At 49.7% G+C, this 57,671-nt stretch carries 53 protein-coding genes and 1 tRNA gene (2 of these 54 running past the window's edge); 40 read left to right on the plus strand and 14 right to left on the minus strand.

What is annotated here, in order from left to right:
- From nqrF to Q8O77_RS09300, 6 genes are all read left to right on the plus strand, one after another.
- Nucleotides 1-361, plus strand: partial view of an NADH:ubiquinone reductase (Na(+)-transporting) subunit F gene (nqrF, locus tag Q8O77_RS09275; protein WP_305552577.1) — the 3' end only. Its footprint begins 872 nt before the window's first position; only the last 361 of its 1,233 coding nucleotides appear in the window; its start codon lies off the left edge, out of view; it ends in the stop codon at nt 359-361.
- A 62-nt stretch (nt 362-423) separates the two neighbouring features.
- Nucleotides 424-1,449 carry an FAD:protein FMN transferase gene (locus Q8O77_RS09280; RefSeq protein ID WP_305552578.1) on the plus strand — a complete coding sequence of 342 codons (1,026 nt, stop codon included), beginning with the start codon at nt 424-426 and terminating at the stop codon, nt 1,447-1,449.
- Nucleotides 1,450-1,459: 10 nt separating this feature from the next.
- Nucleotides 1,460-1,672: a (Na+)-NQR maturation NqrM gene (gene nqrM / locus Q8O77_RS09285; protein ID WP_305552579.1), complete on the plus strand. Its 213-nt coding sequence runs from the start codon at nt 1,460-1,462 to the stop codon at nt 1,670-1,672.
- A 192-nt stretch (nt 1,673-1,864) separates the two neighbouring features.
- Nucleotides 1,865-2,722 carry an MBL fold metallo-hydrolase gene (locus tag Q8O77_RS09290; RefSeq protein WP_305552580.1) on the plus strand — a complete coding sequence of 286 codons (858 nt, stop codon included), beginning with the start codon at nt 1,865-1,867 and terminating at the stop codon, nt 2,720-2,722.
- 88 nt (nt 2,723-2,810) lie between these two features.
- Nucleotides 2,811-5,471 (plus strand): ATP-binding protein, encoded by a 2,661-nt coding sequence (locus Q8O77_RS09295; RefSeq protein ID WP_305552581.1) that lies wholly within the window; start codon nt 2,811-2,813, stop codon nt 5,469-5,471.
- A gap of 24 nt (nt 5,472-5,495) precedes the next feature.
- Nucleotides 5,496-6,338 (plus strand): HDOD domain-containing protein, encoded by an 843-nt coding sequence (locus tag Q8O77_RS09300; protein WP_305552582.1) that lies wholly within the window; start codon nt 5,496-5,498, stop codon nt 6,336-6,338.
- 3 nt (nt 6,339-6,341) lie between these two features.
- Here Q8O77_RS09300 and Q8O77_RS09305 read toward each other — a convergent pair whose 3' ends face one another.
- The gene (locus Q8O77_RS09305; RefSeq protein WP_305552583.1) at nt 6,342-7,241 is read right to left on the minus strand and encodes a recombination-associated protein RdgC; all 900 of its coding nucleotides are present in this window, start codon (nt 7,239-7,241) and stop codon (nt 6,342-6,344) included.
- A gap of 44 nt (nt 7,242-7,285) precedes the next feature.
- Nucleotides 7,286-9,034 carry an ATP-binding protein gene (locus Q8O77_RS09310; RefSeq protein ID WP_305552584.1) on the minus strand — a complete coding sequence of 583 codons (1,749 nt, stop codon included), beginning with the start codon at nt 9,032-9,034 and terminating at the stop codon, nt 7,286-7,288.
- A 188-nt stretch (nt 9,035-9,222) separates the two neighbouring features.
- Here Q8O77_RS09310 and Q8O77_RS09315 point away from each other — a divergent pair, with 188 nt between their 5' ends.
- The 7 genes from Q8O77_RS09315 to ung all read left to right on the plus strand — a co-directional run bounded on the left by Q8O77_RS09315 (nt 9,223) and on the right by ung (nt 16,805).
- A complete protein-coding gene (locus Q8O77_RS09315) occupies nt 9,223-9,588 on the plus strand; it encodes a response regulator (protein ID WP_305552585.1) in 366 nt (121 codons plus the stop codon).
- Nucleotides 9,585-10,199, plus strand: a complete 615-nt coding sequence (locus tag Q8O77_RS09320) for a chemotaxis protein (protein ID WP_305552587.1) — start codon at nt 9,585-9,587, stop codon at nt 10,197-10,199. The genes Q8O77_RS09315 and Q8O77_RS09320 overlap by 4 nt, the downstream gene beginning before the upstream one ends.
- Complete coding sequence (locus Q8O77_RS09325; RefSeq protein WP_305552588.1) at nt 10,199-11,155, plus strand: GGDEF domain-containing protein; 957 nt, start codon at nt 10,199-10,201, stop codon at nt 11,153-11,155. Before Q8O77_RS09320 ends, Q8O77_RS09325 begins: the two co-directional genes overlap by 1 nt.
- Before the next feature lie 267 nt (nt 11,156-11,422).
- Nucleotides 11,423-13,882: a bifunctional aspartate kinase/homoserine dehydrogenase I gene (thrA, locus tag Q8O77_RS09330; RefSeq protein ID WP_305552589.1), complete on the plus strand. Its 2,460-nt coding sequence runs from the start codon at nt 11,423-11,425 to the stop codon at nt 13,880-13,882.
- A 5-nt stretch (nt 13,883-13,887) separates the two neighbouring features.
- Entirely contained in the window at nt 13,888-14,856 is a 969-nt protein-coding gene (thrB, locus tag Q8O77_RS09335) for a homoserine kinase (protein WP_305552590.1), read from the plus strand.
- A 9-nt stretch (nt 14,857-14,865) separates the two neighbouring features.
- Nucleotides 14,866-16,149 (plus strand): threonine synthase, encoded by a 1,284-nt coding sequence (thrC, locus tag Q8O77_RS09340; protein ID WP_305552591.1) that lies wholly within the window; start codon nt 14,866-14,868, stop codon nt 16,147-16,149.
- Entirely contained in the window at nt 16,149-16,805 is a 657-nt protein-coding gene (gene ung, locus Q8O77_RS09345) for a uracil-DNA glycosylase (protein WP_305552592.1), read from the plus strand. The genes thrC and ung overlap by 1 nt, the downstream gene beginning before the upstream one ends.
- Nucleotides 16,806-16,852: 47 nt before the next feature.
- Here the strand turns inward: ung and Q8O77_RS09350 are convergent, their stop codons facing one another.
- The 3 genes from Q8O77_RS09350 to tal all read right to left on the minus strand — a co-directional run bounded on the left by Q8O77_RS09350 (nt 16,853) and on the right by tal (nt 19,747).
- A complete protein-coding gene (locus tag Q8O77_RS09350; RefSeq protein ID WP_134051760.1) occupies nt 16,853-17,026 on the minus strand; it encodes a DUF3545 family protein in 174 nt (57 codons plus the stop codon).
- 119 nt (nt 17,027-17,145) lie between these two features.
- Complete coding sequence (pgi, locus tag Q8O77_RS09355; protein WP_305552594.1) at nt 17,146-18,771, minus strand: glucose-6-phosphate isomerase; 1,626 nt, start codon at nt 18,769-18,771, stop codon at nt 17,146-17,148.
- 25 nt (nt 18,772-18,796) lie between these two features.
- Nucleotides 18,797-19,747 carry a transaldolase gene (gene tal, locus Q8O77_RS09360; RefSeq protein WP_305552595.1) on the minus strand — a complete coding sequence of 317 codons (951 nt, stop codon included), beginning with the start codon at nt 19,745-19,747 and terminating at the stop codon, nt 18,797-18,799.
- A 208-nt stretch (nt 19,748-19,955) separates the two neighbouring features.
- On the opposite strand from tal, the gene Q8O77_RS09365 reads away from it, so the two are divergent.
- From Q8O77_RS09365 to Q8O77_RS09375, 3 genes are all read left to right on the plus strand, one after another.
- Entirely contained in the window at nt 19,956-21,578 is a 1,623-nt protein-coding gene (locus Q8O77_RS09365) for a tetratricopeptide repeat protein (RefSeq protein WP_305552596.1), read from the plus strand.
- Between the two features lie 61 nt (nt 21,579-21,639).
- Nucleotides 21,640-22,416: a peroxide stress protein YaaA gene (yaaA, locus tag Q8O77_RS09370; RefSeq protein ID WP_305552597.1), complete on the plus strand. Its 777-nt coding sequence runs from the start codon at nt 21,640-21,642 to the stop codon at nt 22,414-22,416.
- A gap of 111 nt (nt 22,417-22,527) precedes the next feature.
- Nucleotides 22,528-23,826, plus strand: coding sequence for an inosine/guanosine kinase (locus tag Q8O77_RS09375; protein ID WP_305552598.1), 1,299 nt, complete (start codon nt 22,528-22,530; stop codon nt 23,824-23,826).
- Between the two features lie 32 nt (nt 23,827-23,858).
- Here Q8O77_RS09375 and Q8O77_RS09380 read toward each other — a convergent pair whose 3' ends face one another.
- Together Q8O77_RS09380 and srmB are read right to left on the minus strand one after the other, a co-directional pair.
- Nucleotides 23,859-24,908: an LD-carboxypeptidase gene (locus tag Q8O77_RS09380; protein ID WP_305552599.1), complete on the minus strand. Its 1,050-nt coding sequence runs from the start codon at nt 24,906-24,908 to the stop codon at nt 23,859-23,861.
- A gap of 130 nt (nt 24,909-25,038) precedes the next feature.
- Nucleotides 25,039-26,262: an ATP-dependent RNA helicase SrmB gene (srmB, locus tag Q8O77_RS09385; protein WP_305552600.1), complete on the minus strand. Its 1,224-nt coding sequence runs from the start codon at nt 26,260-26,262 to the stop codon at nt 25,039-25,041.
- A 73-nt stretch (nt 26,263-26,335) separates the two neighbouring features.
- On the opposite strand from srmB, the gene Q8O77_RS09390 reads away from it, so the two are divergent.
- On the plus strand, nt 26,336-27,046 hold the full coding sequence (locus Q8O77_RS09390) for a tRNA1(Val) (adenine(37)-N6)-methyltransferase (RefSeq protein ID WP_305552602.1): 711 nt from the start codon (nt 26,336-26,338) through the stop codon (nt 27,044-27,046).
- A 10-nt stretch (nt 27,047-27,056) separates the two neighbouring features.
- Here the strand turns inward: Q8O77_RS09390 and fldB are convergent, their stop codons facing one another.
- Nucleotides 27,057-27,575: a flavodoxin FldB gene (gene fldB / locus Q8O77_RS09395; protein ID WP_305552603.1), complete on the minus strand. Its 519-nt coding sequence runs from the start codon at nt 27,573-27,575 to the stop codon at nt 27,057-27,059.
- Between the two features lie 129 nt (nt 27,576-27,704).
- Here fldB and xerD point away from each other — a divergent pair, with 129 nt between their 5' ends.
- The 4 genes from xerD to Q8O77_RS09415 all read left to right on the plus strand — a co-directional run bounded on the left by xerD (nt 27,705) and on the right by Q8O77_RS09415 (nt 33,193).
- Complete coding sequence (gene xerD, locus Q8O77_RS09400; RefSeq protein ID WP_305552604.1) at nt 27,705-28,622, plus strand: site-specific tyrosine recombinase XerD; 918 nt, start codon at nt 27,705-27,707, stop codon at nt 28,620-28,622.
- A gap of 20 nt (nt 28,623-28,642) precedes the next feature.
- A complete protein-coding gene (dsbC, locus tag Q8O77_RS09405; RefSeq protein WP_305552605.1) occupies nt 28,643-29,359 on the plus strand; it encodes a bifunctional protein-disulfide isomerase/oxidoreductase DsbC in 717 nt (238 codons plus the stop codon).
- Nucleotides 29,360-29,365: 6 nt separating this feature from the next.
- The gene (gene recJ, locus Q8O77_RS09410) at nt 29,366-31,102 is read left to right on the plus strand and encodes a single-stranded-DNA-specific exonuclease RecJ (protein ID WP_305552606.1); all 1,737 of its coding nucleotides are present in this window, start codon (nt 29,366-29,368) and stop codon (nt 31,100-31,102) included.
- A gap of 84 nt (nt 31,103-31,186) precedes the next feature.
- Nucleotides 31,187-33,193, plus strand: a complete 2,007-nt coding sequence (locus Q8O77_RS09415; protein ID WP_305552607.1) for an ATP-binding protein — start codon at nt 31,187-31,189, stop codon at nt 33,191-33,193.
- Here Q8O77_RS09415 and Q8O77_RS09420 read toward each other — a convergent pair.
- A complete protein-coding gene (locus Q8O77_RS09420) occupies nt 33,145-34,677 on the minus strand; it encodes an ATP-binding protein (RefSeq protein WP_305552608.1) in 1,533 nt (510 codons plus the stop codon). The two genes, Q8O77_RS09415 and Q8O77_RS09420, sit on opposite strands and share 49 nt — an antisense overlap.
- Nucleotides 34,677-35,582 (minus strand): ABC transporter substrate-binding protein, encoded by a 906-nt coding sequence (locus Q8O77_RS09425; RefSeq protein ID WP_305552609.1) that lies wholly within the window; start codon nt 35,580-35,582, stop codon nt 34,677-34,679. The genes Q8O77_RS09420 and Q8O77_RS09425 overlap by 1 nt, the downstream gene beginning before the upstream one ends.
- Nucleotides 35,583-35,739: 157 nt before the next feature.
- Here Q8O77_RS09425 and prfB point away from each other — a divergent pair.
- The 4 genes from prfB to Q8O77_RS09445 all read left to right on the plus strand — a co-directional run bounded on the left by prfB (nt 35,740) and on the right by Q8O77_RS09445 (nt 39,855).
- Nucleotides 35,740-36,838 (plus strand): peptide chain release factor 2 gene (gene prfB / locus Q8O77_RS09430; protein ID WP_143039948.1). Its coding sequence is split into 2 segments (ribosomal slippage): nt 35,740-35,814 and nt 35,816-36,838, totalling 1,098 coding nucleotides; the frame shifts between segments, so codons are not numbered across the junction.
- Between the two features lie 39 nt (nt 36,839-36,877).
- Nucleotides 36,878-38,398: a lysine--tRNA ligase gene (lysS, locus tag Q8O77_RS09435; RefSeq protein WP_305552611.1), complete on the plus strand. Its 1,521-nt coding sequence runs from the start codon at nt 36,878-36,880 to the stop codon at nt 38,396-38,398.
- Between the two features lie 267 nt (nt 38,399-38,665).
- A complete protein-coding gene (locus Q8O77_RS09440; protein ID WP_305552612.1) occupies nt 38,666-39,250 on the plus strand; it encodes a hypothetical protein in 585 nt (194 codons plus the stop codon).
- Between the two features lie 119 nt (nt 39,251-39,369).
- Nucleotides 39,370-39,855 (plus strand): hypothetical protein, encoded by a 486-nt coding sequence (locus Q8O77_RS09445; protein ID WP_305552613.1) that lies wholly within the window; start codon nt 39,370-39,372, stop codon nt 39,853-39,855.
- Between the two features lie 103 nt (nt 39,856-39,958).
- Here Q8O77_RS09445 and Q8O77_RS09450 read toward each other — a convergent pair whose 3' ends face one another.
- The 3 genes from Q8O77_RS09450 to Q8O77_RS09460 are packed head-to-tail and all read right to left on the minus strand — an operon-like array spanning nt 39,959 to nt 43,079.
- Nucleotides 39,959-41,113: a serine hydrolase gene (locus tag Q8O77_RS09450; RefSeq protein WP_305552614.1), complete on the minus strand. Its 1,155-nt coding sequence runs from the start codon at nt 41,111-41,113 to the stop codon at nt 39,959-39,961.
- Between the two features lie 47 nt (nt 41,114-41,160).
- On the minus strand, nt 41,161-42,297 hold the full coding sequence (locus tag Q8O77_RS09455; protein ID WP_305552615.1) for an MbnH family di-heme enzyme: 1,137 nt from the start codon (nt 42,295-42,297) through the stop codon (nt 41,161-41,163).
- Complete coding sequence (locus Q8O77_RS09460; protein ID WP_305552616.1) at nt 42,294-43,079, minus strand: MbnP family copper-binding protein; 786 nt, start codon at nt 43,077-43,079, stop codon at nt 42,294-42,296. The genes Q8O77_RS09455 and Q8O77_RS09460 overlap by 4 nt, the downstream gene beginning before the upstream one ends.
- Nucleotides 43,080-43,160: 81 nt before the next feature.
- Here Q8O77_RS09460 and Q8O77_RS09465 point away from each other — a divergent pair, with 81 nt between their 5' ends.
- The 6 genes from Q8O77_RS09465 to Q8O77_RS09490 all read left to right on the plus strand — a co-directional run bounded on the left by Q8O77_RS09465 (nt 43,161) and on the right by Q8O77_RS09490 (nt 48,702).
- The gene (locus tag Q8O77_RS09465) at nt 43,161-45,902 is read left to right on the plus strand and encodes a choice-of-anchor B family protein (protein WP_305552617.1); all 2,742 of its coding nucleotides are present in this window, start codon (nt 43,161-43,163) and stop codon (nt 45,900-45,902) included.
- Nucleotides 45,903-46,086: 184 nt separating this feature from the next.
- Nucleotides 46,087-46,410 (plus strand): DUF883 domain-containing protein, encoded by a 324-nt coding sequence (locus Q8O77_RS09470; protein WP_305552618.1) that lies wholly within the window; start codon nt 46,087-46,089, stop codon nt 46,408-46,410.
- A gap of 9 nt (nt 46,411-46,419) precedes the next feature.
- The gene (locus Q8O77_RS09475) at nt 46,420-46,923 is read left to right on the plus strand and encodes a hypothetical protein (protein ID WP_305552619.1); all 504 of its coding nucleotides are present in this window, start codon (nt 46,420-46,422) and stop codon (nt 46,921-46,923) included.
- Entirely contained in the window at nt 46,910-47,161 is a 252-nt protein-coding gene (locus tag Q8O77_RS09480; protein ID WP_305552620.1) for a hypothetical protein, read from the plus strand. Before Q8O77_RS09475 ends, Q8O77_RS09480 begins: the two co-directional genes overlap by 14 nt.
- A 249-nt stretch (nt 47,162-47,410) precedes the next feature.
- Nucleotides 47,411-47,758, plus strand: a complete 348-nt coding sequence (locus Q8O77_RS09485; protein ID WP_305552621.1) for a PadR family transcriptional regulator — start codon at nt 47,411-47,413, stop codon at nt 47,756-47,758.
- Nucleotides 47,758-48,702, plus strand: coding sequence for a hypothetical protein (locus Q8O77_RS09490; protein WP_305552622.1), 945 nt, complete (start codon nt 47,758-47,760; stop codon nt 48,700-48,702). The genes Q8O77_RS09485 and Q8O77_RS09490 overlap by 1 nt, the downstream gene beginning before the upstream one ends.
- A 32-nt stretch (nt 48,703-48,734) precedes the next feature.
- Here Q8O77_RS09490 and Q8O77_RS09495 read toward each other — a convergent pair.
- Nucleotides 48,735-48,808: transfer RNA gene (locus Q8O77_RS09495), tRNA-Gly, on the minus strand.
- Nucleotides 48,809-50,174: 1,366 nt separating this feature from the next.
- On the opposite strand from Q8O77_RS09495, the gene Q8O77_RS09500 reads away from it, so the two are divergent.
- The 9 genes from Q8O77_RS09500 to Q8O77_RS09540 form a co-directional block, all read left to right on the plus strand.
- Nucleotides 50,175-51,143 (plus strand): HEAT repeat domain-containing protein, encoded by a 969-nt coding sequence (locus Q8O77_RS09500; RefSeq protein WP_305552623.1) that lies wholly within the window; start codon nt 50,175-50,177, stop codon nt 51,141-51,143.
- Nucleotides 51,133-52,053, plus strand: coding sequence for a hypothetical protein (locus Q8O77_RS09505; RefSeq protein WP_305552625.1), 921 nt, complete (start codon nt 51,133-51,135; stop codon nt 52,051-52,053). Before Q8O77_RS09500 ends, Q8O77_RS09505 begins: the two co-directional genes overlap by 11 nt.
- Before the next feature lie 10 nt (nt 52,054-52,063).
- Complete coding sequence (locus Q8O77_RS09510) at nt 52,064-52,279, plus strand: superinfection immunity protein (protein ID WP_305552627.1); 216 nt, start codon at nt 52,064-52,066, stop codon at nt 52,277-52,279.
- A 184-nt stretch (nt 52,280-52,463) separates the two neighbouring features.
- Nucleotides 52,464-53,174, plus strand: a complete 711-nt coding sequence (locus tag Q8O77_RS09515) for a YIP1 family protein (RefSeq protein ID WP_305552629.1) — start codon at nt 52,464-52,466, stop codon at nt 53,172-53,174.
- Between the two features lie 25 nt (nt 53,175-53,199).
- Nucleotides 53,200-54,342, plus strand: coding sequence for an efflux RND transporter periplasmic adaptor subunit (locus Q8O77_RS09520; protein ID WP_305552630.1), 1,143 nt, complete (start codon nt 53,200-53,202; stop codon nt 54,340-54,342).
- A 4-nt stretch (nt 54,343-54,346) separates the two neighbouring features.
- Nucleotides 54,347-55,072: an ABC transporter ATP-binding protein gene (locus tag Q8O77_RS09525; protein WP_305552632.1), complete on the plus strand. Its 726-nt coding sequence runs from the start codon at nt 54,347-54,349 to the stop codon at nt 55,070-55,072.
- Nucleotides 55,069-56,307 carry an ABC transporter permease gene (locus Q8O77_RS09530; protein ID WP_305552634.1) on the plus strand — a complete coding sequence of 413 codons (1,239 nt, stop codon included), beginning with the start codon at nt 55,069-55,071 and terminating at the stop codon, nt 56,305-56,307. The genes Q8O77_RS09525 and Q8O77_RS09530 overlap by 4 nt, the downstream gene beginning before the upstream one ends.
- Entirely contained in the window at nt 56,300-57,439 is a 1,140-nt protein-coding gene (locus Q8O77_RS09535; protein WP_305552635.1) for a sensor histidine kinase, read from the plus strand. The genes Q8O77_RS09530 and Q8O77_RS09535 overlap by 8 nt, the downstream gene beginning before the upstream one ends.
- Nucleotides 57,417-57,671: the start of a LytTR family DNA-binding domain-containing protein gene (locus Q8O77_RS09540; RefSeq protein WP_305552636.1), read on the plus strand. The gene runs 486 nt beyond the window's last position; only the first 255 of its 741 coding nucleotides appear in the window; the start codon lies at nt 57,417-57,419; its stop codon lies beyond the right edge, outside the window. Before Q8O77_RS09535 ends, Q8O77_RS09540 begins: the two co-directional genes overlap by 23 nt.

The raw sequence follows: 57,671 nt of genomic DNA on the forward strand, positions 1-57,671 counted from the left end.
GTCACACATTTTTGACCAGCTGCGCCGGTTAAAATCGAAGCGTAAAATTACCTTCTGGTATGGCGCCCGCTCTAAGCGCGAAATGTTCTATGTTGAAGATTTCGACATGCTGGCAGCAGAAAACGACAACTTTGAGTGGCATGTTGCGTTGTCTGATCCGCAACCGGAAGATAACTGGACGGGCTACACTGGTTTTATTCATAACGTAATTTATGAAAACTACCTGAAAAACCACAAAGCACCTGAAGACTGTGAGTTTTACATGTGCGGTCCGCCAATGATGAACAAAGCGGTTATCAATATGCTCAAAGACCTGGGCGTAGAAGATGACAACATTCTGTTAGACGACTTCGGCGGCTAACAGTTAAAGTAAACCGGCAGGGGCACCGTAACAGGTTGCCCCTTCTGCTATCAGGAACTCTTATGTCTGGTGTTTCTTTGCTGAAAAACTGGCTGGCTCTTATCGGGCTGGCCATTTTAGTTTCTTGCAGCCCTGCCAAACCGGTAACTGAACAATATCAGTTAAACGGCAATACCATGGGCACTTACTATGTGGTTAAGTTTTACAGCGACACAGAGGTAGACAGTGCGCAGTTACAGCAACAAATTGATGCTGAGCTGGAACTGGTTAATGACTTAATGTCGACCTACCGGCCACAGTCGGAGCTGATGCGCTTTAACCGTCACACGGATGGCAGTGCCTTCCCGCTGTCAAGCCAAACGCGCACTGTGGTAGCCGAAGCGCTGCGTATTGCGCAGCAGACGCAAGGCGTGCTGGATGTTACCGTAGGGCCACTGGTTGAGCTGTGGGGCTTTGGAGCCCGTGGCCGTATAGAGCATGTACCGGAAGATGCGATAATAGCGCAAACCCGCGCCGTGGTAGGCTATAACAAGCTGACCCTGAATACAGCAGGTTTAAGCAAAGCGGAGCCGGCGTTGGCGGTAGATTTATCACCAATTGCCAAAGGTTTTGGCGTCGACCAGGTTGCGGCCTTGCTGGAGCAAAACGGTATCGATAATTATCTGGTTGAGATAGGCGGTGAAATGCGGTTGAAGGGCACTAAACCTGAACAACAGCCGTGGAAAATTGCGATTGAAAAACCGGTAACCACCGAACGTGCCGTGCAGCGTATTCTGGTGCCGGGTAATATGGGTGTTGCTACCTCGGGTGACTACCGCAACTATTTTGAAGAAGACGGTGTACGCTACTCGCATTTACTTGATCCGCGCACGGGTAAGCCGATCAATAACCGTACGGTATCGGTAACAGTGTTGCACCCGTCGTGCATGACAGCAGATGGCTATGCTACCGCATTGAACGTTATGAACGAGAAGGAAGCGCTGGCATTTGCTGAGCAACATGCTATTGCTGTATTGCTGGTGGTGAAAACAGATGACGGCTTTACTGAGCTGACATCGTCTGCTTTTAAGCCTTACTTAACCGAATAACGGAGCTTATATGACGATTTTCTTGTTCACCTTCGGTTTGTTTTTACTGGTTGTCGTTGCTATGGCTATCGGCTACCTGGTGCAGCGTAAAACGATTGCCGGCAGCTGCGGTGGCTTAGGCGAAATTGGTATCGAAAAAGCCTGTGATTGCGATAAACCCTGTGAAAAACGGCAAAAACGGCTGGATAAAGAGAAGTTCTGGCAGCAGAATAAAATTATCTGACCGTTATACCTTAAGCATAATAATTAAAGCCGGCCTGATGCCGGCTTTTCTACTTTATCAGACGGTATTGGAATGGGGTTTATCAGCTACGCTGTGTTATGTTTGCTAACATGTAAGCTGCAACATACTACCGTCGGCGTCTGGATATTGGCGCTGGTATTTCTGGCCAAATTTATCTGGGGATAACACTCAATGAAACTTAGCTTAACCACTATGCTGGCGTTGCTGCTGGCAGCTGCGCCGTTACAGGCAGACCGCTTTAAAGATGTGCAGGTAGAGGAAACTAAACTGGCAGACAACCTGTATATGCTGTCTGGTGCCGGAGGCAATATGGCCGGCCTGATGGCTGGCGATAAGGTGCTGTTGGTTGATGCACAGTATGCTGAAATGGCAGACAAAATAAAAGCAAAGCTCAAGCAGTTAAGCAACAATACGGCGTTAACTACGCTGGTAAATACGCATTTACACGGCGATCACGTTGGCGGCAACAGCGCACTGGCAGCAGATATCGATATTATTGCCCACAACAAGGTGCTCAGCCGTTTATCGCAAGATGCAAAATTTCCGCGTAATGGCTTACCCAAAACCACTTTCAGTGAGCAACTTAGCTTACATTTGAACGGCCAAACCGTAAGGTTGGACTATATGCCGCCAAGCCATACCGATGGTGATATTGTGGTCTGGTTTGAGCAGGCCAATGCAGTGCATTTCGGCGACTTACTGTTTGAGGGTCGTTTCCCGTTTATTGATGTCAGTAATGGTGGCTCGGTGAAAGGCTATATCGATAACACCCGGACCTTGATTGGTATGTTGAACGCTCAGACTAAAGTGATCCCTGGCCATGGCCAACTGACGGACAAAGCCGGTGTGCAGCGCTCACTAGATATGATGGAAGCAACCCTGGCCATAGTGCAGGGTTATAAAGCCGCCGGCATGACGGAGCTGCAGGCTGTAGAGCAAGGCCTGGGCGAGCAATGGCAGAGTTGGCACTGGAATTTTATCACTGAAGAGCGCTGGATTAAGACGCTGTATCATGCGGATATAAACTAGTTCTTGTCGCCCGTCCGGATGCTGGTTATGCTGTAGTGATGATAAATATGCAGAGCCGGCAAGGCTTTACTCCGGAGTCAGGGCAAGGATGAGGTTACGCGAAACTCTGGTGGCCTATATGTTGCCATTGCTGGTGCTACCGGTAATGGCATTCGGCTATCTGGCCTACGAATTCAGCAAACAACATTTGCAGAAGAAAGCCTATTATGAGGTGGAGCAAGCCTTATATCAGCAACAATTACAGTTAACGACATTTTTGCAGCAGCAACAAACCCGGCTGGCGATGCTGGCCCAAAGCCCCTTGCTCCAACAACATATTCAACAGTCGCAACCGGACGTGCTTAGCGCACTGGAGCAGCAATTTAGCCGCTTTATGCAGGCAGACAGCAGCATCCGCAGCTTAAAGTTGCTTACCCTGAACGGCGATTATGAAACACAACTGCCGCCGGTTGCCGATTATTCCGGCGTGCCTAACCGCTTTCGCAATGAATATTTTTCCTCGTTACAGGCTCAGGTGGATGAAGCGGGCTATTTCCTCGCTGAAGACACCGTCAGCAGCACCTTACAGCTGTTTTTTGCACATAAGCTGTACTCCAGCTCCGTCACCGAGTCACGCCGGCTATGGGGTTACCTGGTGGTTATGGTAAACCCGGATTTGTTTGCTCAGGTAGTCAGTTACCGTCATACACCCAACAGTGTCACTTTACTGATCAGCAAGGCGGCCACGGTTACCTACGCCGATAATATGGCCTTGATTGGCAGTGCTTTTGCGCCGACTAATTTTCGTGCCATTCAGCAAAGTATCGATGCCGACCGCTTCTCAACAGAATTGTTATTAGGGCAAAGCCGCTTATTGCTGGGAAAAAGCTTACCCGGTGCCTATCAGTTACTTTATGGTATTGATAAAGCGGAATTATTACGTCAGCAACGGCTGCTGTCTCTGGTATTGGTATTGCTAACGTTATTGGTGTGCCTGATCTTACCCCTGCTGGTGTATTGGTTGTTGATCCGCAATGTCTTTGAGCCGATTAAACAGCTTACTGCGGCTAAAACGGCAGTAGGGCGGGGCGATTTGTCTACTCTGCTGGAAGTGAAAAAGCAGGATGAACTGGGCGATATGTTTGCTGCTTTTAATGTCATGGTGCGACAACTGCGGGTGTATCGCGAACGGGAACGGGCTTATAAGCAGCAATTGGAAGACAAGGTGCTACGCCGTACTCAGGATTTGGCCAGGGCCAATGACGATTTAGCTGCAGCAAACCAGGAGTTGATCCTGGCGCGGGAAGCGGCAGAGCAGGCAAACCGCTTAAAAAGCGTGTTTCTGGCCAATATGAGCCATGAGATCCGCACGCCGTTAACAGCGATCATCGGCTTTTCCGAGCAGGCACAAAGCGAGCATGATAATGAAAAACTGCAAAACTACTTACAGCGGGTGTTAAAAAGCGGTGATCATCTACTGGGTTTAATCAATGACATTCTCGACCTGTCTAAAATAGAAGCCGAAAAGCTGGAGCTTAATTACGAAGCCTTTAACTGTCTGGCGTTAATTGACGATGTATTCCAATTAACCCGTAGCCAGGCTGAAGCCAAAGGCCTGCAATGTACCTTAGAGCTGCAATTTCCGCTGCCGCTGCAACTATACAATGACGCTTTGCGTTTTCGTCAGGTACTGCTGAACCTAACCAGCAACTCGGTCAAGTTTACTAAGAAAGGCAAGATAGTGATCAGCGTAGTCTACGATGTGCTGCGTCAGCAATTAACCATCAAAGTGAAAGACAGTGGTATAGGCATGACAGCGGAAGAGCTCAGCCGGATTTTTCAACCTTTTGTGCAGGCGGACGCCACTGTCACCCGGCATTTTGGCGGCACCGGGCTGGGGCTCTGTATATCAAAGAAATTGATGCAACAGATGGACGGCGATATCCAGGTAGAAAGTGTAAAGGGCATCGGCAGTTGTTTTGAGCTGCATTTTAACTGTGCTGCGCAGCAACCTGAATTGGTTGACAGCTTTAGTAAAGAGCCTGGCCCGGCCTGTACCGATGAAGCCGAAACCCCGGCGCAGCAATTACATATTTTGGTGGCTGAGGATAACCCGGATAATCAACTGCTGCTGAAATTGATGCTGGCAAAAGCCAACGCGACCTGTGTATTGGTTGATAACGGCCATAAAGCGGTTGAACGCGCCCTGGCAGAAGACTTCGACTTGATTTTTATGGATATGCAAATGCCGCTGATGGGCGGAGAAGAGGCCACGCGTTTAATTCGCCACGCCGGTATCGAGACGCCGGTTATCGCGGTTACCGCTAATGTGATGACGGAAGACCTGGAGCGTTATAAAAGCGCCGGCTGCCAAAGTTTGCTGCCAAAACCGGTAATGCAGAGCGATTTACTTAATATCTTAAGCAAATATGGCGCTAAGACATCTTTAACGGCTGTGGAATTATTAGAACAGCAGTTAGCACAAGATCCGCAAATGCAGGCACTGAAGCAGCAGTTTACTGCCCAGTTGCCGGCCTTGTGCAGTGAGTTGCAAGGTTATTATGATGCCACGCAATGGCGCGAGCTGGCATTTGCCGCGCACAGTTTAAAAGGTAGTGCCGGCAGTATGGGCTATCCTGAACTGACCACGCTGGCCGGTGAACTGGAGCGTTGTGCTAACAATGAACAAAGCCTGGTCTGTGCTGAGTTGTTGTTAAAAATACAGACTATAGTGCAGCACAGTGTTGACGCCTCAGCGCGCGTTAAATAATTAACAGCATCGGGAAGGAGATTTATGTCTGCACAACAGCAGTTAATTCAAATTTTGGAGCAGAAAATACAGCAAGATAAGCTGCTGTTACCAACCTTACCTGACGTAGCGTTAAAAGTACGGCAACGCTCGGCAGAAGCCGATATCAGCTTGCTGGATATGGCAGATGTGATAGCACAAGACCCGGCGTTGGCCGCCAGGATGATCAAGGTAGCAAACAGTGCCTTTATGGGCCGCTCTATTAAAGTGAATACATTGAATCAGGCAGTTACCCGTATAGGCCTGAGCCAAATTCGTAATATTGCCATTGCCATGGCGTTGGAGCAGGTGTTTGTCTCCAAACATAAGCAGGTGCAACAACAGTTAGATGCTTTGTGGCAAAGCAGTGTGCAGGTAGCAAGTGTAGCTGCATCGTGTTTGGCGTATTACAACAGCCGCGAGGCGCGCAGTGGCCTGAACAAAGACGTTATGACCCTGGTTGCCCTGGTGCATAATATCGGTGCCTTGCCGGTTATTGCCGAGGCAGAGCGGGAACAGGCCCTGTTAGGTGACCCGCGCTTTTTATACCAATTGGCAACCAAGCTGTCGACAGAAGTCAGCATGCGGATTTTGTATGCGTGGGGCTTTGCCGACGAATTTTATCAGGCAGCACTGCAATGGAAAAAGCTGCAACCGGATAAACCGGGGCCGGGTTATACCGATTTTATCCGTCTGGCGGTAATTGCCAGAGATGGCTATGCCGATAAAGAACTGCAACAACGGCTGCTGCAGTATTATGTGGCGATGAAAATGGTGCCGCAGGACGATTTTATGCAGCATCCTGAAATACAAACGGTATATCAGGATGTGCGGACTATCTTCAGCTAAAAATTACTCAGCTTCAGTTAGTTGCTGACTGATGCTGAGTAACGCCAGATTGAGTGCGGATGCCATCAGCAGTAAATCAGCGTCGAGCCTGGCGGTTAAATCTTCCCAACCCAGCTCGTCGTTTTGCCCGGTCAGCAGATCATGAAATTTCAGCCGCTTAAGAGCGCCGTCATCAGTGATTTGCAGTGACAGACCTTCGGCTTGTTCCAGGCCAATACTGGTAACCAGTTTATCCTGCAGGTGGCTTTGCACTTCATCGGCCGTAAGCAGGTGATTGCTGAATTTCACTTTAGCGCCTTCTTCATCCGGCGCTTTGAGCTCAGCATCACTACCTTGTACAAAACCTTGCGGCAGCGCTTTGTTTTGCAGCCATAGCTGCAAATTGGCATTCAGCTTATGGTTGTCCAGCCAGGGTAAGGCCGGTAACGAACCTAACGCTTTGCGCAGCAGGGCCAGCACATCTTCCGCTTTACCGGCACTGCCGCTGTTAATCACTAACCACTGGTTTTCCGGGTCATAGTAGCCCTGAGTTAATGAGGAACGGCTGAAGGCTCTGGGCAAAAGGCTCAGTTGCAGCTCTTCTTTCAGGCTTTGTTTTTCTTTGCGGCTTAACGGCCGGCCTTTTTCCAGCTCCATCGCTTCTACTTTGGGCTGCATTTCTTCGTTGATCACTGCAGCCGGCAGAATTTTTTCCTGGCGTTTAACGGCAAAAAACTGCAAATGCCCACAGGCATGGCAATACTGCTTAATACTGGGGTGTAGCGGAAAGCTGAAGCCGGTTTTTACCGCTTCCTGGGCGCTTAACGGGGTAAACTTGAATTCAGCCAGGGCTTGTTCCCAAGCCGCAACATCGGTGCTCAGGGGGGCGCTGAGCTTATAAACGCGAACATTTTTAAACCACATAATTCACTCAAATCGAAAAAAACCGACCGGCAGTATAGCGTGGATCAGGCCGGAATTTTCAGATTTTTTGGAAAGCAAATATGATAATGCAGGCCCTTGCCCGGCTCGCTGCTGACGGTAATACTACCGCCCAGCGTCTGGCGCACCAGATTATAGGTAATATGCGTACCCAAACCGCTGCCGCCTTGATCGCGCTTAGTGGTAAAAAACGGATGGAACAGTTTTTCTAATTGCTCCGGAGTCAGCCCTTTACCATTGTCACTGTATTTGATGTCAACATTGTCATCTTCATCTAATACAGTAATCCGGATCTGACCCTCCTCAATATCTTCAAAGGCGTGAATTAACGAGTTCATCAGTAGGTTAGTGAAGATTTGTGATATCGCCCCGGCCGGACAGTTCAGCATAATGTTATCCGGGCAATTTACTTCAATTTGATGGCGGGTTTTCTTGAAATTGGGCTGTAGTGAGCGGATCACTTCGTGCAGGTAGTCTGCCAGGTTAATAGTGCGAACCGCTTCGCTGGTTTGGTCAACCGCAATTTGTTTAAAGCTGGCAATAAGCTCAGATGCGCGAATTAAATTGGACTGTAACAGCTCGGCGCCCTGGGTCGCCTCTTCAATAAAATGCTCCAGATTTTTTGGCGACAAGGTTTTATCTTTATAGGCTTGCGCCAGGGTGTTTATTTTCTCAGCAAGGAAGCTGGTGGCGGTAACACCAATACCTACCGGGGTATTTACTTCATGCGTAATGCCGGCGACCAGACCGCCAAGAGCGGCCATTTTCTCTGACTGTACCAGCCGGTCTTGTGCTTGTTTTAGATCATCAACAATTTTTTCCAGCTCGGTTTGTTTACTGCGCAGTGCATCTTCAGTGTGACGGCGGCGCTCTATTTCTTCACGCAAGCTTTGCTGTTTTACTTCTAACTCTTGCTTTTGTTGTTGTAAGTCCATCATGGCCTGGCTTAAACCGGACGTTTTACGCGCCACTTCCTGCTCCAGCATCAGGTTTTGCTGGTCCAGTTTTTCATTCGACAACATCAGCTGCTTTTGCGTGGTTTCCAACTGAGTTTTATAATCCTGCACCCGGCTGATCAAGCGGTTAAAGGCATCCGCCATTACACTGAGCTCTGAGGTGTCGTCATGCTGAATTTCTACTTTGGCGCCGTCGAGTTGATCCAGCTCCAGGTCTTCAATTTGCTGGGTTAGTTCTGTCAGCGGCAGGGTAAGTTGTTTACGAAAGGCCAATAAAAACAGAATGATCAGAAAGGTGGTTTTTAGCATGGCATTACCGACCAGGAAGTAAATGCCCACTTTTATCCGGTCTATTACCACGGCGCGGCTGGAAAACAGCGTGACATCACCGACCTGGGTGGCGCGGCCGGAAAACTCAAAAATCAGCGGAAAGGTGTAACCGAAAATGCCGGACTGCTGTTCTGTCAGGCGTACGCCTTCGCGCACCAGTTGGGTACTGAAACGTTCCTGAATATTAAGGTAACGGCCCAGCTGGGTAATAACAGCGCCGCTGTCGTCACGCACGATAATACCCTCGATGGCCGGGATCGCCAGCAAACCATCGGCAATAATCAGCGCTTGCTGGGTATTTAATTCCCAAATGGCACGTGTCAGGCTGCCGGAAAAGGTTTGCTGCAGCGTTTCCAGCTCGCCATTAATATGGTTTTTGGTATTAAAGTATTCCGCAACAATTTGTCCCAACGTTACCACGAAGGTCAGAATAAAATACACTGACAAAACTTTGGTTAACAGCTTACGGGATAAGCTTTTGTGCTGCATGAAGTAACCTTGTGTGACGAGATGATTTTTGCTTATCACACTACCATAACCAATAACCGGCAGTTTGCAAATAGCCTGAGCGGATCTGAGCTATTTATAGCGCAGATATTGCTTTATAGTGGCACTCTGTATATATTTTTTAACCAGTTTTTGCCGATAAATCACAACAATAATATAGGCTGCTGTAAATGGCGTTAACCGTTCTAATTTGCGACGACTCTATGCTGGCGCGTAATCAGTTAAAAAAATCCCTTCCGGTTGATTTTGATGCCGACATTGTAACCGCCGGTAATGGGTTGGAAGCGTTGGCTATTTTGCGTACGCAGGATATAGGTCTGGTGTTTCTGGACTTAACCATGCCTGAGCTTGATGGCGTTGGCGTGCTTGAGGCTGTTAAAGCAGAAGCCATGGACTGTTTGGTTATTGTGGTATCAGCCGATATTCAGCCGGAAATGCAAAAAAGAGTAATGGAGCTCGGTGCGCTGGCATTTGTCCGTAAGCCCGCCAGCGCAGAAAAACTGGCTGAAGTAATGCACAAGTATGGGCTTATATGACGCCGCTGCAATTCACGGAAGAACAACGCGATTGCTTGCAAGAACTGGTCAACGTCGCGATGGGGCTTGCCAGCGACAAGCTTGCCCGTTATTTAGATACATTGGTACATTTGCAGGTACCTGCTATTGAACTGGTAGACACCCTTCAGCTGCCGCAACACGTAAATCAACGTTATGGTGAGCAAAGCACAACCTTGGTCAGCTTAGGTTTTTTTGGCGATCAGGGGCTGCGTGGGGAAGCTATTATGCTTTATCAACTGGAAAATGTCGGTGTGATTGCCCAATTACTTGGTTACAGCGACGATGACAGTTCAGAAGCTGAAATGCTGACCGATATCAGTTCTGTACTAACTACGACTTCTCTCAACGGTTTGGCCGAGCAACTGGAAAACAGTTTTTCGTACGCTGCACCACGGATTTTATCAAGCCGGGATCAACATTTCAGCCGCAAGCTGACCGAAACGGCAAGTCAATGGCAATTGGCATTGATGGTTGATATCCGCTATCAACTAACAGACTACAGTTTTAACTGCGATATGATGATGCTGATCCCCGGTGAGGCTGTGCTTCGCCTCAGGCAGATGTTAGATAAAATACTGGCCGGATTCTGATGCAGCTGAGCGGTGTATTTGAGCCCTTGCTGGCGCAGTTAAATAGTGGCGTTGTTGTTCTGGATAGCCAGTATAGGGTGGTGTTTTTCAATCAGTTTATTGCCAGGCGCGCCAACGTAATATTGACGGCAGTACAGGGGCAATCTTTGTTTGATGTATTTGACGATTTACCCAAAGCCTGGTTGCAACGAAAGCTGGACAGCGTGCGGGAATTACAAGTACCGTCATTCAGTAACTGGGAACAACGCCAGTATATTTTTAAGTTACCGCATTTACGCCCGCTAAGCACCGGCAGTGATTATATGGCGCAAAATTGCAGCATTATGCCGCTGACTGCGCCAGGTGGTAATGCCAGCTATCTGTGTATTTTAATTGAAGATGCCACAGATGCATTTTTTTACCAGCAACAGTTACAAAGCAGTATGTTGCAGTTAGAGCTTGCCAACCGTACTGATGGTTTGACCGGCATCTATAATCGTCGTTATTGGCAACAGCAGTTGCAGCAGGAGCTATTACGGGCGACCCGCTACCAACATCCGCTGTCTTTATTGTTGTTTGACCTGGACAAGTTTAAACAACTCAATGATACCTACGGCCATCAGGGCGGGGACGCCGTTCTGACTGCAGTGGCACAGTCTATCAGTGCCTTATTGCGTGACACTGATATATTTGGTCGCTATGGCGGTGAGGAGTTCGGTGTAATATTGCCTGAAACAACGCTCAGTGGAGCTTTGATGGTAGCAAACCGCATTTGTTCGACGATCGCAGAAAAAACGATAAATTATAATCAGCAAGACATCGCATTAACACTCAGTATCGGTGTATCAAGCTTTGAGCAGCAAAGCGCAGATGAAATGATCCAACAAGCTGATATCGCCCTATACAATGCAAAGCGACAGGGGCGCAATTGTGTGCGGACTTATGTCGCGGAAGGTTATCTGCAAAAGGTAAAATGATGCTGCGGCACACTTTGTCGTTGACAGACGTCTGAAAGTCTGTGCATAGTGAATGCGATGAAAATAAAAACGACTGTACTCACCACCATTATTATTACCACCAACCCTTCGGGGTAGGAGGTCGGCGGTGTGTTGTCTTAAAAAAGACCCGTGACCTCAAATGTCACGGGTCTTTTTTTTGGCTCTGTTATTTCAGAGCCACTAAAAAACCAACAAAGAGTCGCGATAACTGACCACTACAGTAATTAATGCGCAAGGAGTTTTAACATGAGGGTGCTCAAATTTGGCGGTTCGTCGCTGGCGTCAGTTGACCGTTTTGCCGGGGTTGCACAAATAGTGCAACAACTGACTACCACTGACCGTATCTGTCTGGTGTTGTCGGCGCCGCAGGGGGTGACCAACACCCTGGTTGAGCTGACCGATTTAGCTTATCTGGGATCCGATTTCAGTGCGCTGCTTAAGCAACTGGCTGACCGCTATCAGGCGCTGGCATCTGAAGCAGCGCAGTTGTTTCCCTCAGCAGAGCTGGCTGGTTTGCAGCGGGTAGCACAGGCGCAGCTGACACAGTTACAGGCACAACTTACCGGTATTCAGCTGTTGCGGCATTGTCCGGACCATATAAAAGCGCAGATCCTGGGCCTGGGTGAGCAATTCAGTGTGGCGCTGATGACGGCGCTGCTAAATGCCAAACAGTTACAGACCGTGGCGCTGGACGCCATCAGCCTGGTAAAAAGCAGTGGCGACTATTTAAATGCCAGCGCCGATATTGCCGCCTCAGAGCAGACCTTACAACAGGCTATTGCCGGCCAGAGCGCTCAGGTATATGTGATTGCCGGTTTTGTTTCCAGCAATGCTCAGGGCGAAACCTGCTTGCTCGGCCGTAATGGCTCTGATTATTCCGGCGCTATTGTCGCCGCCAGTATCCGTGCTGCGGCCTGCGAGATTTGGACCGATGTCGATGGCGTATACAGCGCTGATCCGCGCCAGGTCAAAAACGCCAAACTGATTGATAAACTGTCGTATGACGAGGCCATGGAGTTGTCATATTTTGGCGCCAAGGTACTGCACCCGAAAACTATAGGCCCGCTGGCACGTTACAATATTCCCTGTTATATCAAAAACACGCTTAACCCGGCGGCGCCAGGCACCTGTATTGATAACAACGGTGAGGGCGATGCGCTGGTAAAAGGGATTTCCAGTCTCGAGCATCTGGCGCTGATCACGGTATCCGGCCCGGGCTTAAAAGGCGTAGTGGGGATGGCCAGTCGCGTATTTGCTTCTATGGCAAGGGCACAGATTTCGGTCAGTTTAATTACCCAGTCATCGTCTGAATTCAGCATCAGCTTCTGTGTACCACAGTTGCATTTAGCAGCAGCAAAAAAAGCGCTGCAGCAGGAGTTTGAACTGGAGCTGCAAACCGGCTTATTGCGCGAGCTGAGCATTTTATCTGACATGGCAATCGTCAGCCTGGTGGGTGATGGTATGCGACAGCACCGTGGTGTAGCCGCCAAGTTTTTTGCCTCCTTAGCCCAGGCGCGGGTCAATGTGGTGGCCATCGCTCAGGATAGCAGCGAGCGCTCTATTTCTGCGGTTATCGAGCAGGCCGCCTGTAAAAATGCGGTGAAGGTATGTCATGAAAATTTCTTCAGCCATATCCCCAGCATTGATGTGTTTTTGGTTGGCTGCGGTGTAGTGGGCAGTGAACTGCTGGCACAAATTCAGCGCCAACAGGCTTTTTTACACAGCCGCCAGGTGAAGCTGAATGTCTACGGTATTGCCAACAGCTCGGCGACCTTATTACAGAACGACGGCATCGACTTAGCAAACTGGCAGTCACAACTGGCACAGGCAAAAGCGCCGTTTTCCGTGGAGTTGCTCAGCCAATTTGCGCAGCAACAGCACCTGACTAACCCGGTACTGGTTGACTGCACCAGCTCAGAGCAGGTAGCTGCGCAGTATGCTGATTTTCTCGCGGCCGGCTTCCATGTTGTGACGCCGAACAAAAAAGCCAACACAGCTTCCTTTGCCTATTACCAGCAATTGCGGCAACTGGCACAGCAAAACCGGCGGCGTTTTCTGTATGAGACTACCGTGGGTGCCGGTTTACCGGTGATTGATACCTTGCAGGGCTTGCTCAATGCCGGTGACGAGCTGCTGGCCTTTGAAGGTATTTTATCCGGCTCTTTATCTTATATGTTTGGCGAGTTGGAGCAGGGTGTCGCCTTATCGGATGTAACGAAAAAGGCCAAAGCACTGGGCTTTACCGAGCCTGACCCGCGTGATGATTTATCCGGCATGGATGTGGCGAGAAAATTATTAATTCTGGCCCGTGAAGCTGGCATGACGCTGGAGCTCAGTGATGTAGAAGTGGAGTCGGTGCTACCGCTTGACTTTGCTGCCGGCGCAACGGTGGATGAGTTTATCGCGCAATTGCCGCAGTTAGATGCGGCCTTTGCCAAACGCATTGCCTCAGCGAAAGCCGAAGGCAAGGTACTGCGCTATATCGGCGAAATTGTTGATGGTAAGTGTAAGGTTGCGATAAAGGCACTGGATGCGGAACATCCGCTGGCGAAGGTGAAAGACGGTGAAAACGCGCTGGCTATCCACACCCGCTATTATCAGCCGATCCCGTTTGTGCTGCGCGGTTATGGTGCCGGTGCCGCGGTAACCTCTGCCGGGGTATTCAGCGATATTATGCGCACCCTTGGCTGGCAACAACAGGTGTAGTAACGATGCAGAAAACTTCTGAATTAGTCCGTGCGGATCACCTGAAACGTTATTATGCCCCGGCTTCAACCGGCAATTTCTCGGTTGGCTTTGATTTGCTCGGTGCGGCCTTTGAGCCGCTAAGCGGTGAATTATTTGGCGACGTGCTGGATATTGTTGCTGAACAAGCAGAGCTTAGCCTGGATATTGTCGGCCGCTATGTGCATCAGTTGCCGCAAAACACCGATGACAACCTGGTGCTGAGTTGCTTCTACGCCTTTGAACAAAAAGTGGGCCGCACGCTGCCGCGCTTAGCCCTGCGGCTGCATAAAAATTTGCCGGTGGGCAGTGGTCTGGGTTCCAGCGCTTGTTCTATAGTGGTGGCCTGCTACGCCTTTAACGATTACTTTGGTCAGCCGTTAGCGCAAGCTGAATTGCTGCAGCTGATGGCGCAAGCCGAAGGTGGCGTTAGTGGCAGTGTGCATTATGACAATGTAGCGCCTTCGTACTTTGGCGGTTTGCAACTGATGTTGCCGCAAAGTGCAGCCATTTGCCGCAGCTTGCCGTGGTTTGCGCATTGGCGTGTGGTACTAAGCTACCCCGGCACTGTGCTGTCGACTAAAGCTGCCCGCGCCGTATTGCCGCAGCAATTGAGCCTGGCGCACAGCATTGCTTTTGCCGGTATGTTAAGCCGCTTTGTCAGTGCCATGTATGCGCAGGATGAAGACGATGCTGCTGCGGCCTTGCAGGATTTGGTGGCCGAACCGGCGCGCACGCCGTTACTGCCGGAGTTGCCAGCGCTCAGAGCTGCACTGGCAGAGCTGGGCATTTTGCATCTGGGCATCTCCGGTGCCGGCCCAACGTTATTTGCCTTATGTCGTGATGATGCGCAGGCGCAGCTTGCCGCTGATTATTTATCACGGCATTATGAAAAGAATCAGGACGCGACCACACAAATTTGTCGCTTGTCATTAGCCGGCGCCCGGGCGCTGTAGGAATTACACATGTTGTTAACCAATATTAAAGTGCCTGCTGAGCAGGTGGATTTTTTACAGGCAGTACGTCAGGGCCTGGGCCGCGACCAGGGTTTATTTTTTCCCACCAGCTGGCCAAAACCGGATATCGCAGCGCTGCTGAATATGTCGCTGGTGGAGCGCAGCAGTGCCATTTTACAAGCGCTGATTGGCGATGAGCTAAGCGCGGCAGAGCTAAGTGCGATGGTCAGTAACGCCTTTACCTTCCCTGCACCGCTGGTGCCGGTGGCGGATGATGTGGCTTGCCTGGAGTTGTTTCATGGCCCGACGCTGGCCTTTAAAGACTTCGGCGGCCGTTTTATGGCTCAAGCCCTGGCTAAAGCGCAGGCCGGTAAAAAAACCACCATTGTTACTGCCACCTCGGGTGATACCGGGGCAGCTGTAGCGCATGCGTTTTATCGCCAGCCCGGTGTGCAGGTGGTTATTTTATTCCCGAAGGGCAAGATAAGCCCGTTGCAGGAAAAGCTGTTTACCACCTTAGGTGAAAATATCACTACTCTGGCGGTAGACGGTGACTTTGACCAGTGTCAGGCTCTGGTAAAACAGGTATTTGATCATAAAGCACTGGTGGATAAGCTCAGCATTAATTCGGCCAACTCCATTAATATCAGCCGTTTGTTTGCGCAAATTTGCTACTACTTTGAAGCTGTGGCGCAAGTGCCGGCAAATAAGCGTGACCAACTGGTGATTGCGGTACCCAGTGGTAACTTTGGTAATTTAACCGCCGGCTTAATTGCTAAGGCACTGGGCCTGCCAATTAAACGGATGGTAGCAGCCACTAATGCTAATGATACCGTGCCGCGCTATTGGCGCAGCGGCGACTGGCAGCCCAAAACCACAGTTGCCACCTTATCGAATGCGATGGATGTGGCTGCGCCGAATAACTGGCCGCGGGTTGAAGCCTTGCTGGCACAGGGCGTGATCAGCCGTGATGATATTGAAGCGGTGATGGTAGATGAAGATGATACGGTGCTTGGCGTGCGTCAGCTGTCACAACTGGGTTATTTAAGTGAGCCGCATGCAGCCGTGGCTTACAGAGCGTTAAAGCGCAGCCTGCAGCATGGCGAGTACGGTATTTTCCTTGGCACGGCACATCCGGCCAAGTTTAAAGAGCAGGTAGAAAACATTCTCGGTACACCGATTGCGCTGCCCGAAGCCTTAGCGCGCTGCGCAGCCGAACAGGGGCTAAGCAAAGATATTCCGGCCGACTTTGCCGTGCTGCAGCAGGAATTGCTGAAACTGGAGCAAGCCTGATGCCGTGGCAGCAGTTATTAGGGCAGGAGAAAACCGAGCCGTATTTTCTTGCTACGCTGGAGCAGGTGAAACAAGCGCGGCTGGCAGGCCAGGTTATCTACCCGCCGGAAGCGGACGTGTTTAACGCTTTTAAGCTGACGGAGTTAGACAACCTTAAGGTGGTGATCCTGGGGCAAGACCCTTACCACGGACCGAATCAGGCGCATGGTTTGGCGTTTTCAGTTCGCCCCGGGGTGCGCACGCCACCGTCACTGCAAAATATGTATAAAGAGCTGGCACTGGAATATGCTGACTTTCAGATCCCGGCGCACGGCTGTCTGGAGGCCTGGGCAAAGCAGGGCGTGTTGCTGCTTAATACGGTGCTTACCGTGGTAGCAACGCAGGCCAACTCGCACCGGCATTTGGGCTGGGAGCAGTTTACCGATAAGGTGATTGCACAAATCAGCGCACAGTGTCAGGGCATCGTATTTTTGCTTTGGGGTTCGCATGCGCAGAAAAAGGGCCGCCTGATAGACCGGCAACGCCATTTTGTGCTGGAAGCACCGCATCCGTCACCGCTGTCGGCACATCGTGGTTTTCTCGGTTGTGGCCACTTTAAACAGGCAAACGAGCTATTGGTTAAGCAGGGTAAAACCCCGATTAACTGGCAGTTGTAGCGGATAGCAGAAGCAAAAAACGCCCGCTGTTGCCAGCGGGCGTTTTGTTACAATTCGATATCGGCCAGTTCCGGTTCAATGGTCCAGTCGATGTCGCTCAGCTCCTTTTTCAGGCGCTGGCGCTCTTTCAACTGTTCTATTTCGCGCCATTTACGCTTTACCGCACGAGGTTTGGCGGCAGGGCGTTCCAACATATTCAGTAAGTCTTCGAAGCTTTCCATAGTTTGGCCTCTCTGATAGTTGTTGTCTGTTAATTGTTGTTATTTTCAACAAAGGATTTACCACAATTTGCCTGAAAATAAAACAACTAAGTGACAAGACTATGACAGGTCGGAGCTTTTTACTGATTTTTTTGCTGCAAAAACGCCTTAATTAATGCCTGAGTAGAGCTGTCCAGCCGGCTGGCATCGTGGCCTGTTAATGCCTGATAAATCGGGCCGGACAGCTGTTTACCTAACTCAACGCCCCATTGATCAAACGAATTTAAGCCCCACAGCACACCCTGACAAAATACTTTATGCTCATATAACGCAATTAAGGCGCCAACGTAGTAGGGTGACAACTCCGGCAGCAGCAATGTATTGCTCGGCTTGTTGCCCGGCGACACTTTATGCGGTGCCAGTGCAGCAGCTTGCTCTGCTGTCATACCGGCAGCCAGACATTCGTCGGTGGCCTCCTGTAATGTTTTGCCTTGCATTAACGCCTGGGTTTGCGCAAAGCAGTGCGCAGCTAAGCGCTGATGATGATCCGCCAGGCTATGCGCCGGTTTAACTGGCAGAATAAAATCAGCCGGTACCGCTAACGCACTTTGGTGCAACAACTGATGATAAGCATGCTGGCCATTGGTACCGGCATCGCCCCAAATTACCGGTGCGGTGGCATCGGTTAACGGCGCACCGTTAATATCAACACTCTTGCCGTTAGACTCCATATCCAACTGCTGCACATAAGAGGGCAGCAGGCGCAGATAATGGCTGTATGGCAATAAGGCCTGCGCCTGACAGCCAAAGCCGTTGATATACCAGATGCCGAGTAACGCCAGCGTCAGCGGCATATTTTCTGCTTGCGGTGCAGTAATAAAATGCTGATCCATCGCTTCGGCGCCTTTGAGCAACTGCGCAAAATGGCTGTTACCAATCATCAGCGCCACCGGCAAGCCAATGGCTGACCACAGCGAATAGCGGCCGCCAACCCAGTCCCACATCGGCAGGATATTTTGCTCCACTATGCCAAATTCCGCCGCGGCTTTAATATTGGATGAGGTAGCCCAAAAATGTCGTGCAATGGCTTTGGCATCGGCACCGTGGTCGGTGAACCATTGGCGCACTGCCAGTGCGTTTTGTTTGGTTTCTTCGGTGCCGAACGATTTAGAGGCGACAAACACCAGGGTGGTGGCCGGGTCGAGATTTTTCACCACATCGGATACTACAGCACCGTCAATATTACCGGCAAAGTGCAGTTTGACCGGGCTGCAGTGATAAGGCGTTAAGGCCTCAACCGCCATTTGCGGCCCCAACAGCGAACCGCCGATGCCAACCCAGATTAAGTCAGTAATGGCTTTACCGCTGTAGCCGGTATATTCGCCCTGATGCAGCTGGCTGACCAGCGCTGTCATTCTGTTGCGGCAAGCAGTAATAGCTGCGCCGATATCTTCGCCGTCCAGCGTCAAGCCGCTGACATCGGTTTTACGCAGCATCATATGCCAAACGCTGCGCTGTTCAGTGTTGTTAATTTTGTCGCCGGCCAGCATCGCCTGCAATACCGGCTGAATATTGCTGTCAGCCGCCAGTTGTTGCAGAGCTTGCCAGCTTTGCTCATTAATCAGGTTTTTCGAGTAGTCCAGCGTTATGCCGCAGGCGGCAGTGCGAAAGCGGCTGGCCCTGTCCGGATCGGCAGAAAAGGCCTGACGTAATGAACCTTGTTGTGCAGCCAGCGCTTTCAGCGCCGGCCATGGTGAAGCTGGCATACTCTACTCCCCTGTAAAATAATGATTAAAGTGCTTGTTGGATCAGTTGTTCCAGTTTGCGCTGATCAATGGCAAATTTACGGATACCTTCGGCCAGTTTTTCGGTGGCCATGGCATCTTCGTTAAGTGCCCAGCGGAACTGGCTTTGTGTCAGTTGAGCCGGTGCTGCATCGCTGGCGCCGCTGTCGGTTAAATGCACAGTCAGCTCACCCTGCATCTGGCTCAGCTCTGCTAACAGGGCAGGGCTGATGGTTAAACGGTCGCAGCCGGCCAGGGCTAATACCTCGCCGGTGTTGCGGAAGCTGGCGCCCATTACCACGGTTTTAAAACCATGTTGCTTATAGAAGCGGTAAATTTCGCGCACTGACACTACGCCCGGATCCGTTTCGCTGCTGTAATCCTGGCCGGTGCTGGCTTTGTACCAATCCAGAATACGGCCGACGAACGGCGAAATTAAATACACACCTGCTTCCGCACAGGCCCGGGCCTGGGCCATATGGAATAGCAAGGTAAGATTGCACTGAATGCCTTGTTGCTCCAGCTGGCGCGCCGCCTGAATGCCTTCCCAGGTCGAGGCGATTTTGATCAGAATACGCTCAGTACCTATGCCGTTTTCCTGATACAGTGCAACCAGTTGTTGCGCTTTGGCGATAGTGGCATTGGTGTCGAAAGATAAGCGGGCGTCAACTTCAGTTGATACGCGGCCGGGCACCAGTTTGCTGATGGCGGTACCCACATCCACGGCAAATTTATCGCAGGCCAGTTCAAGTTGGGCCGCGGCAGTGGTCGCTTTAGCTTTAGCATAAGCAACAGCCGCATCCAGCATAGGCTTGGCAAAATCGAGCTGGCTGGCATTTAGCAACAAGCTGGGGTTGGTGGTGGCATCGACCGGACGGAATTGTTCAATGGCGGTCAGATCGCCGCTGTCTACCACAACGGTAGTGACGGCTTTAAGTTGGCTTAGTAAGTTGCTCATATAGTTTTATTACCGTATTTTTGATCACATTCTAGTGATGTAGCGAATAATTAGCAATTAATGTAGGAATATTACAACAAAACCAGTGTATCGTTGGGAAATAACAACAATAGCGTTGCATGGCACAAAGTAAGTTACTATATTGCCTGTTTTTATCAGGTTATAAGACCTGTAACTTGTAATCAGTGTAAATTAGCACAGGGTCTCGATGATCTTTCAAGCCAGCTTTTATAAAAGTAAGAAACTTCTGTTGATCGAGGACTGCGAACCGGTTCGGGCGTCGATCAAGGGTATGCTACAGCAGATAGGTTTCGTTGATATTACTGCTGTCGCTGATGCGGTTCAAGCCTTGTCGCCCGCTAAACGCCACGCTTACGACTTTATTTTGGCTGATTTTAACCTCGGTGATGGTAAAGATGCACTGCAATTGTTTGCCGAGTTGTCAGCGCTGGATGCCATTAAACCCGGCTGTTGTTTTGTCGTAATAAGCGCAGAGCCGCAGCGCTTACCGGTAATGGGCTTGTTGCAGGGCACGCCGGATCATTTTGTGTTAAAGCCGTTCTCCTATCTGGAATTGGAAAAGCGTTTGGCTAAAGCCTGGCAAAGCCGTGTGGCGTTAAGAAAGGTGTACCAGGCGATGCCGGCCGGCGATTTAACCGCTGTGCATACAGAGCTGGACGATGTAATTAAAAATGCCCCCGCCTATACCTTACTGGCGCTGCGGTTAAAAGGTGAAGTGCTGTTGGCGCAGCGTGAATACAATGCCGCAGCGCAGCTGTATAACAAAATTCAGCAACAGCGTGACTTTAGCTGGACCAGGCTGGGCGCGGCTATTGCGATGGTGAAATTGCAGCAATGGCCCGAAGCAGAGCAACTGCTGCTGACACTGACAGAGGCCGACGATGTACGTCCTGAAGCGCTGGATTGGCTAAGCCGGTTGTATTTATTGCAAGGCGCTTTGCCACAGGCGCTGGAGCAGCTAACTGAACTGGTAAAATTACAGCCTACTAATATCAGCGCACAAATGGCCATCGCCACGGTATTACAGCTGAGTGAGCAGCCGGACGATGCATCGCGTTACTGGCAGAAGCTGATCCAGCAATTTCGTTTTTCCGGTTTTGACCGTGCCGATTATTATTTTGAACTCACCCGGTTACTGTTAGCACAAGCCACTCAGGCTGAATTGCCGGGCTTTAGCGCTGCGGTAAAAAAATGCAGTGAAGCGTTGGCCAGTATGCCGCAGAAGTTGTTGACGGATGATACCGAAGCAGAAGTGTTAGCACTGCGGGCCAGAGTGAGTTTGTTGCAAGGCCATATAGCCGATGCCAAACAGCTGACCGATGAACTGCAGATTAAAGAAGACACTGCAGCAGCCAATGTTGGTACCTTAGTGGATAAAACGCGTTTGATGTTTGCGCTGGGTGAATTGAAACAGGCCGAGCGCTATTTAACGCAACTGCGGGAAATATCGACTGAACAAGATGATCTGTACAGCTGTTGCCAGCGTTTATCTGCCAGCCGCGCATTACAGCAAGACAGTAAGCTGCGCTCAGATATCCGTGATTGGAACCAGGCCGGTATGGCTGCGGCACAAAGCGGCGATGTAAAGGCTGCACTGTTGAAGTTACGCCAGGCTTTTCTGTCTATGCCGTGTAATGCCGGGTTAGCGCTGAACTTACTGCAAACTTTAACGCAGCTGCCGGCGCACCGTGGCTTGCAAGCGCTGGCAAAAGCTGTGTTGGCTGCATTGGAGCAAAGCGCTTTAACCAGTAGCAATCAACAACGCCTGGAGCAGCTGTTAACACAACTGCCGCCGCTATATACCGAGTAGCCGAAACTATATCGGAGAGCCCGGGCGTTGCAGTACCCCGAATAACAGAGTGAATTAAATTATGTTGTTGCTTGTTTCCCCCGCCAAAGATTTGGACTACCAGCCTTTACAGCGCAGTATCACATCAACACAACCGGCTATGTTGGCACAAAGCCGGCAGTTAGCCGGGATTTGTAAAACGCTGACGCCGGCCGATTTATCATCACTGATGCATATCAGTGACAAGCTGGCTGGGTTAAATGCGGCCAGATTTGCGCAGTGGCAGTTACCTTTTACTGAGCAAAACGCCAAGGCGGCGTTATTTGCCTTTAACGGTGATGTGTATCAGGGCCTGGACGCGGCCAGTTTAACGGACGACGATATCAGCTTTGCCCAGCAGCATCTGCGCATTCTAAGCGGCTTGTATGGTGTGCTGCGGCCGCTGGATTTAATGCAACCTTACCGGCTGGAAATGGGCACTAAGCTGGCAAACCCGAATGGTAAAGACTTATATGCCTTTTGGCAGGACAGCATTACTGCCACGTTAAACCAGCAACTGCAGGATTTACACATTGATGTGGTGGTTAACCTGGCGTCGCAGGAATACTTTAAGGCAGTAAAACCCAAGCTGCTGCAGGGCCGTTTAATTACCCCGGTGTTTAAAGACTTTAAAAATGGCCAATATAAAATTATCAGCTTCTTTGCCAAAAAGGCCCGCGGTTTAATGGCGCGCTATATTATCCAGCAGCGTTTAACCGCTGCAGAGCAGTTGCAACACTTTGATCTGGCGGGCTATAGCTACAGCGCTGAACACTCAACGGCAAATGCACCGGTATTTTTACGCCACAGCACAGAATAGTTTTTATCTATGGAACCAGCCGGTTCTGCTGATTGATTCAACATTACGTTCAGCCGTTTTTTTGTTACAATGCCGCTCTTTGCCGGTAGCGGCTTTGCAGTGGTATAACAGATGAAATTTCCCGGCCTGCGTAAAATCAAACATTATTTTCCGGTATCCCAGCCTAAACCTCAGCTGCCCAGCTTCGAAGTACGGCCGGAGCTGGATACCTACATCGTTGGCCTGGATCAAACCATTGTTGATGTGGTCGCCAGCGTTAGTGATGATTTCCTGCAAAAGTATAATATCCGCAAAGGCTTATCCAATTTGGTTGAGCATGGCAAAGCCAATTTAATTTATCAGGAATTGGTGGCGCAGCAGGCGATATCGGATCATTTTGCCGGCGGCACTATCGGCAATACCATCCACAATTATTCCGTATTGGCCGATGATAAATCAGTGTTGCTGGGCGTAATGTCAGCCAATATTGCGCTGGGTTCACCGGCGTATCACTATGTTTGCCATACCAGCTCCAAAGTGGATATGAACCATTTGCAGGGCGTGGCCGGTGATATTGGCCGCGGTATTACCATGATAACGCCGGACGGCGAGCGTACTTTTGTTATCGACCCCAGCGATATGGATGAGCTAAGCCCGGACTATATTCCTACTGACATTATTGCTGGTGCCGCGGCTTTTGTGGTCAGTGCTTACCCGCTGCGCGCCACAGATCAGCCTATTCAGCAGGCTATGTTAAAAGCGCTGCAAGATGCCAAAGCGCATAATGTGCCGGTGGTAATGAGCCTGGGGACGCGGCATTTGGTAGAAGAGAACCGCGAGCAAATTCTCAGTACCATTAAAGACTACGTTAACGTGCTGGCGATGAATGAACTGGAAGCCGAAGCCTTAACCGGCTTTGCCGATCCGCTCAAGGCGGCTGAGGCGATATTGGATCATACCGATATGGTGCTGATCACCGCCGGGCCGGAAGGCTTGTATCTGTGTGGCCATACCGACGATAACGTAAAACGTGAGAGTACTAACCCGATAAAATCTGCCAGCCTGGCCGATTTTAACCAATTTGAATTCAGCCGGCCTATGCTGCACGCCTGCTGTCAGCAACCGCTGAAAGTGTATTCGCATATCGACCCGTATTTAGGCGGCCCGGAGCGGATTAAAAACACTAACGGTGCCGGTGATGGCGCGCTGTCGGCTATTCTGCATGATATGGCGGCGAATCATTTCCACAAGCAGGTGCAGCCGTTATCCGGCAAGCATGAGCAGCCGTATTTAGCCTATTCGTCGTTTGCGCAAATTTGTAAGTACGCTAACCGGGTTAGCTATGAAATTCTGGTACAAAATGCACCGCGTTTATCCAAGGGCTTACCTGAGCGGGAAGACAGCCTGGAAGAGGCTTACTGGGAAAGATAATAAAACGGCCCCGCGAAGCGGGGCCGTTTTATTTAGCTTTGAAACACGCTTTCCAGCAACCGGAATGTACCGGCGTCGGCATCCAGCTCAACGCGGCCACCTACCGGCACAATAAACTGCTGCTTTATATGGCCAATCATGGCGCCACGGTAGGCCGGTATATTCAGCGGCTTGATATGATCGTCAAAAATCTGGTCCATCGTCAGCCAGCCATAACCACCGCTGGGGCGACAGGCAGTGCATTCACCGAAAATAAAGCCGGCAATTTTATCCAGCGCCCCCATCAGCTTTAAGGTGCTGAGCATGCGATCAATGCGATAAGGCGCTTCTTCCACATCTTCCAAAAATAAGATTTTACCGCTGAAATCCGGCAGGTAAGGTGAGCCGGCCAAAGCGGTAAACACGGTTAAGTTACCGCCAATCAGCTCGCCCTGTACCTTACCGCCGTTAATGGTTACGGTGCGGTTTTGCCGTGCAACCAGCTCGTCTTTGGCGTCCAGCACATTTTGGTAGTGCATTAATTCGCGGTCGAAAAACAGCCGTTGAAACTGATCAGCATTAAAGCTGTTCCAACTGCCGGTGCCGTTCGGGCCATGGAAGCTGACTAAGCCGGTTTGGGCATGAATAGCATTGTGCAGTGCGGTAATATCGGAATAACCCAGTAAAACCTTGGGGTTGTTGCGGATTAGCTTATAGTCCAGTAATGGCAGCAGGCGGGCCGCGCCGGAGCCCCCGCGCAGGCAAATAATGGCTTTTACTTCTTTGTCAGCAAACATGGCGTTAATGTCGGCGGCGCGCTCAGCGTCGGTGCCGGCTAAATGGCCGCGGCGTGCCGCCAGATTTTTACCGGTTTTTACTTTAAAACCGAGCGCCTGCATCACTTCCTGCGCTATTTGCAAGTCCAGCATATCATCGGTGGCTTTAGATGGGCTTACCAGCGCTACCGTATCGCCTTTGTTCAGCGGCAGCGGCAACAGACGTTTATTGCCGGCAGATGGCGCGGCCATTACGCTGCTGCAGCCGGCCAGTGGTAACAAGGCGGCAGCCAGAGTGCAGTTTTTTATAAATTGGCGTTTATCCATAGCTTAACCCACCATGCTAAATAATTTATTCAGCATATCAATAGCAGCTTTACTAAAAAATTCCAACAGGGTGGGGCAAAAATGCGATAACCGCCAACTTTTTACGGCCGGCGGCTAGCTGCAGGCTGGCTTACTTTTTCGGCTTTTTCGCGGCTTTTTTCGCCGCAGCTTTGGTTGGCTTCTTCTTTTTCACCGGTACTTTGGCTTCTTTATTTTTCGGCCGCAGCGCTTCTATTACACGGCGTTTCAGTTTTTGTTCTACATAGCGCTCTACTTTGGCCAAAATGCCCATATCGTGCGCTTCAATCAGTGATATCGCCGTGCCTTTTTTACCGGCGCGGCCGGTACGGCCAATGCGGTGCAGGTACACGTCTGCACTGCGTGGCATATCAAAGTTAATCACATGGCTGATATCGTCAATGTCCAGACCACGGGCGGCGATATCAGTGGCCAGTAAAATGTTCACGCGGCCGGAGCTGAAACGTTCAACTGCCTGCATGCGTTTATCCTGTGGCATTTCACCCTGTAACCAGCCGCAGCGCAGGCCGGCGGTTTCCAACTGGCCGGTTAAACTGGCAAGGCGTTCGCGGGTTTTAATAAACACGATGGTTTTCGTCACATCCGGCTGTTTCAACAGATGAATAAGCAACGCCAACTTATGTTGGGCATCATCGGCTAAATGCACCCATTGCAGAATTTTGGCGTTTTCTTTGCGCGACGGTATGGCTTCCACCCGCTCGGGTTCTTTTAAGGCGCGCTCAGCAAAACGCTCCAGGTTGTTGCCTTCGAGCGTGGCGGAGAACAAAAAGGTTTGCCGGCGGCGGCGTGCTTCCAGCACTATGCGATTCATCTCGCCAACAAAGCCCATATCCAACATGCGGTCGGCTTCATCCAGAATCAGCAGCTCTACTTCATCGGCCTGAAAGCTTTCTTCATCCAGATATTCGGTTAAGCGGCCTGGCGTAGCGATAAGAATATCGTTGTTTTTTTCCAGCGTGTCTTTGTGGCTGCCATAGTTAATGCCACCGGTAATCACGCCAACATTTAGGCCGGTATATTGGCTGAAATGCTTAAATTCATCATACACCTGGTACGCCAGTTCGCGGGTGGGGGTCATTACCAGCACCCTGGCAAAGCCGGGATCTTTACGGCCGAAATCAAGCAGGTACTGAATAGCAGGCAAAACAAAGGCGAGGGTTTTACCGGTGCCGGTTGGCGCGCTGGCCAATAAGTCTTTGCCTTCCAGCGCCAATGGGATCGCCATTTCCTGGATCAGGGTCGGCAGCTCGAAACCGCGTTCACTGATGGCACGGTTAATGTCATCGTCCAGTTGAAAATCTGCGAATGTTGTCATTTTGTCCTCAGCATAATTGCCTGCCCGGTGACAGTGCGCCTGCTTCGCCGTAAACTGGCGGCCGGAGGTGCTGATGTCAGCCGGTTTTCAATGTAAAAAATTCTATGTTGCTCATGATCAGTGCGCGATGAAAGTCGGCACTGACGGTTTATTGCTTGGTGCTTTTGCACCGCTACCACCACCAGGTGGCGATATTCTCGATATTGGTGCCGGCTCCGGCCTGATCAGCCTGATGTTAGCGCAGCGTACCGCCGGTGCCAATGCAATAGACGCGATAGAGCTGGACCCCGCTGCGGCAGAACAAGCTGCTACAAATGTGGCAAACAGCCCGTGGCCAAACGCGATACGGCTGATAAAGGGCGACATTCTAACCTATAGCAGTGGCAAACGTTACCGCTTAATTGTATCTAACCCGCCGTTTTTTCAACAATCGTTACTATCGCCGGATCAGCGGCGCACTCAGGCGCGCCACACCGACAGCTTGCCCTTTGCTGCTCTGCTGCAAAAAGCCGCGCAGTTGTTGCATGATGATGGTAGCTTTGCGCTGGTTTTGCCACTGACTGAGGCGGAGCAACTGTTGCAACTGGCACTAAGCCATGGTTGGTATCTGGCGCAGTGCTGTAAGGTCCGCAGTAAAGCGGATAAACCGGCACAGAGGCTGTTGTTGTGCTTAAGCCGGCAATATACAGATACTGAGCGCAGCAGCCTGTTAGTGCAGCAGGCAGACGGTAGCTACAGCAGCCAATACCGCGCGTTGTTAAAGGATTTTTATCTGAAGTTTTAGCTCGGTTTATTTACAGCAGGCCGGCTATTTCCTGCAAAATCTGGTTTACCCAGTCATTTAGGCGCGCATCGGTTAAGTTGTACTGGTTTTCATCATCCAGTGCCAGGCCATAAAACAGTTCGCCATCCGCAGTTAAGGCTTTGGAGGCAATAAAATCGTAGCCGGCAGTGGGCCAAAAACCAATGCGGCGCGGGTTTTGTGGTGCTATAGCGTCATGCAGCATGCCCACAGCATCAATAAACCATTCGGCGTAGCCCAGTTGGTCGCCCATGCCGTAAATGGCGACAATTTTATTGCTTAAATTTACGCTGCTGATGTCATCCCAGTGCGCTTCCCAGTCTTCCTGGATTTCGCCGAAATCCCAGGTGGATAAGCCAAGAATAAGAATATCGTAATCCGCCATGGTGCTCAGCGGTACCTGCTTAATGTTATGTAACTCAACAGTGTCAGCGCCAATTAAGGCCTGAATTTTCTCTGCTACTATTTCGGTGTAACAGGTGGTTGAGCCATAAAATAAGCCAATTTTCATCGCGGTCTCACTACAACAGGGGGCAATAATAAAGCCGCAGTGTAGCAGAATCGCGGATGCAGCAAAATCCCGGCTTTGCGCCGGGGCAGCCATGCGCTACCATAGCCTGAGATTTCAGAGTAGGCAGCGATGACAACAACGGCAGTACAACCTGATGCAACAGATTTGCAGCTGATCAGTCAGTTTCTTGATCAACTGTGGCTGGATAAAGGTGTGAGTGAGCATACACTTAGCGCCTATGGCACAGATTTAAAGCAATTTGCCGCTTTTGCCGCCGCGCAACAACAGCATTTGCTCAGTGCCGACAGCCAGCTGTTAAATCGCTACCTGGCGCAGCGTTATGACAAGCAATACAGCCCGCGCAGCACCTCGCGTGCGCTTAGCAGCCTGCGGCGCTTTTATGCCGGCATGCATCAGGCCGGCAAAATCGCCGACAACCCGCTGGCGCAATTACTTAACCCGAAAATCGGCCGCAGCTTGCCAAAAAGTTTATCTGAGCAGGATGTTGAGGCGCTGCTAAACGCACCGGATTTAACCGATCTTATTCAGTTTCGCGACAAAGCCATGCTGGAGCTGCTGTACGCCAGTGGCTTACGGGTATCCGAGTTAGTTGGCTTGTCAATGCAACAACTTAACCTGCAACACGGTCTGGTAAGAATAACCGGCAAAGGCGAAAAAGAGCGGCTGGTGCCAATGGGCGAGGAAGCAGCGCATTGGTTGCTGCGCTACTTACGCGAAGCCCGGGTGCAGTTACTCGGCGGGCAGATGCTGGATGTGGTGTTTCCCAGCTTGCGCGCGCAGCAAATGACGCGGCAAACCTTCTGGCACCGTATTAAGTTTTATGCCAAAGTAGCGCACATTCAGGCAGAGTTGTCGCCGCATACACTGAGGCATGCTTTTGCCACCCATTTATTGAACCATGGCGCCGATTTGCGGGTAGTACAAATGTTGCTGGGCCACAGTGATTTGTCTACCACACAAATTTATACCCATGTCGCGCAGGCGCGGTTACAAAGCCTGCATCAGCAACATCATCCGCGCCCTTAGGCGCCGTAACAGGAAATTGTATGAACAAGTTTGTATTAGCGTTTTGTAGCCTCGGATTTATTGCCTCTGCCAGTGCGCAGGTAAAGGCGCCGGATGCCGATTATGCTCAGGTGCGGCAACAATTCAGCTCGCTGAATTTAACCGTTAAGGCGGTAGCGGAATCGCCGATGGAAGGCTTGCTGCAGGTGTTTACTGATAAAGGCCTGTTTTTCACCTCGGAAGACGGCCGGTATTTTATTGAAGGTAATATTTACGATTTAACCAACAAGGTGTTGGTGAATGACGAGCAGATGCGGCCTTATATTCAGCAACAGCTTGACGTGCAAAAAAGCGGCGTAATTGAATACAAAGCGGCCAACGAAAAGTACGTGATCAATGTATTTACCGACCCGACCTGTGGTTACTGCCGTAAATTACATAATGAAATGAAAGACTATAACAACGCCGGTATTACCGTGCGCTATATGGCGTTTCCGCGCGGTGGTTTAGGCTCGGAAACCTATCTGCAAATGCAGCATATCTGGTGCAGCAAAGACAGCCGCAGCGCGATGGACAAAGCCAAAGACGGCGCTGATGTGAAACCGGCAATGTGTAATAACCCGGTAAAAGCCCAGTATGAACTGGGACAATCTTTTGGCATCAGTGGCACCCCGGCCATTATTTTACCCGGCGGCCGCTTAATTCCGGGTTACCAGCCGGCCAAGGCATTATTGGCACAACTGCAGGCGGGATCTTAACCGCTTATGTCTGCTATCAGCCGCACTATTCAGCGCCGGGTTTTGCCCGGCGTTTTACCATCGTTGCCTGATGCAATGCATCCGGTGTTGCAAAGCTTATATGCCAGCCGTGGTATTACGCATGCTAATGAGCTGGAGCGCGGTGCCGCCGGCTTACTGCCTTTTAGTGCATTAAAAGGCATTGAACAAGCCGTTAGTTTGCTGATTGACGCGCTGCAGCAACAGCAACATCTGGTGATCGTAGGTGACTTTGATGCCGACGGCGCTACCAGCACAGCGGTACTGATGAGCGGGCTACGGGCTTTGGGCTTTAAGTTTGTTGATTATCTGGTGCCCAACCGCTTTGAATACGGTTACGGCTTAACGCCACCGATGGCGGAACTCGCCGTGGCGCAGGGCGCGGAGCTTATTGTTACCGTTGATAACGGTATTTCGGCTATTGATGGTGTGGCACTGGCGAAAAAAGCCGGCGTTAAGGTGCTGGTTACGGATCATCACCTGGCCGGCAATGAACTGCCGGATGCCGATGCGATAGTTAATCCAAATCAGCCTGGCTGTACTTTTCCCAGCAAAGCCCTGGCTGGAGTGGGTGTAGCCTTCTACTTATTGCTGGCGCTGCGCGCCAAATTACGTGAGCAAGATTATTTTACCCAGCGCCAGCTGGCTGAACCCAATTTAGCCGAGCTGCTGGATTTAGTCGCGCTGGGCACAGTAGCCGATGTGGTGCCGCTGGATAGCAACAACCGCATTTTAGTGCATCAGGGCTTAATGCGAATTCGCAGTGGCAAATGCCGGCCGGGCATTCAGGCGCTGATTGACGTCGCCAACCGCACCGCGGCGAAACTGACCGCCGGCGACTTTGGCTTTGCCCTGGCACCAAGGTTAAACGCGGCAGGCCGGTTGGACGATATGTCGCTGGGAATAAGCTGTTTGTTGGCACCACAGTTGGGCCTGGCACGGCAGTATGCTGCTGAGCTGGACAGCCTGAATGTAGAGCGCCGCGCTATAGAGCAAAGTATGCAACTGGAGGCGCAGGCGTTTTTAAGCCAATTGTCGTTTGACGGCAACGCGCTGCCGGAATGTCTGTGTTTATACCGGCACGACTGGCATCAGGGCGTTATTGGTATTCTGGCCGGACGGATAAAAGAGCAGTTTAACCGCCCAACCATAGTGTTTGCCCAGGGTGACGACGGTGAGCTGAAAGGTTCGGCCCGTTCTATTGCCGGCTTACATATCCGCGACTTGCTGGAGGAAATTTCCAGCCAATACCCGGGTTTAATTAAAAAGTTCGGTGGTCATGCCATGGCGGCCGGTTTAACCATCAGCGCCGAGCGGCTGGACACCTTTAAGTTGGCACTGAGTTTAACGGCAAAAAAACATTTAACGCCGGAGCAGCTTACCGCCGTGATCTACAGTGACGGCGAATTGCCGTCGGACTGCTTTGATATTGGCTTTGCGCAGTTGCTGCAAAGTGCCGGCCCCTGGGGCCAGGCGTTTCCAGAGCCGGTATTTGACGGTGAATTTAGCCTGATCAGCCAAAAAATGCTGGCCGATCGCCACTTAAAAATGATGTTGCAAACCGCGGACGGCAAGTTGGTAGATGCGATTTGGTTTAACGCTGACAACAAAACCTGGCCGGACGTTAATGTACAAAAAGTGCAGTTGGCCTATCAGCTGGATATTAACGAATACCGCGACAAGCAAAGTTTGCAGTTAATTGTGCGCTATATGAGCGCCGTTTAACCAGCTAAAGCAAAAGCCTTGCCGTAACCCCCGCGCCCTGCTAAACCTTAAGCTGTATATAAGGACATTTCTCAGGGCGTAGTAATGGACTCCACTTCAGCTGCAATGCAAACCTCTGCTGCTTCCGCTGCGCGGCAGGGGCCGCAATTGCTCGCACTTCAAGCCAAAATACTGGCCTCGCCGTTGCTGTTTTCCAGTGACACCCGCCAGGCCTGGCAATTTCTTACCAAACAAATCAGTAAGGCGCTGTACGCTGACCGCGTCAGTGTCTGGCTGTTTAGCCAAAGCGATGTGTTGCAGTGCATCGACTTATACCAGTACCACCTGAACAGTCACAGCTGCGGCGTCTGTTTGCAGCGCAGTCACTATCCGAAATATTTCAGCGCCTTACAGCAACATGCCCTGATCGCGGCGTCGGATGCGGCCAGCCATCCTGCGACGGCAGAATTTAAAGATGGTTATTTGCAAGGTGCCGGTATCCACTCAATGTTAGATGCTGTTATTCAGTCTGAACAAGGGCTTGGCGGTGTGATCTGTGTCGAGCAGGTTAGCGGCCAGCGCAGCTGGTCAGTGGATGAGCAGCATTTTATCGCCGCCATGGCGTCGATGGCCAGTACGGTGCATACCTTTAGCCGGCATTTGCAGTTGCAGCACGAATATCAGTTGGTGCTGGAACGCCAGGACATGGCCAGCCGTAATGCCCGTATCGGTTTTTGGGAGGCTAATGTCAGCAATGGCGAGCTGTGGTGGTCGCCGATGGTGTATGACATCTTTGGCGTTGACCCGGCGCAGTTCTCTCCCAGCGTTGGAGTGTTTTATCAGTTAGTGCATCCGGACGATATCGTTTTGGTGCAACAAAGTGAAACCCGTGCCATGCAAAGTGGTGAGCACAATGTAGTGCATCGTATAGTGCTGCCCGATGGCAGCATGCGCTGGGTACATGAAGTGGCAAAGTGGACTACGCCGCAGGGCAGCGAGCCCGCACGGCTGATTGGCTCAGTACAGGATATTACCCAACAGCAGCAAACCAGTGGCGAACTGCAGCAATTCTTTTTACTGTCACGCGATATTCTCTGTATTGCTAACCAGCAGAGTTATTTTGAACGGGTTAACACAGCTTTTAGTCGCGTAACCGGGTATAGCGAGGCTGAATTGTTAAGCCGGCCTTTTACCGACTTTATCCATCCGGACGATCTAATCAGTACCGATGTCGAAGTGGCAGAACAACAACAAGGCAGAGTAACGTCCGGCTTTTGTAACCGCTACCGGCATAAAGATGGCCATTATGTCACCTTGCAGTGGTCTTCTGTGCTCGACCCTGTCACCGGCAAATTATATGCCTCGGCGCAGGATATTACTGAGCGTTTACAACTTGAGCGGATAAAAAATGAGTTTGTCTCAACGGTAAGCCATGAGCTGCGTACACCTTTAACCTCAATTAACGGCGCTTTGGCATTGGTAAGCTCCGGCTGTGTTGGTGAGCTGCCCACAGCAGCTGCGGAGTTGTTACAGCTGGCTAATAGTAACTGCCAGCGTCTTACCAGCTTAATTAATGATTTGCTCGACATCGAAAAGCTCTCTGCCGGTATGATGCAAATTGTACTGCAACCGCAAGCCGTGTTGACGCTGGTGCAACAAAGCGTGGCCGACAACAGCCAATACGGCCGTGACAGGAATATTCAGCTACAACTGCAAAACACGGCTTGTGATGAGCAACTGTTAATTAATGTCGACAGTCTGCGTTTTGCTCAGGTTATGGCTAATTTACTATCCAATGCGATTAAGTTTTCACCCGATGCCGCCACCGTAGTGGTAAAGATTGAGCAGCAACAGCAGCAGGTGCGGATCAGCGTTACCGATACCGGGCCGGGCATAGCCGATGCTTTTAAAGACGCGATTTTTCAGCGCTTTTCGCAGGCTGACAGCAGCGATACGCGGCAAAAAGGCGGTACCGGGCTTGGGCTGGCATTATCAAAACAACTGACAGAATCGATGCACGGCAGTATTGGTTTTAGCTCCACCTTTGGCGCCGGCGCCTGCTTTTATGTTGATTTTCCGCTTTGGTCAGGTAAAGCGGTTGCAGATGCCTGAGGCAAACTAAACCAGAACAGGCTACCGCCATCTTCTAACGCCCGGTAGCCTACCTCGCCACTCAAACGGGTGATGATGCGTTTTACGATAGATAAACCTAAACCATGGCCATCGGCACTTTGCGGCGAGAAGCGCTGGAAAGTACTGAAAAGGCCCGCTTGCTGTTGTGCACTGAGCGCCCTGCCGTTGTCGCGGATCCAGAATATCACCATAGCATCCGGCGCAATGTCGGCGCCCAGCTGTATAACCGGCGGCCGGCCGCCGTATTTAATCGCATTAGACAGATAGTTTACCCACACTTCTTCTACCCATTGTGGATAACCGCTTGCTGTCGGCCAGTTGGCAGCTACTTCGATAGTAGCCTGATGCTGACGGGCAAAATCATCCAGGCGCTGCTGTGCGTTATTGACCAACAGTGCCATATCCAGCGGCTGCAGCGCCACATTTTGTTGTTCGCGCATGCTGGCCAATAACAGCAGGGCGTTGATAATGTCATTCATTTTACGTGAGGTATGATCAATGGTGGTCAGGGCGGCGTGTTTTTGCTCCTCTGACAGCTCGATAAAAGTAGCATTGAGCAAGCGACTCATACCTGTCAGGCTGGTTAACGGGTGTTTTAAGTCATGTGCTACGGTATGGGCATAAGCGTCGAGCTCTTCATTTTGTTTGGCTAACTCGGCCGATTGTTGCTGCAATAAGCTGTTTTTAAGCTGTAAATCCGTGGTGCGTAGTGCTACCTGCTGCTCTAACTGAGCAGTGTTGTTGTTCAGTTGCAGCTCTATTTCATTACGTCTGGCCAGTTCATGTTTAATGCGCTGCTGCAGCCGGTTAATGGCGTCAACCACCTGGTCCAGCTCGTCTTGCCGCGCTGGTCGTTGTAATTGCAAAGGTTGCTCCAGCCGGTTCAAGTCTAAATGGCTGGCAAACTGTGCCATTGCACGCAGGTGGCGGCTGACCGCAAAGCGAAAAATCAGCAGCATCAGCACTGCGCTGAGCAACAAGGCGCTGACCGTCACCAGCGCTATATTGCGGCTTTGTTGCCATAAATGCTGCTGAATGCCGTCTGCCATTAATTCTACCTGCAAGGTGCCGACCGGATGCTGCTCACCGTCAATCTGATAGTGCACCGGGTAGTGCTTACTCATCAAGGCGTCGCTGAATTGCGGATGTTGCCGGCTAAGCTGCTGTTGCAGCTCATCTGTCAGGCTAACTGCGCCGACATGTTCTAAACGTGTAATGCCATCGAGTAAGGTATTAATACGATGTATATCCACTTCCCACAGGCCGGCGGCCAGGCTTGGCAGGTAGCTTTTTTCAATATTGTCAAACTGCTGTTGTGCGGTAGCAATTTCATAGCGATAGACACTGTAGCTCAACGCGGCTGTCAGCAAGACCGATAGCAACAAGGCCGCCAGTACCATAGTGATAACTACCCTGGTAGCCAGATGATGGCGCAGTGGTTGAGAGGGTAAGCTATAGGGCATTAGTATCCAAGCTCCGGGTTAAACCACAGACTGTTGTCCTGTAACGGCGTATCCGGATGCAAAAACGGATTATTAAGCCGGATAACGCGGCGTTCAGTTAGCTCAGCCTGTGCAATCGCATCGGCAAAATGTTGCAGAAATAACTGCTGCATGCTGCCGTCATGCATTGCTAAGCGCAGGCCTTGTTCAATCGCCTGTGCCAGTTGCGGCCGGTTAGGGTTAACAAAATAGTACAGTGGTGCCGGATAATACAGCGCCAGGTTATCTGCAATAGCTAAGCTGTCGCCGGCTTTTGTTTGCAATTCAGACTGTATTTCGCTGAGCGACCTGGGGAAATAATCGACCCGACCCAGCTGTAGCATGGCAAACATGCCGTGATAATAGGTACTTGGTGTGACATTAAACTGGTTATGTTGCAGTATCGGCAGGTCCGGCCAATCGTGGCCCTGCACCGCGCGTAGCGGCTGTAATTGCTCAGCTGTGCTAATGCCGGCAAATTGGGCCCTGTCTTGCTGGCGGATCAGCAGCAAACGCCAGCCCAATAAACCACGGTCTATCGGGATCCGCACCGGCAGCAGATTCTCTTCACGTTCGGCTGAGGCAAAAGTCCATACCACATCCATGTCGTTACCGCTTTCCAACTGCCGTAAAGTACGCCACTGCGCCTGGTCACGTTTACTTGGCACCGGCAGATAATGGCTGCCGGACTTTTCCAGTGCCAAATGCAGTAAGGCTATCGGATAATGGCCGCGCGGGTCGTCCAGCATGGTGGCCGGCCAGGAGTAGATCATCGGCTCGGCTATGCAGCGCAGTGCGCTAAGCAGCATTATGAATAACAGATACTTCTGCACGGTGAGGTAAGAGAGCAAGATACAGATCCCCTGCAGGGCTTTGTCACACAGCATAGCGGCTTAACTCTGTTACGGGCAAGTTAACTGCGGCAGATTTTGGCGGAATTTAAGCCGCCGGAAAAATCCGCAACAGATGGCTGCACTGCCAGCGATAAATTTGCTACAATCCACGCCTGTTTTTTTTCCGCTATTCAAGGTTACCGAGCACAGCATGTTTGAAGTTAATCCGGTGTACAACAGCATTAAAGATCTTACTGAACGCACGAATGTGCTTCGGGGGTATCTTTGACTACGATGGCAAAAAAGAACGCTTAGAAGAAGTCTCGCGCGAGCTGGAAGATTCAGCTATCTGGAATACGCCGGATAAAGCCCAGGCGCTGGGTAAAGAGCGTTCAGCACTGGAGCAGGTGGTAGGCACCATCGACAAGCTCGACCGTGGTCTGGAAGACGTGGCCGGCCTGGTAGAGCTGGCAGTAGAAGCTGACGACGAAGAAACCTTTGAAGAAGCGAAAACCGAGCTGGCCGATTTAGACAAACAGCTGAGCCTGCTGGAATTTCGCCGTATGTTCTCCGGCAAAAATGATCAGAACCATTGCTATCTGGATATACAATCCGGCTCCGGCGGTACTGAAGCCCAGGACTGGGCCAGCATTTTAATGCGTATGTACCTGCGCTGGGGTGAAGATAAAGGCTTTAAACCCGAGTTGTACGAAGTGACCGACGGTGATGTGGCCGGCATTAAAGGTTGTACCATTAAATTTACCGGCGAATACGCCTACGGCTGGCTGCGCACCGAAACCGGCGTACACCGCCTGGTACGTAAAAGTCCGTTCGACAGTGGTAACCGCCGCCATACTTCGTTTGCCTCGGTGTTTGTCTCGCCGGAGATTGATGATGATATCGAAATTGATATCAATCCGGCCGATTTACGTATCGATACCTACCGCGCCTCGGGTGCCGGTGGTCAGCACGTTAACCGTACCGACTCCGCTGTGCGTATTACTCACTTACCCACTAACATCGTGGTGCAGTGTCAGAACGATCGCTCGCAGCATAAAAACCGCGACAACGCCTACAAGCAATTGCGCGCCAAGCTGTATGAATTTGAGCTGCAAAAGCAAAATGCCGAGAAACAAGCGCTGGAAGATACCAAGTCGGATATCGGCTGGGGTAGCCAGATCCGCTCTTACGTGCTGGATGATTCGCGCATTAAAGACTTACGTACCGGTATCGAAACCCGCAACACCCAATCGGTGTTAGACGGCGATCTGGACAAATTTATTGAAGCTAGCTTAAAAGCCGGGCTGTAATGTTTACTTTAACTTTTTCTCTCAATCAGGAAACGCACTATGTCTGACCAACAGCAACCACAAGAAGAAATTCAAGACGTAAATAAACTGATTGCTGAGCGAAAACACAAGCTAGCCGGTCTGCGTGCAGACGGCTTTATGTTCCCGAACGATTTTCGCCGTGACAGCATATCCTCAGACGTGATTGCCAAGTACGACCACTTAACTAAAGAAGAGCTGGAAGCGCAAAAGATTACCGTAAGCTTAGGCGGCCGTATTATGACGCGCCGTATTATGGGTAAAGCCAGCTTTACCACTATTGCTGATATGGGCGGCAAAATTCAGCTGTATGTGGCGCGCGACAGCCTGGCTGAGGGTGTGTACAACGACCAGTTTAAAAAGTGGGATTTAGGCGACATTATCGGTGCTACCGGCCATTTGTTTAAAACCCAAACCGGCGAGCTTACGGTATGGTTAAGCGATATCCGCCTGCTAACCAAAGCCCTGCGGCCGTTGCCGGATAAATTCCACGGCTTAACCGATAACGAAGCGCGTTACCGCCAGCGTTATCTGGACCTTATCTCCAACGAGCAATCGCGTAAAACCTTTTTAGTGCGCAGCAAAACCGTGGCTTATATCCGTCGCTTTTTTAACGACGAAGGCTTCTTAGAAGTTGAAACGCCGATGCTGCAGGCCATTCCCGGCGGTGCTTCGGCGCGGCCGTTTGAAACGCACCATAATGCGCTGGATATGCAAATGTTTTTGCGTATCGCGCCCGAGCTGTATTTAAAGCGCTTGGTAGTTGGCGGCTTTGAAAAAGTGTTTGAGTTAAATCGTAACTTCCGTAACGAAGGCGTATCAACGCGCCACAACCCGGAATTTACCATGCTGGAATTCTACTGGGCTTACGCCGATTACAACGACCTGATGGATTTAACCGAAAAGTTATTCCGTGGCCTGGCGGAACACGTGCTGGGCAGCACTGAAGTGCCATACCAGGGCGAAGTGTTCGACTTTGGCAAGCCGTTTGCGCGCATGTCGGTTACCGAGTCTATTTTGCACTACAACCCGACTGTGACTAAAGAGCAGTTAGCAACACGTGAGTCGGTAGCAGAGCTGGCCAAGAGCCTGGGTATTGAAGTTAAAGCCAACTATGGCCATGGCCGTATTCTAATGGAAGTGTTTGACGAGCTGGTAGAAACCAAGCTGCGCCACCCAACCTTTATTACTGAATACCCGGCTGAAGTGTCACCGCTGGCGCGCCGTAATGACCATAACCCGGAAATTACCGACCGTTTCGAGTTCTTTATCGGTGGCCGCGAGCTGGGTAACGGCTTTAGCGAGTTAAACGATGCTGAAGACCAGGCCGAGCGTTTCCGCCATCAGGTAGCACAAAAAGACGCCGGTGATGACGAAGCCATGTTCTACGACGAAGACTTCGTTACCGCGCTGGAGCACGGTTTACCACCAACAGCAGGCCAGGGTATCGGCATCGACCGCCTGGTAATGTTACTGGCCGACGCCGCCTCTATCCGCGACGTTATCCTGTTTCCGCATATGCGTATTCATCACGAGAAGTAAGCTTATTTACTGACGTGAAAAGCCAGACCTTGTGTCTGGCTTTTTTGTTTTTAGCGCTGAACGCCGCCAGCTCAAGAGTTTCAATCCTGTAGTTTGCAGCAGCATAATTTTATACAAGATAAAAATGCTTGATTTACATTCATCTGGCGCCATAGACTGGAGCTAATTTTGCAACTTGCGGGATCTGCAACACGCAACTCGCGGGTTCTGATCCTTTGAATAAGCTGGTAGGCAATGAAAACATCGTTCAAGTTATAGAGAATTGATATGGAATTTATACAGAAGAAAAAATCGAATAAACATACATTCACACTGCATGATGATTATTTCAATTTTGCTTATGAAGATAAGTCTGGCTCCGGAGATACTGACTTCGACTATGCGGATTTTCCTCAAAAGTCGTCAGTTCAGATTGAGCAGAATGAATGGCTGAGAAATGTTGGCTATCTTTGGATAGCACTAGGTGTATTTCAGCTCGGTTATGCTATTTATACTGAGGCATCCTTGTCCGGAAAGGGGTTCTGGATCTTCATTGGCGCTGTATGTGCAATTTGGGCATATTTCTCAAAGGTCAAGTACACGGTTTTTCGTTCTGAACGCGGTAATATATTTATAATTCAAGACAAAAATCATGACGAAATAATTAAGCAACTAAATATCAGAAAGAAATCACAGCTCTTGAAATGGTATGGCGATGTAAATCCAGACAACGAGCTTAAAAACGAAATAAAAAAATTCAATTGGCTTGTGGACCAGGGTGTACTAACAAAGGAAGAGTCTGAGAAAAAAATAGCTCAGGCGGAACTCCTGAAAAAAGACAACTTTGAGCTTCCGGGCGAGAGGTTGAACTAATGCCTAACAAAGTACTGCTAGGTACAAACTTACGCTACGCTTCGCTTTGCCTAAGAGCACTGCGTTATGTGCGCATATATCAACGTCGTGTTAGTAACTGAAATATAAAAGGATGTATCTTGAAGAAGCTCGTATTGGTTTTATCGTTTATCTCAGGTTCGTTAATTGCCCAGGAAAGCACTTTTGACAGTCAATATTCTGTTGGTGTTGGTATGGGAGCTGCTTACAGTGGATTAGGCGCAAATTTCGCTCTTTTATCGAAGACCGACATGAAGTATGTCTCAGTCGGCTGTGTTGAATATAGTTCAAGATATGGCTCAACTTGCGGCTTCGGAGTCGGCTGGATAGTAACTGATCTATTTGATTCTGATTCAAATAAGCATGGCCTTGGTGTCTATGCAACCAAAGCAGGGCATGAGGTTTACGCGACTACGGAAAACTTTAATATTAAAGAAAATGAATATTATGGTGCCGGCGTTAGTTATACCTACTTTATGAATGGTATTGATAAACCCGGCTTTAATTTTGGCATCTCCGCTCATGCAACAAATGCCAAATATGATGAAAAAATTAATGGTTTTTTACAGGTTGGCTATCAGTTTTAATGCATAACATGTATGAGCCTTCCCGGAGTCAATAGGTAAAACCGCTTTTCTGGCCGCGTTAGCGGCCAGTTGATTGTCCATCAGCAATATCGTTACCAAGCGACTAATCTGGCAGTGCCGCTAATACTTTACCCACCAGCTGGTTTAGCTCGTCACCATTGCCAATCCAGCGTGTGACTATTAACAAGTCATTTTGCTGATCGATATAAATCACATTACGACCAGCGCCCTGAAAGGTGACTGCGCTCTCGGGGGCATTGGGCAAGGCTTTACGGCCCGGGTTTAAAAACCAGTTGGCAAAGCCGTATTCGGCATTGGCGCTACCGCCGGTGCGCGCTAGCGCTATCCAGTCTTTGCTCACCAGTTGCTGGTCCTCCCATTGGCCATCACGCAAAAACAGATAACCAAAGCGGGCTAAATCCCAGGCGTTGATAAAAATGCCGCCGCCCCAGTGGCCACCGCCTGATACCGACTGCACCTGCTGGCCGTCGAGCTCAACCCAGCTATTATCATAGCCGTACCAGCGCCAGGTAGAGGAGGCGCCTATCGGCTGCATAATCTGTTGGTTTAACACCTCGGGCAGCGGTTTGCGCCAGACATACAAGGTGGATAGTGCCAGTAGGTTTATCCGCACATCGTTGTATTTGTAATGCGTGCCCGGTGTACGTAATGGCCGCTTGGGCCAGTCGGCCGGGGTTTTACCCTCGGGCCTGTCGGCCCAGTCGGGTTTACCCCACAGCGTGCCTTGCCAGTCACTGGTTTGCCGTAGCAAATGCTCCCAGCGGATTTTGCTGTTGTGCTCCCCTTCATAAAGCGCAGTGCCATGTGGCATATAAGGGCCAACCTTATCCTGCAGGTTGGCAATCAGGCCCTGTTGCCAGGCTAAACCGGTGACGGTAGTTAAAAAGGTTTTCGCGATACTGTGCGTCATATCCACGCTGTCGACCTCGCCCCAGCGGGCGATCAGCTTACCTTTATAAATAATCAGGCCATTGGCTGCGGCACGCACGCCCATTGGGCCAATGATCTGATCATAGGGCTCTCTGGCGCCAAAGGTAGTGGCCTGCACTATGGCTTGATCTTTTGCCGCCGGGTTTTCGCTGGCGATGGCATAGTCAACGGCCGCGGCCAGCTTGCCGGCATCCACCCCCAGCGCTTGCGGCGATGCCGCTGCCCAGTCGCCACGAGGCGGGTAGTAGGTTTGCGCCGAAAGCGGCAGCGCCAACAGCGCCAGTAATAAGGTAAAAGTACAACGCACAGTAAGCTCCTGTTTGATAACACTGCAACAGCCATAGTGGCTCCGCATTAATTTTCGCTGTTTACTGTAAGCCACGGATTGCTGTAAGCCGGGTTGGTAATAAACTGCTCGTCACTCAGGCTGTGTAAAAACGCCAGCAGTGCCTGTTTTTCTGCAGCTGTTAAATCAAAACCGCGCACAAAACCACTTTTGCCCGGGTGCTGCCGGCCATCGCTGGTTTCGCCGTTTAGCGTGCTGACTAAACCGCCGGCGGCATAAAAATCAATCACCTCGGCTAATGTCGCCAGGCTGCCATCGTGCATATAGGGCGCGCTGTAAGCGACATTTCTCAGCGTCGGCGCGCGAAAGCGGCCATCGTCTGCCGGGTTTAAGCTTAGCTCGCTTAAACCGGTATCGTGCTGCGGATAGCCTTTGCCGGCTAAATCTGCCCGGCTGACATAATACAAGCCGGTGTTATGAAATGGCCGCCGGTCCAGCGGCTGGCGCTGGTGGCTGGTAGCCTGGGTAAAGTTAAAGCCACCATGGCAGTGGTGGCATTCCAGTTTTTCTGAGAAAAACAAATTCAGCCCGAGTAATTCTTGTTCGGTTAGCGCGCTGTCGTCCTGCTGATAGGCGTAGCGGTCAAAACGCGAGTTAACCGACAATAAGCTGCGGCTAAAGCTGGCCAGGGCGTCAATAACACGGCGAAAATCCGCCCGGCTGTCGCCAAAGGCGGCACTAAACAGTTCGGGGTAGGGCGCACGCTTTAAACGGGCTAAAATCTGCTGTTCGTGGCCGCCGGCGCCAAGCTCTATCGGGTTGTCGCCAAACAGTGGCATAAGCAATTGGCTTTCAATATGCGTCAGGCCATCGTGCGCCCAGGTCAAAGTGTTGTTATAAGCGATATTGACCAGCGCTGAGGCATTACGCCGGTGCGATTGACCTGTGCTGCCGACCGACACTTTCAGTGGCTGGGCAAAGGCATATTGCTGCTGATGGCAACCGGCACAGCTTTGCTGCTGATTGGCAGACAAGGCTGTGTCATAAAACAGATGCCTGCCCAGTTCTACCTTGGCCGCGCTCATCGGGTTATCGGCCGGCACTATCGGCAGTGGAAAGCCCTCAGGCAACGGCCACTGATAGGCCGGCTCTGGCTTGCTGCAGCCGGCCAGCATAACCAGCAGCAACAGTATGGCGCACCTCATTGCATACTCCAGCCCTGCGGCAGGGCACCTATACCCAGCCGGGGTAGCAGGGTTTGGCAACTTAAGCGGTTAGGATCTGACATACAATGGTTGTCGGCGCTGAGGTTTACCCCGGCCAGTATCGGCGCTAAATCCAGTATCAGTTGCTGTCCGGGTAGATAATCCAGGTTTATAGTTACGCGGTTAGGCTTGTTACAATCTGCTTCCGGTGCGCGCATCGGGCTGGCCGAGCGGCAACCGGTCGCGCCCAGATGCAATGACCACTGCTGAGCCGGCTGTGCAGTGCTGTGTATGTCCAGCCGCAAATATTTATAACCCTGCTGCCAGCTCCAGAACATATCGCTTTGATTCAGCGGTGCCGCCGCGCGCAGCGGATCCTGATGATTTAACACTGCGGGTACACCAAGTGTAAAACTCAGCTGACCGGCAGCAAGTGGCGTAGCGAACTGTAGCTGCCAATTATCGGCACCATCACATACGGTGCCCAGCAGGGCAATATCAGCTTGCTGATGCAGCGCCGCTGTATCCAGCAGCAGTGGCCTGTTGTTCAGCCGGAAATTGCTGACATAGAGCTGAAATTGCTGCAGCTGCCATACTCTTCCTGCCTGGCTGATAGCCTTGTCTGTAAGGCTAACGGCTTCGTCTGTCAGGCTAAAGACGCTGTCACAGCTCAACGGCTTATCGTTGACACGCAATTGCAACGTTAAGGTTGATGTGCTGCCGGGTGCCGGATTACAGCCGGTCAATATCCACCACAGCAAAAGCAGGCTTGCTCGTAACATGAATATACACTTGCATAGTAAATACATTAAGACTAACAATACCGTAGTTTGCAAAACCGGTCGACGGACAAGGTAGCCATAATGCTTAAACAGTTTACCGTTTCTGGCTTAACGCTGGTTCTACTCGCCTTACCCCTACCGGTGTTGGCCCATGCTGAACATGACAAAGCCCGTTTTGTTGCCACAGACGGCAAAGATGTTGGCCGTTGTGAGCAGCCACTGCGGCCTTGCCAAACTATTGGCTATGCCGTTAAACAGGCTAATAAAGGCGATAAGGTGTTGGTCGCCGCCGGCCATTACCAGCTGACTGACGAAGAACAGCTGTTTTACCTCAGTAGTGAAATTGTGCCGGTGCTGGGTGGTTACAGCCGGTTTGATCATTATCAGCTACAGGCACCAACGTTAAACCGCACCACACTCAGTGGTGTGCCCTCACAGTTACAGGCGACACTGGAGCCGCGTGGCTTTTTCAGCCTGCGCGATGGCAAGGCCCGCTTGTCGGTGGGTTTACAGCAACGGTTGGTACAACATCAGAGCCTGAGTCAATCACAGCCGGCCCGGTCTTGCGTTGACGGCAAAGCCGGCAACTTTAGCTGCAGCAATATCGATTTAGTGGCACATATGGCATTGGCTGATTTTAGCTTGCAGCCGTCGTCAGCCAGCGATATCTGGGGTCATGTCGATTTAAACAGCGGTACAGAATATGCGCTTATCGGCTTGCGCAACGGCACTGCTGTGGTTAGCCTGGCCGATCCGCAAAACCCGGTTGAAGTGGGCAGCATAGCGGGCAGTAGCACCACCTGGCGTGATATTAAGGTGTACCAGTATTTTGATACGGCGCTGCGGCGCTGGCAGGCCTATGCTTATGTGTCGTCTGAGGGCAACGATGGTATTCAGATTATTGATTTAACTCGGCTTCCCAACGCCGTATCGCTGGCCACGACCTACAGCGGCGTAATATCAAGCCATAATATATTTATCAGCGGGGTTGATTACAGCAGCAACAGTCAGAACAGTACTGCGGCACCGTTATTGCACCTGGCCGGACAAAATACCCAGCGCGGCGCAGTAGCGGCGTTATCGTTGGCTAACCCGACGGCACTAAGCCCGGTGTGGCAGCAAAACGCTGCGCTGGCGGGGGATTACAGCCACGATGTGGCGATGATGCAAATAGCCGATGCGCGGGCAATAAGTGACTGTCAGTTCAGTCCCTGTCAGGTGTTGTTTGATTTTAATGAGCAGGATATCCGCTTGTGGGATGCCTCTGTGGCCAACGCCCCGGCTAAACTTTCGCAATTTAGTTATGATCAGGCCAGCTATGTGCATTCGGGCTGGAGCAGCGAAGATAACCGCTATTTATTTGTCCACGATGAGCTGGATGAAAGCAGCTTTAGTTTTAATACCACGCTGCGGATCTATGCGTTGGACGATTTACGTAACCCTGTGCTGCAACCGGTGTGGCGTGGGCCTACCGCAGCGATAGATCACAATGGCTTTGTCCGCGGCAATCGCTACTATATGTCAACCTATCAGCGTGGCTTAACAGTACTGGATATCAGTAACCCGGCGGCGCCGGTTGAAGCCGGTTTTTTTGATACCTTTTTACCGTCCGACGGTGCGGCCTTTAACGGCATGTGGGGCACCTATCCTTACTTACCCTCGGGGCTGATCCTCGGTAGCGATATTAATTCCGGCCTGTATATTCTGGCCGACAGCAGCAAAACTGTCGCCGCCGGCTCGCTGTCATTTACCAGCGATGCCGTAAGCGTTGCCCCCGGCGCGGTTGCGCAAGTTATAGTGCAGCGCCCGCAAGGCAGTGGTGCCGTCAGCGTGGCCTATCAAACGTTTTCCGGCAGTGCGGTGCAGGGCGTTGACTATGAACCGGCAACGGGCCGCTTAAGTTGGGGCGCTGCGGACAACAGCGACAAAACCCTTACGCTAACCACGCTGGACAGCGGTGACGCAGGGCGGCGCACTTTGTTTGTCAGGCTATATGATGTACAAGGCGGTGCTACACTGGCCACCCCCGCGATGATAACTGTCGCCTTTGGTACCGAGCCGGCGCGGCCGGGTAGCCTTAGTCTGGTGCAAACCAGCGTCCAGGCGGTCGAAGGCAGCAGTGTGCAATTAGATGTACAGCGCCTTGGCGGCAGTGACGGTGCAATTGCCATCGACTATATATTGCAAAGCGGCAGCGCCACTGTGGGTGACGATGTAGTTGATAACCGCGGCCGGTTAAGCTGGGCTGACGGCGACAGCAGCGAGAAAACTATTACGCTGGCGCTGATTGATGACAGCCTGGAAGAGGAAGATGAAAGCTTTAGCCTGCAGTTAGTCAGTGTTGATGGCAGTGAGCCCGGGGTTAATAGCAGTGCACAGCTAACCATCCTGGACGATGAGCGCAATACTGCGCCGGTGGTGAGCGCCGGTGAAGACCGTCAGGTAAATGCCGGCCAAAGCGTGACGCTGACGGCGATCGCAGAGGATGCAGAAAACGACAGCATTGTTTATCAATGGCTGCAGCTTAGTGGTGCTGCTGTCAGCCTGCAAAATGCCAGCAGTGCCAGCGTATCTTTTGTGGCGCCGGCCGGTAGCGCCAGCCTGGTGTTGCAGGTAACTGCCACTGACAGTCGTGACGCCGGCAGCAGCGACGACGTAGCGGTAGCAGTAGTATCTGTGCCGCCAGCGAATAACAATGCCGGTAGCTCAGGTGGTGGCAGTAGTTCAGCCTTTGCTCTGCTGTTGCTGGCCCTGCTATGGCGGTGCCGCGTTAAGTTGAATCGCCAATATGAGCCGCGCGCCGCTCCGGCATGTACCCTGTAAAGGTTACTGAGCACGGGTAACTTCTACAGCCTGTAGTGCTGGTTTCAGTGCATAAGCAGGGTGTTAATTATAATAAGTATCTGTTTTAACTATTTTATTCTATACTGGTATGGCCATTGCATTAACCTTATTGGCATATGGCAGCATTTTGCTGCTTTCCTCGTGTTAACCAAGGAGACATATTATGGCTACTTCACAAAGTGCAACTAATCAAGCTAACAGCGCAGCCAACGGCGGGTTAAATTCGCCGGTAACAGCGAAAGCCAGTGAAGCTGCGCATCATGCCGTTGATGCCATGGCGGTAAAAGCCGCAGCAGCAGAAGATACACTGCGCAAAACCGCAGCCAGCTCGCAGGAAACCCTGGCGCATAAGCAGGAAGAAATTAAACAGCAACTGCAAAGTACCTACAGCAAAAGCCGTGAATTTGCCGCACAAAACCCTCTGGCAGCAGCCGGTATTGCCTTTGCTGCCGGTATTCTGGTCAGCAGCTTATTGCGTCGCCGTTAAGGCTGCTGTATGCAGAATAGGGAAGAAGCTGAAGCTACTGCTGAGCCACAATCAGCTCAGCAGCAAGCTACCGCAAAAAAGCCGATGGCAGAGCAAGCGCTGGACCAGCTGTCAGAGTTGGCAGCGCTAAGCTGGTCTGTGTCTGAGCATTACGCTGAACAGCTTAAACTTACCGGACAAACTGCTAAAGCAGAATGGCAACTCACCGGCCGCAGCTTAACCATAGCCGCAGCCCTGGTGGTAAGTTTTGGTGCCGGGCTTATTTTGCTCTGGGGCAGTATTTTGCTGCTATTGGGCTATTTGCTGTTTCAGGCAACCGGCTCGGTGGTTATCTCTGCAGTAGCCATACTGCTATTACAGTCGGCACTGCTGCTGTGGTGCTGGCGCAGTTTGGGCCATGTGTTGTCACAGGTTGGCTTTAGTGAAACCTGGCAGCAGTTATGCCGCGTGCTGTTTGCCAAAGAGTCGCCAGCTGAACAACAGAATCACGGAGACAATCATGCTGATAGATAAATTGTTGTACCAGCAACGGCTGCAAGTAGCACAATTGGCAGAGCAGGGACGGCAGCGGCAAAAACTTTTACAGGCAGAAACCTGGCTGTTACGCCAGCGTGCCGGCGCTTTTATCGGCTCTGCGCCTGGTTTAATGCTCAGCTTCAGCGCCGGTGTGGTGTTTCAAATGCGGCATAACACTACGGTAAAAACCCTGCGTACTATGGTTGGGCTGCGCTGGTTAAGGTGGGTGTTTTAACCGGCGTTTAACCCTGTTGTTGTGGCGCGTTTAGCGCCGCTCCTCCGTTTCACTCTCATAGTTAGTCTGCATCCTTCCTATTGCGATCGTTATTATTATTACCTTCTGCTTGTCTAAATATATGAAATTAATCAGTTTATTTTATACGCATATTTATCTTTGCAGATAACTTGCTTTTATACTGTGCGGCGCCTAGTATATTGCTATGTGTCACACAGTATGCGGTGCACAGTATAGGAAGCAAAGGTTATGACAACTGCACAACTGGATAAAATGCGTTTGGAGCTGCGCCGTGGCGTGCTGGTATTGGCCGTGTTGGCTTCGCTAAAGCAAGCGCATTACGGCTATTCACTGCGCAAACAACTGCAAGAAGGTGGCATCGATATCGACGAAGGTACCCTGTACCCGTTGATCCGGCGTTTAGCCGAGCAAGGTTTGCTCGACAGTGAATGGCGACAGGGCGAAGGCCGTGAGCGGCGCTATTACCAACTGTCGCAGTTGGGGGCGGAGCTGTTGACGCAGTTAACAGACGAGTGGCAACAATTAAACGCAGCGCTTGGCAGCTTGCTGGGTAGCGCAACTGAGGAGAACAGCTGATGGACTTAGTGCAACGTTATATAGCGGCGGTACAACGCGAATTACCCCAGACAAAACGTGACGAAATTGGCCGCGAGTTAAACGCCAATATTATGGATCAACTGGATATGTTGTCTGAGCAACGAGGTGAATTGGCTGAGGCTGATATTGCCGCAGTGTTAAAACAGATGGGCCACCCGCGCACGGTAGCGCAACAGTTTGTGCCGCCGCAGCCGCTGATTAGCCCTGGCTACATGTCGCTGTATAAAAGCACCTTGTTTATGGTGCTGGGTATTTTGTTTTTACTACAGGTGGTAGACAGCACCTCTGCATGGCTTAGCAGCCAGATGAGCTTTTTGCTTTATATGAAAAGCTTAGCCAGCGGCTTTATGCAGGATGTGCTGTTAGGGTTTACCAGCATCACGCTGGCATTTTGGCTGATGTCGCGGTTTGAGCCCGGGCAGAGCAGTCAGTGCGAGCAAAGCTGGCAGCCGGAGCAATTGCCAAAAGCCGGCCCGCACTGGCAGCATATATCACTGCAGGATATCTTTACCGACCTGGCAACCTATGTATTTTTACTGATCGTAATCTGGTTCCCGCTATGGCTGTCGCCGGAGCAGTTGGCTAACAGCCGGTTTTTATTCACCGACAGCGCACATCAGATATTAAAATGGGCCAGTCCGCTGGCATTGCTTGGTATTGCCAACAGCTTATGGCAGTTAAAGCAGCGCTTTTGGAGCCGTAGCATGTTACTGAGTAATATCGTGTTAAATGCCGCTTTTGTTGCAGTAATATTGTTACTGGTCGCCAGCGACCCGCTGCTGAAACTTGAGACTGAGGCATGGCAGGGCGTATTGCAGTTAGAGCAACTGGAAAGGGCAGCCGTTACCGGCCTGGTAATTACCGCCATGTTCCCGCTGTGGGAAGTAGTGCGTGACATATTGCGGTTGCGTAAATTAGCCTGATGTTTTGAAGATGGCCGCCTGCCGGCGGCCTCTGGAGCGGGTGGCGGGAATCGAACCCGTGTCTAAAGCTTGGGAAGCTTTCGTTCTGCCATTGAACTACACCCGCAGTTTGCAACCGCGCAGATAAGAGCCGCTAAAGTAAAGCTCGCCTTAATGTCTGTCAATGGCTTGCTGAAGTTAAATAGGGGTATTCAAAGTAGATGCGTTTGATTCCCAGTACACTATTTTCCACAGCGAACGCCGTAACGTGGCGCATCTGAATGACGATAAACTGCAGCAGGTTGTTAAGAAAAAACAAGATTAATCAGTGTTTTGGTTACTCTGCTAACAAGGGGCTGTGGCCCCTTTTTGTTGTCAATTTTAAGCCACCTTATATGGAAGTGGCTTTTTACTTGAAACGATAGCTTCCATGTCGCTGTGTGACACGAAAAATGCCTTCGTGTTGTCCGGCCCGGGGGGAGCGCTTATTGTATTGATTGCCAATTCATCAGAATTTAACCAGAAATCCTCTTTTTTTACCGTTCGTCACTTTTGCTCAATCTTATTTCAATAACTCTCTACTATTAATTGCAAGTCAAGACGGCTTGGCTTTTAAAACTTTTAATTACATATCAGGAATTTAAAAAATGAAACTGGAAAACACAGTAGCACTAAACACTGAATTTGGCATCGCGGGCACATCACAATTACAAGTAGTTGGTGGCCCAATCTGCGTTGGCATCATGGTTGTTTTAATTCTTAATTAATTCACTTAAATAAAAGGAATCAAAAAATGAAACTAGAAAATACAGTAGCACTAAACACTGAATTTGGCATCGCGGGCACATCACAATTGCAAGTAGTTGGTGGCCCAATCTGCGTCGGCATCATGGTTGTTTTAATTCTTAACTAATTCACTTAAATAAAAGGAATAAAAAATGAAACTGGAAAACACAGTAGCACTAAACACCGAATTTGGCATCGCGGGCACATCACAATTGCAAGTAGTTGGTGGCCCAATCTGCGTCGGCATCATGGTTGTTTTAATTCTTAACTAATTCACTTAAATAAAAGGAATCAAAAAATGAAACTAGAAAACACAGTAGCACTAAACACTGAATTTGGCATCGCGGGCACATCACAATTACAAGTAGTTGGTGGCCCAATCTGCGTCGGTATTATGGTTGTTTTAATTCTTAACTAACCCACTCAAATAAGTGAATAAGGAAAGTTAGTATGAAAATTGACCATGTTGCAGAGTTGACAACCAGTATCGGTATCGCGGGATCTTCACAACTTCAAGTAGTTGGCGGCCTGCAGTGTATCAGTGTATTTGTCGGTCATTTACTCTAATCACCGCCGCGTATCCGTTGCCGTAAGTTACGAAAATAAGCTGTGTGGATGTCTCGGCCTGCCGGGACAATTCCACCCTCCTTACGGCGGTCGCAACATAGAGTCTACTATTGATTAAAAAAGCGTTACCGGAGCAAATAATGAAAAAGAACGATCAAATAGAAGCTTTTCTGGCGTCGCCAGAAACGCGTCAAAAAACGATTAAGAATATTGAATTGAGTCGCAAGAAGAATCTACAACTTACGATTGTTAAGGAGTTACAAACACTCTTTGGCGATAACCCTTTGCCTAAGCCAGAGTTGGTAGGGCAGATTATTAAAGAAAACGCACAGGAAGCTATTGATCTAATCATTGACGATACGATTAGGTTCCAGAAAAACGACCATTTTTACGTTTATCCAATTGGTGGGCACTCAACTGCGTTCGCACAACGTATTGTATTGTCCAATAGCGACTATTTCGATTTAAGTATCGATGTTATCGACGCGGGCCTTTTGAATCGCTACAAAGCGCAGAGTAAAGCTAATCTCAGTCAGCGTGGCATCCAATTTTATGGCCGGCAAACCATTACCTACTTTATCACTGCTGGCGGTTTAAAAGTGTCGTGCTGGGAACATCAAGTTGCGCAGGATAATTTTATTAACCAGTCGTGTAAGCAAGTGGGGCTAGATGGCGTAAAAGACGGAGAGCTGCGTTTCAACCCCTGCAATCACACAATGATGTATGAACAGGCGCAGACCAATGTCGTTGCTGTCACCTTGGAGTATAAAGCCAATAAACGTCCGTTTAGTTTAATGTTTTCAGCGCAAGATCATATGCTTAAGTTCCAGAATCCATCGGATGAATTAGATTCAAGAGTTCAGCTAAGTATGCTGCTTCTGAAAAAAATGGATTCACACGCGGCATTACCCGTAATGAAAAAGTTTCTGAGCCACAGCAAACATTTTGTGCGCTGGTATGCAATGCAACAAATTCTCGGCATTGATGCCATGCAAGTCCTTGATGAATTACACGAAATGGCGAAGAGCGACCCCCATTCAGAGGTCAAACTCGCAGCACAACAAACTATTGCAATGATCGAACAAAAGGAGCTTGCTCATGCCTGTTAATATTAATCTGGACCATATCACTGAATCTATTGAATTAGACGAATGCTACGAAGGCTTGCTGGATAGTAAATTTAATCCTTATGATCAGGATAGCTTTCAAACAGTGGCTCCCTTGCTCAAGAAACTGAACAACAACAGAACGTTTTTGGCAGATGTTCTGATTAACGAATTGGAAGAGCATTGTGCCAGTCAAACGTTGACAAACCGCTATACTCCTCAAGTTATCATGCTAAAGGGCGCACAAAAAGACGTGAGTTTTTTTATGCGAGCGAATATATGGTTACCTAAAAACGACCCTTTGTTGCGCGCATCAGGAGAAAAATCGTTTTTTTATCGGGTACCACATGATCATAATTTCAATTTTTTGACCACCGGCTATATTGGCTCAGGCTATCACAGTGATTACTACGAATATGAATACGATAAAGTCATTGGTTACCCCGGCGAACAAGCAAATTTAAGATTTGTTGAACACAAGCAGTTGGGTGAGGGGCAAGTGATGTTATATCGCGCCTATAAAGATGTACATAACCAACTCCCGGCTGACGACTTGTCGGTCACGCTGAATATTATGCCGACAATGATGTTTGCACATTTGCGTCCTCAATACATCTTTAACGAACAGTGTTCACAGGTCGAACGCACGACGGTTACAACCAATGGTTCCATTGAGCCTGTGCTCTATTTGATAGCACAAAGCGGCAGTGAAAGAGGGAGAGAGTTTGTCGAGCATATTGCCCAACGCTCGGTGATTGAAGAGGACAGATTCAGAGCTATAAAAGCACTGACCTCTGTGAAGGTCACAGACAGCGATAGAGTCGATGTTCTGGAAAAATTCGGCTTGGCTTCATCTTCAAAAATGGTACGCGAAATGACTAAAGGTCATCAAGCAGCACTTGGCTACGCATAGGAGAAATACAATGTCATTGTTAACCGGAAACTCAGGATTGTTATTGTTTTTAGTCCCCGCATTTATCGCGCTTTACTTTTTGCCCACGATACTTGCATTTGTACTAAACCGTAAACACAAAATGCAAATACTCATCGCTAATGTCCCTGCAGGTGTGTCTTGGATCATGTGGTTTGCAATTCTGGCCTGGGCATTCACAGGCAAAGATAAGCCTACGGAGGCTTAATTAACGCACTAAACGAACATCAAGCTTTGCTCCTAAAAGCCTCTTTACCTACGGCAATGGGTATCGGGGCTTTTCTTATTCCAGCCGTTCGTCACGCTTTTTTGCCGAAATTCACTTTTTAGTCCCTGATATTGCTCTGACTTGATAGGCTTAGCCCGACCTTTAACCTCAACAGGATTCTATTATGTCAACTACAACTTCAAACTTAGGAATGGCATTTGTCGACGCAATAGTAGCGCCGAACTCGCTGTTTAAAACCTATCAACATATGAGTCGTTATGGGCACTTTGTCCTCTTGGGCGTGCTGTTAGCTGCGGTATTGAGTCAGTACTTTTTTTTCTCAAATATGAGCGACCAACACTTGCTCAATCAGCAGCTCGCGCAGGTCTCAGACCTGACTAAAAGCGAGTTGGTGGTAGTGAAAGATGCGATGGAAAAAAGCCTTCCCTATACCGGTATTTTTGTTGGTGGTATGCAAGCGGCGAGCATTTTGCTGCAGATATTGCTGATCAGTGCGTTCGTGTTGGTTGTTGCCAAAATGCGGCCGCAATCAGCGGTATCGTCTTTTAAAGATACAACCGCATTAGTGAGTTGGTGTTATATGCCCGTGGTCGCAAATGCCCTTGGTTTGGTATTGCTTGCTTTCACGGCGTCCTCACCCGACCTGCCTCTTTCTGTAGCGAGTTATGGATCTTTGAATGAGCTGGTGCTCCACCTGGACAACAATCACCCTCTGTCCGGATGGGCACAATCTCTCACTATATTCGACCTGTGGGTAGTGGCATTGCTGGCAGTCGGCTTTAAAAATAAGCTGGCGCTTACTGGTAAAAATGCTTTCGTAATGGCGTTGGCTCCCTTTGCCATTGTCTATGGCGTCTGGTTTTTGATTGCCTAAAGGTGATTCATTGAGGAGCAAAGCAATGAAAAAATTTATATCACTTATCGCTATTGTCGCTTGTGTCAGTTTCTTTGCGCTATCGAAAACTTCTTCCTCGCCTGTCGAAGATGTGGTGTTTAGTCTCTATACAGTGCAAGAACAGGCTGTAGATGACAGCATACTTGCATCAGGCACTTTCACCTTTGCTAATAAGATAGCGCTTCGCTCTGAGGTCATTGGCAAGGTGACAAGATTGTATGTGAAAGAAGGCGACATGATTTCAAAAGGGGACATGCTGCTTGAGTTGGATAAAACCGCATTTATTACTGATGTTGAACAAGCCCAAGCCTCGGTCAATATTCAAGTGGCGGAGATAAAAAAACTTCAAGAACTTAAAAACGAGGCAATTCGAAAAAGCGCGCAAATGGAAGCACTGTCGGTTCGCCAAATCATTGATACAGATACTCTGGCAAAAAGTCATAGTGATGTTCGTATTGCCGAAATTGATTTGGAGTCGGCAACGCATCGGCTATCTCAGTTAAAAGCTGTACTTGCACAGCGTGAAGATGCATTGAGCAAAGCGGTATTTGTCGCACCGATCGATGGCTTAGTACTTAATGTCGATATCAAAGAAGGTGAGACAGTTATTGCCGGAACAACCAATATTGTGGGTAGCGCTTTGCTCACCCTTGCAGATGTCAGCACTTATGTAGCGCAGATCCGTGTCGATGAAGCGGATCTCGGCAACGTATCGATTGGGCAACGTGTCGACGTGTTTTCAGCGGCGATGCCGACAACACCCCTGATGGGTGAAATTGCATCTGTCAGCACCATGGCAAAGCAGCAAAGCACCAATCAGGGCCTGTTTTATAAAGTCCAGGTAAAGCTAAATTCTGCTGAATATCTTTTCCCGGGGATGAGCTGTCGTGCAGAAGTCGTAGTCAATAAACATGAGCACGCGCTTTCAGTTCCTATCGCCGCGATCCAAAAGTCAAATGGTGAACATTTTGTATGGGTTACCAATGATAATAAAGTCGAAAAGCGTACAGTGCGATTAGGTTTGTCTTCTGATATCGAGCAGGTCATTACTGCTGGCTTACAAAAAAATGAAACGGTGTTAACTGGTCCAAGCAGGGGGCTGGAGCAACTCAAGCACGGAGCCAGTGTTTTGGTTCAGGGTGGGTAACTTTATGACTCAGCAACCTTTACTCGAATTACGCGGTATCACCAAGTCTTATTCTATGGGAGAACAAAAGTTCTTAGCGCTCAAAGGTATTGACCTGACTATTATGCCGAATGAGTTTATCGCAATAACAGGGCCGTCAGGCTCAGGTAAGTCAACATTGATGAATATACTTGGATGCCTGGCCAAAGCGGATTCAGGCAGTTATCGTTTAGCAGGAAACCTTATTGCAGATGCCGATGAAGATGCATTGGCAGGATATAGAAATCAATCCATAGGGTTTATTTTTCAAAGCTTTAACTTATTTCCTAAACTGACGGTACTGGACAATGTTATTTATCCATTGCGTTTTCAACGGGGGCGGGCAGCGCACAGGAAAAGCCGGGCAATTAAAGCGCTCAAAGATGTTGGCTTGGCAGACAAATTAGCTAATTTACCGAACCAGCTATCCGGTGGTCAAAGGCAGCGGGTTGCCATAGCTCGTGCATTGGTTACAAATCCCGATATTTTGCTGGGTGATGAGCCAACGGGAAACCTGGATAGCAAAACAAGTGCAGAAATTATGGCGTTGTTTCGTGATCTGCATGCAAATGGTCAAACCATCATTTTGGTTACCCATGAACAGGAAATTGCAGAGCAATGTCAGCGAGAGTTGAGGTTAGTGGATGGACAAATCGTCAAGGATGAAACGAAAAATACCGCTGAGCAACACGCACTTGGAGTAGCGTCATGAAAAAATTTGCGCATGGAATTTATGAAGGTGGGGTATCAGCGATACAGTCAATATTCGCACACAGTTTTCGTAGTGCACTTACTACACTAGGCATTATTATTGGTGTCAGTGCGGTTATCGCCGTTGTGTCTATTATGGAAGGGCTTGGTGCGACAGTAGGTAAACAATTGCAAGACTTAGGTTCAGAAATGGTCACGCTTAAAGCACATACCAGCACTGAAAAAGAGATGCTTGGCATGACCAGTAAGATATCTTATGAAGATTACCTCTATCTAAAAAATAAAACCGACAATGTTCAATACATGGCGGCAAAAGTGAAAGCGTTTTCGCTTGGGTCCGATATTCAATTTGCCCAGAAGTCTATTACGACACAAATTATTGGTACAGAGAGTGAATACAAAAACGTCGTCAACGTTTACCCTGCATCTGGCCGTTTTCTGACTGAGACTGACGATCTTAAACGACGCCGGGTGGTGTTTCTGGGTAGCTCACTTGTAGAAAAGCTCGGCCTTAAAGCTGACCCGGTGGGCGAGTTTGTGACTTTGTATGGCGAGTGGTTTCGGGTTATTGGCGTGGCCGAAGAGAAAGGCTCATTATTTGGTTTTGATCAGGACAATTACGTGATTGCACCGCTGAGCACTATCGAGTCTATCAGTGGCCAACGAGGTAACTTAGGCGTCGATATTGTGTTTGTTCCTGATGTAAATGTTGCGCAATCTGCAGTTATAGAGCAAATGACCCAATTAATGCGCTATAAATATAAAATAAATGATCCTGCAGATGATTTTTTTGAGTTTGAAACTGCGGAAAAGACACGCAAACAATTTAGCGATATCACTGATTCAATTACCTTTGTCGCGGCAGGTGTGGTTGGAATAAGCTTATTAGTTGGCGGAATTGGCATAATGAACATCATGTTGGTTTCGGTAACAGAGCGCACAAGAGAGATAGGTATAGCAAAAGCATTAGGGGCAACCTCGACTATTATTCTCATTCAATTTTTGGTCGAAGCCTGCGTTTTGGCATTGTTTGGCGGCGGTGTGGGTATTGTAGTTGGTTATATTTTTGCATTGTTTATTCTGATGGTAATGCCTGTAGCTGCTGCCGTCTTAGTACCATTGTGGGCGATATGGTTGGCACTTGGGTTTAGTTTCACCATAGGTGTGGTATTTGGCATTATGCCCGCGATCAAAGCTTCCCGTCTTGACCCAATAGATGCATTACGGTATGACTAATAAAAAAATAGAAACGGAACTTTTTATGCGTTTTTTTCGGGAAATATTGGTCACCAGCAAAGCCTATCGCTTCACTATGCTCGCTATGTTTGTCGGACATTTTATTTTTACCTGGTCGGTCATGCATTCATTATTCGATTCATCACAAAACATAACCGAGCATCTGATTGTTCGCGGGTTTCTCGAAGCGTTGCTGTTAGTCCTAATATGTCATTGTTTGGTCAGGCCCTATTTGCGGCTCAACATGCTCGCCATTTCAATGACCAGCCAAATGATAGCCAGAGCCTTCGTTTATCTGATTTTTGTTTCGGTAATTTACTTCTTAATTTCCTACTCTCTTGGAAAAACTGACGTCCTTAGCGCCACTGATATCAGTCGTATTAATATTCAAAACCAATCCGGATTTGTCGCAGGAGAGAGCAATTTATGGTTGACCGCTATTTTGGGGATCGGTGGAAGTTTTATCACGTTAACGACCTGGAGTATGCTTTATCTCATTTTTAAATATCAAATAAATAAGAGAGAGCTGCAAGAAGAAATGAATAGTATTCAAATTCAACAACTCACAAGCCAGCTCTCACCACATTTTTTGTTTAACACACTAAACAGTATCCGTGCATTGATCTTTGCTGATCAAGAACGGGCGTCAAACGCAATAACCTTACTCGCTGATTTGCTTAGGTCTCAGATGCAGACGCAGTTGCAATCCCAAACAACCTTTAAGTCTGACTGGGCGACAACAAAAAACTATTTGAATATTGAGCTAATTCGGTTTGAAGATCGAATGACAGTAGATACTGATTTCGATGATGAAATATTGAATCAACCACTGCCAACACTGACCCTGTTGACCCTTACAGAAAATGCCATAAAACATGGTATTTCACCGAGCAGCAAGCTTGGTTTTATCAAGATAAGCGCAAAGAAAATTTCCACCACGCAATGGCAAATTATACTGACTAACTCAGTATACAATGACTTAAAACAGCACGGCACACAGATCGGGTTGCGCAACGTGAGAAAAAGATTTATCTTACTATTTGGTAACAACTTCACTTTCAGTACTGCGCTGGAAAATCAAACCTACACAGTGAAAATGGAACTTCCTTATGTTGAGAGTATTATTGGTTGATGATGAAAAGTTAGCGCTTATGGAAATGCAGCGACTACTGAAAAACATCCCTGATGTCGAGGTGGTCGGACAAGCTATAAATGGCAAAGAAGCGTTAACTCTTATCGAATCGACCTCACCTCACTTGGTGTTACTCGACATTCGTATGCCTGAAATGACGGGGCTGGAATTTGCTGAAAAAGTGCCATCCCATATTCACTTTGTATTTTGTACGGCCTACAGTGAACATACC

This window comes from Rheinheimera sp., from assembly GCF_030690345.1.
In the GTDB taxonomy this organism is placed as follows: Bacteria; Pseudomonadota; Gammaproteobacteria; order Enterobacterales; family Alteromonadaceae; genus Alishewanella.

Bases quoted from the DNA above. Each gene is read 5' to 3' on its own strand.
- Q8O77_RS09315 (WP_305552585.1), top strand. From the start codon at position 9,223: ATGGCGTTAACCGTTCTAATTTGCGACGACTCTATGCTGGCGCGTAAT.
- Q8O77_RS09465 (WP_305552617.1), top strand. From the start codon at position 43,161: ATGCTTAAACAGTTTACCGTTTCTGGCTTAACGCTGGTTCTACTCGCC.
- Q8O77_RS09520 (WP_305552630.1), top strand. From the start codon at position 53,200: ATGAAAAAATTTATATCACTTATCGCTATTGTCGCTTGTGTCAGTTTC.
- Q8O77_RS09415 (WP_305552607.1), top strand. From the start codon at position 31,187: ATGGACTCCACTTCAGCTGCAATGCAAACCTCTGCTGCTTCCGCTGCG.
- Q8O77_RS09425 (WP_305552609.1), bottom strand. From the start codon at position 35,582: ATGCTGTGTGACAAAGCCCTGCAGGGGATCTGTATCTTGCTCTCTTAC.
- Q8O77_RS09485 (WP_305552621.1), top strand. From the start codon at position 47,411: ATGACAACTGCACAACTGGATAAAATGCGTTTGGAGCTGCGCCGTGGC.
- thrB (WP_305552590.1), top strand. From the start codon at position 13,888: ATGCAGAAAACTTCTGAATTAGTCCGTGCGGATCACCTGAAACGTTAT.
- Q8O77_RS09440 (WP_305552612.1), top strand. From the start codon at position 38,666: ATGGAATTTATACAGAAGAAAAAATCGAATAAACATACATTCACACTG.
- pgi (WP_305552594.1), bottom strand. From the start codon at position 18,771: ATGCCAGCTTCACCATGGCCGGCGCTGAAAGCGCTGGCTGCACAACAA.
- yaaA (WP_305552597.1), top strand. From the start codon at position 21,640: ATGTTGTTGCTTGTTTCCCCCGCCAAAGATTTGGACTACCAGCCTTTA.
- srmB (WP_305552600.1), bottom strand. From the start codon at position 26,262: ATGACAACATTCGCAGATTTTCAACTGGACGATGACATTAACCGTGCC.
- Q8O77_RS09295 (WP_305552581.1), top strand. From the start codon at position 2,811: ATGAGGTTACGCGAAACTCTGGTGGCCTATATGTTGCCATTGCTGGTG.
- Q8O77_RS09325 (WP_305552588.1), top strand. From the start codon at position 10,199: ATGCAGCTGAGCGGTGTATTTGAGCCCTTGCTGGCGCAGTTAAATAGT.
- lysS (WP_305552611.1), top strand. From the start codon at position 36,878: ATGTCTGACCAACAGCAACCACAAGAAGAAATTCAAGACGTAAATAAA.
- Q8O77_RS09375 (WP_305552598.1), top strand. From the start codon at position 22,528: ATGAAATTTCCCGGCCTGCGTAAAATCAAACATTATTTTCCGGTATCC.
- Q8O77_RS09460 (WP_305552616.1), bottom strand. From the start codon at position 43,079: ATGTTACGAGCAAGCCTGCTTTTGCTGTGGTGGATATTGACCGGCTGT.
- Q8O77_RS09515 (WP_305552629.1), top strand. From the start codon at position 52,464: ATGTCAACTACAACTTCAAACTTAGGAATGGCATTTGTCGACGCAATA.
- Q8O77_RS09475 (WP_305552619.1), top strand. From the start codon at position 46,420: ATGCAGAATAGGGAAGAAGCTGAAGCTACTGCTGAGCCACAATCAGCT.
- Q8O77_RS09490 (WP_305552622.1), top strand. From the start codon at position 47,758: ATGGACTTAGTGCAACGTTATATAGCGGCGGTACAACGCGAATTACCC.
- Q8O77_RS09305 (WP_305552583.1), bottom strand. From the start codon at position 7,241: ATGTGGTTTAAAAATGTTCGCGTTTATAAGCTCAGCGCCCCCCTGAGC.
- Q8O77_RS09280 (WP_305552578.1), top strand. From the start codon at position 424: ATGTCTGGTGTTTCTTTGCTGAAAAACTGGCTGGCTCTTATCGGGCTG.
- Q8O77_RS09525 (WP_305552632.1), top strand. From the start codon at position 54,347: ATGACTCAGCAACCTTTACTCGAATTACGCGGTATCACCAAGTCTTAT.
- Q8O77_RS09470 (WP_305552618.1), top strand. From the start codon at position 46,087: ATGGCTACTTCACAAAGTGCAACTAATCAAGCTAACAGCGCAGCCAAC.
- Q8O77_RS09505 (WP_305552625.1), top strand. From the start codon at position 51,133: ATGCCTGTTAATATTAATCTGGACCATATCACTGAATCTATTGAATTA.
- Q8O77_RS09290 (WP_305552580.1), top strand. From the start codon at position 1,865: ATGAAACTTAGCTTAACCACTATGCTGGCGTTGCTGCTGGCAGCTGCG.
- Q8O77_RS09480 (WP_305552620.1), top strand. From the start codon at position 46,910: ATGCTGATAGATAAATTGTTGTACCAGCAACGGCTGCAAGTAGCACAA.
- fldB (WP_305552603.1), bottom strand. From the start codon at position 27,575: ATGAAAATTGGCTTATTTTATGGCTCAACCACCTGTTACACCGAAATA.
- Q8O77_RS09320 (WP_305552587.1), top strand. From the start codon at position 9,585: ATGACGCCGCTGCAATTCACGGAAGAACAACGCGATTGCTTGCAAGAA.
- Q8O77_RS09390 (WP_305552602.1), top strand. From the start codon at position 26,336: ATGTCAGCCGGTTTTCAATGTAAAAAATTCTATGTTGCTCATGATCAG.
- Q8O77_RS09455 (WP_305552615.1), bottom strand. From the start codon at position 42,297: ATGAGGTGCGCCATACTGTTGCTGCTGGTTATGCTGGCCGGCTGCAGC.
- thrA (WP_305552589.1), top strand. From the start codon at position 11,423: ATGAGGGTGCTCAAATTTGGCGGTTCGTCGCTGGCGTCAGTTGACCGT.
- tal (WP_305552595.1), bottom strand. From the start codon at position 19,747: ATGAGCAACTTACTAAGCCAACTTAAAGCCGTCACTACCGTTGTGGTA.
- Q8O77_RS09380 (WP_305552599.1), bottom strand. From the start codon at position 24,908: ATGGATAAACGCCAATTTATAAAAAACTGCACTCTGGCTGCCGCCTTG.
- Q8O77_RS09510 (WP_305552627.1), top strand. From the start codon at position 52,064: ATGTCATTGTTAACCGGAAACTCAGGATTGTTATTGTTTTTAGTCCCC.
- xerD (WP_305552604.1), top strand. From the start codon at position 27,705: ATGACAACAACGGCAGTACAACCTGATGCAACAGATTTGCAGCTGATC.
- nqrM (WP_305552579.1), top strand. From the start codon at position 1,460: ATGACGATTTTCTTGTTCACCTTCGGTTTGTTTTTACTGGTTGTCGTT.
- dsbC (WP_305552605.1), top strand. From the start codon at position 28,643: ATGAACAAGTTTGTATTAGCGTTTTGTAGCCTCGGATTTATTGCCTCT.
- Q8O77_RS09535 (WP_305552635.1), top strand. From the start codon at position 56,300: ATGACTAATAAAAAAATAGAAACGGAACTTTTTATGCGTTTTTTTCGG.
- thrC (WP_305552591.1), top strand. From the start codon at position 14,866: ATGTTGTTAACCAATATTAAAGTGCCTGCTGAGCAGGTGGATTTTTTA.
- Q8O77_RS09310 (WP_305552584.1), bottom strand. From the start codon at position 9,034: ATGCAGCACAAAAGCTTATCCCGTAAGCTGTTAACCAAAGTTTTGTCA.
- recJ (WP_305552606.1), top strand. From the start codon at position 29,366: ATGTCTGCTATCAGCCGCACTATTCAGCGCCGGGTTTTGCCCGGCGTT.
- ung (WP_305552592.1), top strand. From the start codon at position 16,149: ATGCCGTGGCAGCAGTTATTAGGGCAGGAGAAAACCGAGCCGTATTTT.
- Q8O77_RS09365 (WP_305552596.1), top strand. From the start codon at position 19,956: ATGATCTTTCAAGCCAGCTTTTATAAAAGTAAGAAACTTCTGTTGATC.
- Q8O77_RS09300 (WP_305552582.1), top strand. From the start codon at position 5,496: ATGTCTGCACAACAGCAGTTAATTCAAATTTTGGAGCAGAAAATACAG.
- Q8O77_RS09420 (WP_305552608.1), bottom strand. From the start codon at position 34,677: ATGCCCTATAGCTTACCCTCTCAACCACTGCGCCATCATCTGGCTACC.
- Q8O77_RS09350 (WP_134051760.1), bottom strand. From the start codon at position 17,026: ATGGAAAGCTTCGAAGACTTACTGAATATGTTGGAACGCCCTGCCGCC.
- Q8O77_RS09500 (WP_305552623.1), top strand. From the start codon at position 50,175: ATGAAAAAGAACGATCAAATAGAAGCTTTTCTGGCGTCGCCAGAAACG.
- Q8O77_RS09530 (WP_305552634.1), top strand. From the start codon at position 55,069: ATGAAAAAATTTGCGCATGGAATTTATGAAGGTGGGGTATCAGCGATA.